This is a genomic window from Pseudomonas sp. PS01300 (assembly GCF_029960155.1).
GTDB classification, from domain to species: domain Bacteria; phylum Pseudomonadota; class Gammaproteobacteria; order Pseudomonadales; family Pseudomonadaceae; genus Aquipseudomonas; species Aquipseudomonas palmensis.
Genome location: NZ_JASCPN010000013.1, coordinates 57,124 through 97,980, shown reverse-complemented (window position 1 = coordinate 97,980; position 40,857 = coordinate 57,124). Strand labels below are relative to the sequence as shown.

The 40,857-nt window shown below is 64.9% G+C and carries 48 protein-coding genes (1 of these 48 only partly in view); 6 read left to right on the top strand and 42 right to left on the bottom strand.

Annotated elements, in window-relative coordinates:
• Positions 1-124 precede the first annotated feature (124 nt).
• Both QMX96_RS09915 and QMX96_RS09910 read right to left on the bottom strand, forming a co-directional pair.
• Positions 125-1,045, bottom strand: coding sequence for a class I SAM-dependent methyltransferase (locus QMX96_RS09915; RefSeq protein WP_282361684.1), 921 nt, complete (start codon positions 1,043-1,045; stop codon positions 125-127).
• A gap of 81 nt (positions 1,046-1,126) precedes the next feature.
• Entirely contained in the window at positions 1,127-2,032 is a 906-nt protein-coding gene (locus QMX96_RS09910) for a DMT family transporter (RefSeq protein ID WP_282361683.1), read from the bottom strand.
• 131 nt (positions 2,033-2,163) lie between these two features.
• Between QMX96_RS09910 and QMX96_RS09905 the strand changes: the two genes are divergently transcribed.
• From QMX96_RS09905 to QMX96_RS09895, 3 genes are all read left to right on the top strand, one after another.
• Positions 2,164-2,601 (top strand): Lrp/AsnC family transcriptional regulator, encoded by a 438-nt coding sequence (locus QMX96_RS09905; protein WP_043861856.1) that lies wholly within the window; start codon positions 2,164-2,166, stop codon positions 2,599-2,601.
• A 98-nt stretch (positions 2,602-2,699) separates the two neighbouring features.
• Positions 2,700-3,596, top strand: a complete 897-nt coding sequence (locus tag QMX96_RS09900; protein ID WP_143516676.1) for a hypothetical protein — start codon at positions 2,700-2,702, stop codon at positions 3,594-3,596.
• Positions 3,596-4,273 carry a hypothetical protein gene (locus QMX96_RS09895; RefSeq protein ID WP_043861855.1) on the top strand — a complete coding sequence of 226 codons (678 nt, stop codon included), beginning with the start codon at positions 3,596-3,598 and terminating at the stop codon, positions 4,271-4,273. Before QMX96_RS09900 ends, QMX96_RS09895 begins: the two co-directional genes overlap by 1 nt.
• 3 nt (positions 4,274-4,276) lie before the next feature.
• Here the strand turns inward: QMX96_RS09895 and QMX96_RS09890 are convergent, their stop codons facing one another.
• The 5 genes from QMX96_RS09890 to QMX96_RS09870 all read right to left on the bottom strand — a co-directional run bounded on the left by QMX96_RS09890 (position 4,277) and on the right by QMX96_RS09870 (position 7,800).
• Positions 4,277-4,939, bottom strand: a complete 663-nt coding sequence (locus tag QMX96_RS09890; RefSeq protein WP_058542044.1) for a hypothetical protein — start codon at positions 4,937-4,939, stop codon at positions 4,277-4,279.
• A 205-nt stretch (positions 4,940-5,144) separates the two neighbouring features.
• A complete protein-coding gene (locus QMX96_RS09885; protein ID WP_043861853.1) occupies positions 5,145-5,732 on the bottom strand; it encodes a hypothetical protein in 588 nt (195 codons plus the stop codon).
• A gap of 13 nt (positions 5,733-5,745) precedes the next feature.
• A complete protein-coding gene (locus QMX96_RS09880) occupies positions 5,746-6,354 on the bottom strand; it encodes a hypothetical protein (protein ID WP_078480293.1) in 609 nt (202 codons plus the stop codon).
• 83 nt (positions 6,355-6,437) lie between these two features.
• Positions 6,438-6,776, bottom strand: a complete 339-nt coding sequence (locus tag QMX96_RS09875) for an FKBP-type peptidyl-prolyl cis-trans isomerase (protein WP_043861851.1) — start codon at positions 6,774-6,776, stop codon at positions 6,438-6,440.
• A gap of 91 nt (positions 6,777-6,867) precedes the next feature.
• The gene (locus tag QMX96_RS09870) at positions 6,868-7,800 is read right to left on the bottom strand and encodes a DMT family transporter (RefSeq protein ID WP_043861850.1); all 933 of its coding nucleotides are present in this window, start codon (positions 7,798-7,800) and stop codon (positions 6,868-6,870) included.
• Between the two features lie 156 nt (positions 7,801-7,956).
• On the opposite strand from QMX96_RS09870, the gene QMX96_RS09865 reads away from it, so the two are divergent.
• Entirely contained in the window at positions 7,957-8,850 is an 894-nt protein-coding gene (locus tag QMX96_RS09865) for a LysR substrate-binding domain-containing protein (RefSeq protein ID WP_054915613.1), read from the top strand.
• On the opposite strand, the gene QMX96_RS09860 is transcribed toward QMX96_RS09865, so the two are convergent.
• From QMX96_RS09860 to ccmA, 12 genes are all read right to left on the bottom strand, one after another.
• The gene (locus QMX96_RS09860; RefSeq protein ID WP_282361681.1) at positions 8,843-9,256 is read right to left on the bottom strand and encodes a GFA family protein; all 414 of its coding nucleotides are present in this window, start codon (positions 9,254-9,256) and stop codon (positions 8,843-8,845) included. The genes QMX96_RS09865 and QMX96_RS09860 overlap by 8 nt on opposite strands.
• Before the next feature lie 91 nt (positions 9,257-9,347).
• Positions 9,348-10,286 (bottom strand): 2-hydroxyacid dehydrogenase, encoded by a 939-nt coding sequence (locus QMX96_RS09855; protein ID WP_282361680.1) that lies wholly within the window; start codon positions 10,284-10,286, stop codon positions 9,348-9,350.
• 49 nt (positions 10,287-10,335) lie between these two features.
• A complete protein-coding gene (locus QMX96_RS09850) occupies positions 10,336-10,746 on the bottom strand; it encodes a hypothetical protein (protein WP_043861846.1) in 411 nt (136 codons plus the stop codon).
• 10 nt (positions 10,747-10,756) lie between these two features.
• Complete coding sequence (ccmI, locus tag QMX96_RS09845; RefSeq protein ID WP_282361679.1) at positions 10,757-11,941, bottom strand: c-type cytochrome biogenesis protein CcmI; 1,185 nt, start codon at positions 11,939-11,941, stop codon at positions 10,757-10,759.
• Positions 11,934-12,410 carry a cytochrome c-type biogenesis protein gene (locus QMX96_RS09840; RefSeq protein ID WP_043861844.1) on the bottom strand — a complete coding sequence of 159 codons (477 nt, stop codon included), beginning with the start codon at positions 12,408-12,410 and terminating at the stop codon, positions 11,934-11,936. The genes ccmI and QMX96_RS09840 overlap by 8 nt, the downstream gene beginning before the upstream one ends.
• Entirely contained in the window at positions 12,407-12,943 is a 537-nt protein-coding gene (locus tag QMX96_RS09835; RefSeq protein ID WP_043861843.1) for a DsbE family thiol:disulfide interchange protein, read from the bottom strand. The genes QMX96_RS09840 and QMX96_RS09835 overlap by 4 nt, the downstream gene beginning before the upstream one ends.
• A complete protein-coding gene (locus QMX96_RS09830; protein ID WP_167400228.1) occupies positions 12,940-14,913 on the bottom strand; it encodes a heme lyase CcmF/NrfE family subunit in 1,974 nt (657 codons plus the stop codon). The genes QMX96_RS09835 and QMX96_RS09830 overlap by 4 nt, the downstream gene beginning before the upstream one ends.
• An 11-nt stretch (positions 14,914-14,924) precedes the next feature.
• Positions 14,925-15,380: a cytochrome c maturation protein CcmE gene (gene ccmE / locus QMX96_RS09825; protein ID WP_058542048.1), complete on the bottom strand. Its 456-nt coding sequence runs from the start codon at positions 15,378-15,380 to the stop codon at positions 14,925-14,927.
• Entirely contained in the window at positions 15,377-15,553 is a 177-nt protein-coding gene (gene ccmD / locus QMX96_RS09820) for a heme exporter protein CcmD (RefSeq protein ID WP_043861840.1), read from the bottom strand. Before ccmD ends, ccmE begins: the two co-directional genes overlap by 4 nt.
• Positions 15,550-16,326 carry a heme ABC transporter permease gene (locus tag QMX96_RS09815; RefSeq protein ID WP_043861839.1) on the bottom strand — a complete coding sequence of 259 codons (777 nt, stop codon included), beginning with the start codon at positions 16,324-16,326 and terminating at the stop codon, positions 15,550-15,552. The genes ccmD and QMX96_RS09815 overlap by 4 nt, the downstream gene beginning before the upstream one ends.
• A gap of 43 nt (positions 16,327-16,369) precedes the next feature.
• Positions 16,370-17,038, bottom strand: a complete 669-nt coding sequence (gene ccmB / locus QMX96_RS09810) for a heme exporter protein CcmB (protein ID WP_043861838.1) — start codon at positions 17,036-17,038, stop codon at positions 16,370-16,372.
• Positions 17,035-17,667, bottom strand: a complete 633-nt coding sequence (ccmA, locus tag QMX96_RS09805; RefSeq protein ID WP_043861837.1) for a cytochrome c biogenesis heme-transporting ATPase CcmA — start codon at positions 17,665-17,667, stop codon at positions 17,035-17,037. Before ccmA ends, ccmB begins: the two co-directional genes overlap by 4 nt.
• A 182-nt stretch (positions 17,668-17,849) precedes the next feature.
• On the opposite strand from ccmA, the gene QMX96_RS09800 reads away from it, so the two are divergent.
• Both QMX96_RS09800 and QMX96_RS09795 read left to right on the top strand, forming a co-directional pair.
• Positions 17,850-19,421 (top strand): flagellar hook-length control protein FliK, encoded by a 1,572-nt coding sequence (locus QMX96_RS09800; RefSeq protein ID WP_078480273.1) that lies wholly within the window; start codon positions 17,850-17,852, stop codon positions 19,419-19,421.
• Positions 19,418-19,753, top strand: coding sequence for an EscU/YscU/HrcU family type III secretion system export apparatus switch protein (locus QMX96_RS09795; protein WP_282361677.1), 336 nt, complete (start codon positions 19,418-19,420; stop codon positions 19,751-19,753). The genes QMX96_RS09800 and QMX96_RS09795 overlap by 4 nt, the downstream gene beginning before the upstream one ends.
• Before the next feature lie 25 nt (positions 19,754-19,778).
• Here the strand turns inward: QMX96_RS09795 and QMX96_RS09790 are convergent, their stop codons facing one another.
• The 23 genes from QMX96_RS09790 to QMX96_RS09680 form a co-directional block, all read right to left on the bottom strand.
• Positions 19,779-20,171: a DUF2802 domain-containing protein gene (locus QMX96_RS09790; RefSeq protein WP_043861834.1), complete on the bottom strand. Its 393-nt coding sequence runs from the start codon at positions 20,169-20,171 to the stop codon at positions 19,779-19,781.
• Position 20,172: 1 nt separating this feature from the next.
• On the bottom strand, positions 20,173-20,652 hold the full coding sequence (locus QMX96_RS09785) for a chemotaxis protein CheW (protein WP_043861833.1): 480 nt from the start codon (positions 20,650-20,652) through the stop codon (positions 20,173-20,175).
• Between the two features lie 64 nt (positions 20,653-20,716).
• Complete coding sequence (locus tag QMX96_RS09780) at positions 20,717-21,610, bottom strand: chemotaxis protein CheW (RefSeq protein WP_282361676.1); 894 nt, start codon at positions 21,608-21,610, stop codon at positions 20,717-20,719.
• Positions 21,610-22,398, bottom strand: a complete 789-nt coding sequence (locus QMX96_RS09775; protein WP_043861831.1) for a ParA family protein — start codon at positions 22,396-22,398, stop codon at positions 21,610-21,612. The genes QMX96_RS09780 and QMX96_RS09775 overlap by 1 nt, the downstream gene beginning before the upstream one ends.
• Positions 22,399-22,441: 43 nt before the next feature.
• A complete protein-coding gene (gene motD / locus QMX96_RS09770; protein ID WP_043861830.1) occupies positions 22,442-23,329 on the bottom strand; it encodes a flagellar motor protein MotD in 888 nt (295 codons plus the stop codon).
• 3 nt (positions 23,330-23,332) lie between these two features.
• The gene (locus QMX96_RS09765; protein ID WP_043861829.1) at positions 23,333-24,073 is read right to left on the bottom strand and encodes a flagellar motor protein; all 741 of its coding nucleotides are present in this window, start codon (positions 24,071-24,073) and stop codon (positions 23,333-23,335) included.
• Entirely contained in the window at positions 24,073-25,194 is a 1,122-nt protein-coding gene (locus QMX96_RS09760) for a chemotaxis response regulator protein-glutamate methylesterase (protein WP_282361675.1), read from the bottom strand. Before QMX96_RS09760 ends, QMX96_RS09765 begins: the two co-directional genes overlap by 1 nt.
• A gap of 45 nt (positions 25,195-25,239) precedes the next feature.
• On the bottom strand, positions 25,240-27,489 hold the full coding sequence (locus QMX96_RS09755; protein WP_282361674.1) for a chemotaxis protein CheA: 2,250 nt from the start codon (positions 27,487-27,489) through the stop codon (positions 25,240-25,242).
• 12 nt (positions 27,490-27,501) lie between these two features.
• Positions 27,502-28,290 (bottom strand): protein phosphatase CheZ, encoded by a 789-nt coding sequence (locus QMX96_RS09750; RefSeq protein ID WP_043861826.1) that lies wholly within the window; start codon positions 28,288-28,290, stop codon positions 27,502-27,504.
• A gap of 20 nt (positions 28,291-28,310) precedes the next feature.
• Positions 28,311-28,685, bottom strand: a complete 375-nt coding sequence (locus QMX96_RS09745; RefSeq protein ID WP_043861825.1) for a chemotaxis response regulator CheY — start codon at positions 28,683-28,685, stop codon at positions 28,311-28,313.
• Positions 28,686-28,789: 104 nt separating this feature from the next.
• Positions 28,790-29,530: an RNA polymerase sigma factor FliA gene (gene fliA / locus QMX96_RS09740; protein ID WP_043861824.1), complete on the bottom strand. Its 741-nt coding sequence runs from the start codon at positions 29,528-29,530 to the stop codon at positions 28,790-28,792.
• Positions 29,527-30,360, bottom strand: coding sequence for a flagellar synthesis regulator FleN (fleN, locus tag QMX96_RS09735; protein WP_054915624.1), 834 nt, complete (start codon positions 30,358-30,360; stop codon positions 29,527-29,529). Before fleN ends, fliA begins: the two co-directional genes overlap by 4 nt.
• 119 nt (positions 30,361-30,479) lie before the next feature.
• Positions 30,480-31,790 (bottom strand): flagellar biosynthesis protein FlhF, encoded by a 1,311-nt coding sequence (gene flhF, locus QMX96_RS09730; protein WP_043861822.1) that lies wholly within the window; start codon positions 31,788-31,790, stop codon positions 30,480-30,482.
• Positions 31,791-31,801: 11 nt separating this feature from the next.
• Complete coding sequence (gene flhA, locus QMX96_RS09725; protein ID WP_043861821.1) at positions 31,802-33,931, bottom strand: flagellar biosynthesis protein FlhA; 2,130 nt, start codon at positions 33,929-33,931, stop codon at positions 31,802-31,804.
• Between the two features lie 164 nt (positions 33,932-34,095).
• The gene (gene flhB, locus QMX96_RS09720; RefSeq protein ID WP_054915626.1) at positions 34,096-35,232 is read right to left on the bottom strand and encodes a flagellar biosynthesis protein FlhB; all 1,137 of its coding nucleotides are present in this window, start codon (positions 35,230-35,232) and stop codon (positions 34,096-34,098) included.
• 2 nt (positions 35,233-35,234) lie between these two features.
• Entirely contained in the window at positions 35,235-36,011 is a 777-nt protein-coding gene (fliR, locus tag QMX96_RS09715; protein ID WP_054915627.1) for a flagellar biosynthetic protein FliR, read from the bottom strand.
• A 7-nt stretch (positions 36,012-36,018) separates the two neighbouring features.
• A complete protein-coding gene (fliQ, locus tag QMX96_RS09710; RefSeq protein ID WP_043861818.1) occupies positions 36,019-36,288 on the bottom strand; it encodes a flagellar biosynthesis protein FliQ in 270 nt (89 codons plus the stop codon).
• Between the two features lie 18 nt (positions 36,289-36,306).
• Positions 36,307-37,059, bottom strand: coding sequence for a flagellar type III secretion system pore protein FliP (gene fliP / locus QMX96_RS09705; RefSeq protein ID WP_054915628.1), 753 nt, complete (start codon positions 37,057-37,059; stop codon positions 36,307-36,309).
• Positions 37,059-37,460, bottom strand: coding sequence for a flagellar biosynthetic protein FliO (gene fliO / locus QMX96_RS09700; RefSeq protein ID WP_229590456.1), 402 nt, complete (start codon positions 37,458-37,460; stop codon positions 37,059-37,061). The genes fliP and fliO overlap by 1 nt, the downstream gene beginning before the upstream one ends.
• 54 nt (positions 37,461-37,514) lie before the next feature.
• Entirely contained in the window at positions 37,515-37,985 is a 471-nt protein-coding gene (gene fliN / locus QMX96_RS09695) for a flagellar motor switch protein FliN (protein WP_043861815.1), read from the bottom strand.
• Positions 37,986-38,033: 48 nt separating this feature from the next.
• Positions 38,034-39,002, bottom strand: a complete 969-nt coding sequence (fliM, locus tag QMX96_RS09690; protein ID WP_043861814.1) for a flagellar motor switch protein FliM — start codon at positions 39,000-39,002, stop codon at positions 38,034-38,036.
• Positions 39,003-39,011: 9 nt separating this feature from the next.
• Complete coding sequence (gene fliL, locus QMX96_RS09685; RefSeq protein WP_054915630.1) at positions 39,012-39,509, bottom strand: flagellar basal body-associated protein FliL; 498 nt, start codon at positions 39,507-39,509, stop codon at positions 39,012-39,014.
• Positions 39,510-39,683: 174 nt separating this feature from the next.
• A protein-coding gene (locus tag QMX96_RS09680; RefSeq protein WP_282361673.1) for a flagellar hook-length control protein FliK crosses the window boundary here: on the bottom strand, positions 39,684-40,857 show its 3' portion. The gene runs 143 nt beyond the window's last position; only the last 1,174 of its 1,317 coding nucleotides appear in the window; its start codon lies off the right edge, out of view — the gene reads right to left on this strand; its stop codon occupies positions 39,684-39,686.

The following is a 40,857-nucleotide window of genomic DNA, read 5'->3' as shown; positions in this document are numbered from 1 at the left end:
GGGGCGGCGTTTACGGCGCTAGCCTTCGGATCGCATCGCGGGTCAAGCCCGCTCCCACAGGGTTAGCGCCAATCCTTGTGGGAGCGGGCTTGACCCGCGATAGGCCAGCACTGGCACAACAGATTCACCCCTGGCGAAACACCAGCGCCTTCAGCCCGCCCACCGGATCACTGTCCGCAAACTCCGGTGGGTTGGCCAGACGCTCCACGAACACCAGCCCCGGCGCCTCGGCTGCCATCCCCTCGATCAGAAAGTCAGGCCCGATGGCCGGGTCGTTCACGCACGCCAGCACCGTGCCGCCTTCATTCAACAGCTCCGGCAGGCGGCGCAAGATCTTGCTGTAGTCCTGGGTCAGCACAAAGCTGCCCTTCTGGAACGTCGGCGGGTCGATGATGATCAGGTCATACGGCCCGCTCTTGCGCACCTTGCCCCATGACTTGAACAGCTCATGCCCCAGAAACCCCACCCGCCCCAGGTCATGCCCGTTGAGCCGATGGTTGTCGCGCCCGCGGCTCAGGGCCGAGCGCGCCATATCGAGGTTGATCACCTGCTCGGCCCCCCCGGCAATCGCTGCCACCGAAAACCCGCAGGTGTAGGCGAACAGGTTGAGCACCCGCTTGCCCGCCGCCTGCTCGCGCACCCAGCGCCGGCCATAGCGCATGTCCAGGAACAGCCCGGTGTTCTGCTTCAGGCCCAGGTCCAGCTGATAGCGCAGGCCATCCTCGTCGATCACGCGGTGCTCGCTCGGCTCGCCCAGCAACCACTGGCCGGGGCTCTCGGGCAGGTAGCGGTGCTGAATCAGGATCGCCTGCCCGGGCCAGCCAGGGCTGGCGGCCAGGGTGCGCAGCATCTGCTCCAGCGTGGCCAGCTGCCCTTCGGGCGGTTCGCGAAACAGCGAGACCAGCAGCACGCCCTGCAGCCAGTCCACGGTGATCTGTTCGAGCCCCGGCCAGCAGCGCCCGCGCCCATGGAACAGGCGCCGGGTTTCGGCAGGCGCAGGGTTCAGGGCACCGAGCAGGTGGGCGTGAAGGGTGGCAATCGGCATGGCAGGATTCACTGGGACAAAAAGGGCTATTTTAGCGGCAAGCTTCACGCAGCAAGCGACAAGTTTGCGCCGGGCGCCTGTTTACTTGTCGCTTGTGGCGTGCAGCTTGCCGCTCGCCCTCCACCACCAGCCCTGCTGCATGCCGGCAGCCGCCAGCAGAATCGCTGCCACCCCCAGCCATTGCAGCGCGCTCAAGCGATGGCCAAAGGCGAACCAGTCGACGAAGATCGCCGCAATCGGGTAGATGAACGACAGCGCCCCGGTCAACGCGGTCGGCAATTTCTGGATGGCGCCATACAGCAGCACGTACATCAGGCCGGTGTGCACGATACCCAGCGTCACCAGGCTGGCCAGCGCCCCCGCAGTGCCCGGCAGGCCGCCGGTATTGGCAAAGGGCGCCAGCAGCAGGATACCGGTGCTCACCTGGATCAGCGCGATCAGGTGCGGCGGCGTGCCACTCAGGCGCTTGATGATCAGCGCGGCCACCGCGTACAGAAACGCCGCGCCCAGCGCCAGCGCGATGCCCAGCAGGTAATCCTCGCCACTGCCCTGCCCGCTGCCGTGGGCACTCACAATGGCCAGCATCCCGGCAAACGACACCCCCAGCCAGAACAGCTTGGGCACACTGAGCTTTTCACCCAGAAACACCGCCGCCAGCCCCACCAGCATGAACGGCTGCACGTTGTACACCGCCGTACCGATGGCAATCGAGGCCCGTGAATAGGAGCCGAACAGCAGCACCCAGTTGCCCACGATGGCCACCCCGCTGAGTACCGCCAGGACAAAGCTGGCACGTGTGAGGATGCCCGGCCGCAGAAAGCCCAGCACGGCGCACACCAGCAACAGCGTGCCGGCGCCGAACACGCAGCGCCAGAACACCACGTCCAGCACCGGTTGCCCCGACACCAGCACGAACCAGCCGATGGTGCCGGATATCAGCATCGCGGCGACCATTTCCAACGACCCACGGCGTATTGAATTGTCCATCTCTCACCTCCCAGACGATGGACAGATTATGCGAGCGAGAAGCCAGGGCACTCCATAGCAAAAACAAGGCTAGACTCAAGCCTTGCCTTTTTTATCAAGGCAATTTCATTGATCTGCCTGACGAGGATTGCATGACTGACGATATCGACCAGCTGTTGATCAAGGCGCTGATGGAAGACTCGCGGCGTTCGCTCAAGGCGCTGGCGCACCTGAGCGGGCTGTCGGCGCCCAGCGTCAGCGAGCGCCTGCGTCGCCTGGAAGAACGCGGCGTGCTCAAGGGCTACACGGTCGACATCGACCCGCGCAGCTTCGGGTACCAGTTGCAGGCCATCGTGCGCATTCGTCCGTTGCCGGGGCAGTTGCAGGAGGTGGAGCGCCAGATCATCGCCATCCCCGAGTTCACCGAGTGCGACAAGGTCACGGGTGACGACTGCTTCATCGCGCGCCTGCATGTACGCTCGATGGAGCAGCTCGACACCTTGCTCGACAAGCTCAACAGCCACGCCGAAACCAACACCGCCATCGTCAAGAAAAGCCCGGTGAAGCGACGGCTGCCGCCGATGGCATAAGCGCCATACTGGCGGGCGGCGCGGGATTCGCAGAGCAACGGCACGTTCCACACATATGCTAGCCTTGCGCCCCTCTCCCGCAAGGACGCACCGTCACCATGTTCGCTTTCCCAAGGCCCCTCTGCATGCTGGGCCTGGCGCTGGCCTTCACCAGCGCCCACGCCACCGACCCGATCAACCTGTACCAGGGCACCCTCGGCGAGCGCAAGGTCGAGGTCGCCCTGCAATACACCTCGCAGTACGAGTACGTGCAAGGCTACTTGCTGGACACCGAGCACCACACCAGCCAGCCACTGGAAGTGACGCCCTACAGCAAGGACGTGCCACTGCTGATCAACATCATGGACAACCCGCGCATGCCCGCCGCAGCACTGCGGGTGCGCCCCTTCGTGTTCACGCACGATCGCGACTTCAGTGGCGAATGGATCGACCTGCGCACCCGCGAACGCGTGCCCTTCAGCCTCACGCGCCAGACCCGCTTCAGCGACGAGCAGCGCTCCAGCTGGCAAGGCGAGCTGCTGCAACAGCCGCAGAACCGCGGCAAGAGCTTCTACGTGCACGCCAGCAAGGCCGAGGGCGAATACACCGGCAAGGTAGATCGCATCACCATCATCGACCTCGCCAGCGGCAGCACACTGCAGGTGCTGGACAACCTGGCGCTGGCGTTCAACGGCACCCGCACCCTGACCTTCGCCGACTACAACGGTGACGGCATCATCGACTTCAGGGCCTCGCCCATCGGCCAGCGCGCCACCGGCGGCGCCAACCAGGAGCCGGACCAGTTCTACCTGTACCAGCCCACCAGCAATACCTACCAACGCCACACCGAACTCGAAGCGCTGGGCGACAAGGGCGCGCTCAAGTTCCCCGCCCCCGGCTGGGTAGCCCAGCGCCAGGGAAGCAACTACGACACCGGGACCAGCGACTGGCAGTACTACCACTTCGTCGACCCCAAGCAACTGGTGTGGCAACGCCACAGCGTGGAGCCTTTCTGATGCCGTTTCGTACCCTGTTCGCCTGCCTGCTGCTGTGCCTGAGCGCCAATGCCCTGGCCTACCATTCCGTGTACCAGGGCAAACTCGGCGGGTTGCCGGTGACGCTGGTGATCGAGCGCACCAACGACTACGTGACCGGTATCTACTACTACGAGCGCTACCACACGCCGATCCGGCTCAAGCCCACGCGCAACACCGATACCTACAACTTCGCCATGGACGAACTGGACAGCGGCGGCCTGCCCACCGCGCGCCTGCATTTCCAGAAAGCCGATTTCAGCAGCCGTGCCCAGCCGCTGCAAGGCACCTGGACCGCCTACGCCAGCGGCAAGCAGCTGCCCTTCACGCTCAAGCTGGTGGCCGACATCGGCCTGCAGACACCCTCGCCGGGCGCGGTACTGCCCCAGGCCGCGTCCACCGAACGCTTCTACTTCCAGTTGCCGATGGACATGGACTATGCCGCCCTCGAAACCATCCAGGTAATGGACAAAGCCACCGGCAAGCTGCAGCAGACGCTGGAGGTGAAGGTGCCGGGCTGTCGCAGCAAGGGTATCGACACCGTCCAGGTACGCCTTCAGGGTGGCGCCACCCAGGTGCTCATCCCTTCCAGCCCGTATTGCCTGGGCAAGACGTTCGAGTGGCGCGAGGCCAGCGCACGCTTCGAGGTGGTGAACTAGCCCTCAGCTCGGGCAGGCGAGGTCGCCGTTGTCCAGCCCCTGCTTGTAGTTGCGGCTGAGCAGGCTGGCCTTGCCGTCGTGCCAGGTCAGGGTCAGCACATACAGCGAGTCGAAATCCTCGCCGTCCCAGTCGTCGGTGATGGTGCGTTTTTCGCCCAGCGCCTTGCCGGCCACGGTGTTGATCAGCTCGGGCAGGTAGCCGTGTGACCACGCGGTGTAGACCGTGGCGTTGCGGTACTTGTCCTGCAGCAGCTCGTCGGCCAGGTCGCCGGTGTCGTTGGCGCCGAAGTCGATGTTCACCGGCAGGCCGAGCTTGATCGCGCTCGGGCTGATGGTCATCAGCGGACGGATATAGCTGTAGGCATTGTCGTTGCTGCCCTCCTCCACTTCGCGGCTGGGGTTGGCGGCAAACACGTAGTCGGCGGGGCCGAATTTTTCCGGGAGCAGAGTGGCCAGGTCCAGGGCGCGGTTGAGGCCCTGGCAGTTCAGTTGCCCGAGGCCTTCGCCGGGCTTTTCTGCATGGCGCAGGAAGACCAGGGTCTGGGTGCCGTCCACCGGCTGGGCTCGGCTTTCGAGCGCTTCGAAGGTCAGCAGGGTGGCGCCGACGACCAGCGGAACGGAAAACAGCGCAGGGCGATAACGCCGAAAAAAGGAGGGCAACTTCATGGCACGGGCTCTTTGCGACAAATAGGGTTGAGGCTGACCCGCCTGTGCCACCCCGCAGCCGAGGCTGCGGGGTGATCCCTGTCTGTCGTTCCATCCGTGGAAACGGGCGTGCTTGAGAGTGTCGCAAACCCGTTTGGTTCATCCGTGCCGGCTCTGCCTTGAGCCAGCGCCAGTCTGGCGCAGGGATGTTTCGCGATGATGACGCTCAGATCAGCTTGCGCCGGATCGCTTCTTCAACCGAACTGCGGCTCAGGTGCTCGATGATGGCATCGCCCGAATCGTTGAACGGCACCGCGAAGATCAACAGCAATTGCATCCAGGTGGTGATGGTTTCGCTCTTGCTGACCTTGCCGATGAGTTTGCCTTCACGGTCCTTGTACAGCGTCTCCAGGGTCAGGGTGTTGTCGAAGGTGGACGGGATGATGAACAGCGTCGCACCGGTCAGCGTCGCCGCCAGCACGTTGCCTTGCTCGTTGTTCCTGAGCGTGACGTAGGCGTACACGTCGGAGTCGACCTTCTCGCTGGTCACCCGTGTGAAGCGCTCGCTCTGTTCATAGCTCTGCACCAGGGTCTTTTCGAAACGCATCAGGTTGGCGTTGCTGGCGCGCGGCTGGCCGTTGAACTCGTACAGTGTGTTGAAGCGCACATAGGCGGTCTTGTGCGCGGGCGCCGCATCGGCGGCAGGCAGCGGCGGCCAGGCTTCGACCACCGGCAACTGGTGCTGGGAGTAGCTGATGCAGCCGGTCAGGGCCGTGCTGAGGGCCAGCAACAGGGCCATTAGGCAATGACGCATGGTTGAATTCCTTTCAGTGAGTGGCCAATTGCGGGGCAGCCGTCGCGGTGTCGAGCAACCTGGTGATCAGCTGACGCAACTGCACGCCCCCCAGGCTGCCGTTGGCATAGTCGTTGTCGTACAGGCCGACATTGTTGTCGAGCTTGACCTGCTCGGTGACGCGGGTGAGGCGCTTGCCGTCGCGGTCTTCGATCACCAGCTCGCCGGCCAGGTCGTACTTGTCGACATAGATCGGGCCGTTGAACCAGATCCAGAACGTCAGCGTCACCAACGCGCCGGGAACGTAACCGGGGTGCGTGGTGCGCTTGCCCTTGAGCGAGGTGATGGTGAACTTGAGCACTACATCCTGCTCGCCCAGGGTGGCGGGAAATTCCACCAGTTTGGTGAAGTACTCGCCGCGGTCGACGTAGTGGCTGATCTGTGCGGTGAGCTGGCGGCTGATGTTCAGGCGCACGTCATCCTTGAGGTCGGGCGCGGTGATGGCCACGTCGGCGATCTGGGCGCCCCGCTGTGCAGTGTTGTCGGCCACGGTGACCGGTTCGCCGATCGGGCCCACCGGTGTGAAGGAGTAGCAACCGGTAAGGCCGAGGCAGGCCAGGAAAAGAAAACAGAAAGTACGCAGCACGCAAAATGTCCTTGCTTCGGGTGAGAGACAGGCTGTTATCGGCATCAGGGCCAAAGACTGTAATGAGAATTACTCAGCCCTCAATCGTCGCGGGTGAGGACCTCGAGCAACTCGATCTCGAAGGTGAGGGTCGAATTCGGCGGGATGCTGCCTACGCTGCGCGCGTCGTAACCCAGGTGCGCCGGCACGATCAGCTTGCGCTTGCCGCCCACCTGCATGCCCATCAGGCCCTGGTCCCAGCCCTTGATCACGCGGCCGGTGCCGATCACGCACTGGAACGGCTTGCCGCGTTGGTGGGAGGAATCGAATACGCTGCCATCGTCCAGCCAGCCGGTGTACTGGGTGGTGATCAGCGCCCCCTTGACGGCCGCCTTGCCGTCGCCCAACTGGAGGTCGATGATTTGAAGTTCGTTGCTCATGGGTGATCTCTGACGGCTATGGGACGTTTTCTGCCGATGCGTTTTCGCAGCAATGGCCGTGTTTTGCAAGGCTGTGGGGAGCGAACTCGGCTCATGAGGTGGCGCCGGCTGTCACCGGCTCGTGCTGGCGCATCGACCAGCACACCCCGCCCACCACCAGCACGATCGCCGCGCCCTCCAGCAGGTTCGGCCCGCTCTGGCGCCAGATGAACGCATACAGCAAGGCAAACAGGGTCTCGAACACGATCAACTGCCCGCTCAGGGTCAGCGGCATGCGCTTGGCTGCCGCATTCCACAACACCCCCGCCAGCCACGAGCCAAACAGCGCGCAACCCAGGCTGAACGCCCAGAACAGCTGCCAGCGCTCAGCAGTGGCCTGCACCTGCAACTGCTGCGGCTGCCACACCCACAGCAGCGCCACCAGCACCAGGCTGAACACGCCGGTCACCACCCCGGTGAGCACCGACCACTGATGGCTGTCCAGGTGCCGGCACTGCTTGAGATAGCGGCTGTTGTAGGTGGCGTACCAGGTCCAGCAGGCCAGCGCGGCCAGCGCATAGAGCAGCCCGGCGAGCTTGTCCTGCACCGCCCCCGGCTCCACCGCGAAGGTCTGCAGGTTGATGCACAGCATGCCCGCCAGGATCAGCGCCAACGGCCCGGCCAGGCGCGACAGGGCCACCGCGCCGCTGTCATTGCGCCCGTACAGGGTGATGGTCAGCGGCAGCACACCAACGATCAGCGATGCCGGCGCCACGCCCAGGCGCTGGATCGCCGCCACCAGGCACATGAAGTACAGCAGGTTGCCGATCAGCGCCAGGCGCGCCAGCATCCACACGTCTGCCCGTTCGAGCTGACGCAGCGCCTTGCGCATTGGCAGCAGCAGCGCGAGCGATACCGCCCCCAGCAGGACGAACCGCGCACAGGCCAGCAGCACCGGGCTGAACTCCGGCAGCAGTTGCGGCACCATCAGCACCATGCCCCACATCGCACCGGCCACGCCGGCATACGCCACACCCCGTTTCACTTGCCTGCTCCTCGTTTTTCAGAGCAGGCAGGCTAGCCAAATGCAGGCGTCCAGGCAAAAGATCATTCGGCATGCAGGCATTCCCATGGGGAATACCTTTAAAGCGCAAAGCACCGGGTTTACCATCCAGCCATTCCCTGAACCGAAGACACCGCAATGAGCCGCTTCAGCCGTCACCTGCCCCCGCTGGATACCCTGATCGCTTTCGAGGCGGTGGTACGCACCGGCAGCTTCACCCGCGCCGCCGCCGAGCTGTCGCTGACCCAGAGCGCGGTGAGCAAACAGATCAAGCTGCTTGAAGAACACCTGGGTGCGCCGCTGTTCGAACGCCGCGCCCGCGGCATCACCCTGACCGCCGCCGGCAGTGGCTTCAATGCCATCGTCGAGCCGATGCTCGACAGCCTGCTGGCCAACGTATTGCGCCTCAAGAGCGGGCACGGCAGCCGCAATGTCAGCGTGATCTGCACCCATGCGGTGGCACAGTACTGGTTGTTCCCGCGGCTGCTGCGCTTCAACGCACAGCACCCCGAACTGACAGTTAACATCCATGCCAGCAACGAGATGGATGAACGCGTGGTGGGCAACTATGACTTCGGCGTGCTGTACGGCCATGGCCGCTGGAGTTCACTGCAGGCCGACAAGCTGTTCGATGAATGCATCTACCCCATCGTCAGCACCCAGCGGGCCCTGCCGCCAGCCGATTCGCTGGCGGCGCTGCAGGCCCTGCCGCTGATCCAGCTGGATGCCTCGGCCTGGAACTGTCTGGATTGGCCCGACTGGTTCGCGCACCTGGGGGTGCGCTACAAGGCGCCGGCCGATGCGGTGACATTCAATCAGATCACCCTGGTGTTCGACGCGGTGATGCAGGGCATGGGGGTGGGGTTGGGCTGGGAGTTCATGGCCCGCGAGCGCATCGCCAGCGGGCAGGTGCGGCCGGTGTCGGAGTTCGTCGTGCACACCGGCCAGGCCGACTACCTGGTGCACGACAGGCAGCGTGTGTGCTCGCCGGCGGCCCAGGTGTTCAGGGACTGGTTGCTGGCGCTCAACTGAACTGCGCTTCCACCTCCGCGCCGGTGAGGGTCCGGGTCTGGTTGGCGAAGCAGTAGTAACCCGGCTTCTGATCGATGTAGATCTGCAGTTCCAGCGCCCAGTCACTCTCGCCATCGAGCACGCCCACCGGCACGGCGTCGAAGCCGCCGGCCTTGAGGCGATAGAACAGGTGGGTGCCGCAGGTGCCGCAGAAGCCGCGCTGGGCCCACTCGGAGGAATCGTAGATGCGCGGGGTGTCGCCGCTGAGCCTGAGGGTCTGGGTGCTGTGCACCACCATCAACGGGCCACCGGACCATTTGCGGCACATGCTGCAATGGCAGGCGCTGACACTGGCGTTGTCGAGGCTGACGCTGAGATGGATGGCGCCGCACAGGCAACTGCCGTGTTTTTCCTGGGGTTGGGACATGGTGCAGGGTCCTTGCGGTGAGCGGTAGGGCTGAAGTCTAGCAGCAGTCGGCCCCGGCCCTTTCGCCGGCAAGGCCGGCTCCTACAGCGGATTACGCCGTCACCGGGGTCAACACCGGTTCCCCGGCAAAGAACACCTGAAGGTTGCGCAGCACCAGCGCCACCGTATCGCGCGCCGCTTCCGGCGACTGTCCGGCCACATGCGGGGTCAGCACCACGTTGTCCAGCGCCTTGAGTGCCTGCGGCACTTCAGGCTCGGCATCGAACACATCCAGCCCGGCCCCGGCAATACGCCCTTCGCGCAACGCCGCCACCATCGCATCGGTGTCCACCACGCTGGCCCGCGCAATGTTCACCAGAAAACCCTGAGGCCCCAGTGCGTCCAGCACCGCCGCGTCGACCAAGTGGCGCGTACCGGCCCCGCCCGGGGTGGCAACGATCAGAAAGTCCACCTCACCCGCCAGCGCCAGCGGGCTTTCGCACCAGGTGTAGGGCACGTCGGTGCGTGGCCGGCGGTTGTGGTAGCTGACCTGCATGTCGAAGCCCAGCGCCGCACGCCGGGCAATCGCCAACCCCGTCGCGCCAAGGCCCAGTACCCCGAGGCGCTTGCCGCTCAGCGACGGGCTGATCACACGGTTCCACTGCCCCTGGCGGGTGGTGGCATCGGCACGGGGAATATCGCGCACGATGGCGAACAGCAGCGCCAGGGCATGGTCGGCCACCGCCGTGGCGTTGGCACCGGCGCCATTGGTCACGGTGATGCCACGCGCAGCAGCCGCTGCCAGGTCCACTTCCTCGTAGCCGGCGCCGATGACGCAGATGATTTTCAGATGGGGCAAGGCGGCGATTTCGTCGGCCCGCAAGCCCAGCGGCCCGCGGGTCAGTACCGCATCGATTGCGCCGCCGTGGCGGGCGATGGCCTCGGCACGCAGGGCCGGGGTCTGTGCACGAATCAGCTCGAAGCCGGCCTGTTCGAGCAAGGGCAGGTAGTCATCCACCGTTTCTACCAGCACCAGTACCTTGTGTGTCATGCCCTGCCCCCTGGCCATTCGCAAAAAGGGGCATTATGCCGGCTTGGGCTTACTGGGCGAAAGCCCGTCCCAGGCCGCCCGGCACGCCGCTGCTGTCGGTGTCCTGCCAGGGGCCGTCAGGGCTGGTGGCCCAGCTCCAGCCATTGCTGAAGCGGTAGTAGGTGCGTTGGCGGTAGAAGGTGTTGGTCTTGCCTTCGAGCACGTACACCCCGAGTTTAGGGTCCCAGTGGCTGGCGCCACCCGGCGGCGGCGCGAAGCTTGCCGAGGTGCGTGGCATCGGCTTGGGCGTCGGCAGCGTGGCCGGGGTACCTGGCTTGGGCCCCGGCACCGGTTTGATCACCGGCCCGGTCGGCGGCAGGGTTTCGATCGGCGGCACGGTGGGCTCGCTGGGCCGATGCACCGTACACGCACTCAAGCCCACGGCCAGGGCGATCAGGGTGAGGCGTGCGATGCTGTTCATAGTGAGCTCTCTACGGGTCCGGGCTGTCGATGGTCAGGTGCTGCGGCGCCTCGGTGCTGCTGGCCAGCGGGCTGCCACGGCCGATCCACTCACCCTTGGTCGGCTGGCCGGCACGGGAGACGCGCGCAACCAGTTGGACTTCGGGGAAGCTCGACAGTTTCATGTTCGGCATCATCGCATCGCTGTCGCTGAGCTGAACCTCGATCGGCAGGTCGGCCACGGTCACGCGCTTGGCCGCCAGCGGCATCGGCGGCCCGGAACTGGCGCGGGCAAAGATGAACACGCTGTCATCAGGACGCACCTTGTCCTTGAGCGCCGGCGCCAGCTCGACCCGCACCGTCAGGCGTGCGCTGGTGGCCGGCGCCTGGCCCGCGGCCTTGAGCCGTTCGCCAGCCCGCTCGATGCCGCCCTGCAGCGCGGCACGCGAGGCATCGCCCTCGGGCAGCTGGGCAATCAGACGGTTCCAGTAGTCGATGGCCTGCTGGTAGCGCCCGTCCTCGAACGCGGCGATACCCAGCAGCCCCAGGCTGGTGACTTCCGCCGGATCGGCCTTGAGCGCTTCGTCGGTCAACGCCTGCATCTGCGCTGTCCACTGCTTGCCGTTACCGAAGTACAGCGCCTGCGCCCATTGCCCAAGCAGCTCAGGCTGACGCCCGGCCAGGGCGGCAGCGCGTTCGAAGGCCTTGGCAGCATCGGTGGCGCGTTCCTGGGCCATGTAGGCACGGCCCAGCAGGTACAGGCCTTCGGCCGAGTCTGGCTGGGCCTGCACCGCACGTTCCAGGCGCGAAGTCATCTCCTGCACCGACTGCGGCGCCTGGGCGAACTCGCGGGTCAGCTCGACCTTGTCGCTGGCGCCAAAGTGCAGGTACAGCCCGAGGCCCATCACCGGCACCAGCACCGCGGCCAGCAGCGGCAAGGTCTTGCCCAGGCGCGCACTGCGGTCGGGTTCGGCGTTGTCTGTGTCGGCCAGCAATTCGCGGGCGGCCTCGTCGCGGCCACGGTCCAGTTGCTCGGCGGTGAGCACACCGGCCTCGCCCTGGGCCTGCAGTTCGGCCACGCGCTCCTGGTACAGGGCCACGTTCAACGCGGTACGGTCTTCTTCCTGTTGCGCACGACGCACGCGCAACACCGGGATCAGCAGAAAGCTCAGGGCTACCAGTAACAGCAGGCCTGCGGGAAGCCAGAATTCAGTCATGGGTGCGTTCTTTGTCCAGCAGTTTGGCGAGGCGCTCACGCTCCTCGGGGGAAAGGTCGACGGTGCCGCCCGCCGCCTGGGTACGGCGCTTGCGCACGATCAGCGCCAGCATGCCGAAGCCGCCCAGCAGCAGGATGCCCGGGCCGAACCACAGCAGCCAGGTACGCGCCGTCAGGGCCGGCTTGTAGCGCACGAAGTCGCCATAGCGGTCGACCATGAAGTCGATGATCTGCTGGTTGTCCTTGCCTTCGCCGAGCATGCGGAAGATCTCGCGGCGCAGGTCGGCGGCAATCGGTGCGTTGGAGTCGGCGATGTCCTGGTTCTGGCACTTGGGGCAGCGCAGTTCCTTGGTCAGCACGTGGTAACGCTCGCGCTCGGCGTCGTCGGCGAACTGATAGGTGTCGATGGCCGCGTGGGCCACGCCGGCGATGCTCAGGCCCAGCAGCGCGCCTGCCAGCCAGCGCCTCATTGGCCGGCCTCGTCGAGCAGGCCCTGGTATAGCGGCGCCAGTTGCTCGCGCCACACGGTCTGGTCGACCACGCCGACGAACTTGTGCCGGATGATGCCCTTGGCGTCGATGATGAAGGTCTCCGGCGCGCCGTACACACCCAGGTCCAGGCCGAGGGTGCCGTGCTCGTCACGGATGCCGATCTGGTAGGGGTTGTGGAACTCGGTCAGCCACTTGATCGCAGCCGCGTTCTCGTCCTTGTAGTTGACCCCGTAGATCACCACGCCCTGCTCGGCCAGCTTGTTCAGCACCGGGTGCTCGACCTTGCACGAAGGGCACCAGGTGGCCCACACGTTGACCAGCGCCGGCTTGCCCAGCAGGTCGTCGCGGGTCAGGGTCCGGTCGCCTTCCACGGTCGGCAGCGAGAACGCCGGGAAGGGTTTGCCGATCATCGCCGAGGGCAGCTCGGACGGGTCCAGGTACAGGCCCCGGTACAGAAACACCGCCACCAGCAGAAACACCGCCAGCGGCAGCACCATGATCCAACGCTTCATGCAGTTGCTCCCGACATGCCCAGTACTTCACGTACCCGGCTTTTCACCTTGACCCGATACCGCTTGTCCATCGCCGCCATCAGGCCGCCCAGGCCGGTCAGCAGGCCGCCCAGCCAGATCCAGCGCACGAACGGCTTGACGTGCACGCGCACGGCCCAGGCGCCGTTGTCCAGCGACTCGCCCAGCGCCACGTACAGGTCGCGGGTGAAACCGGCATCGATGCCGGCCTCGGTCATCACCGACTGCTGCACGGTGTACAGGCGTTTTTCCGGGTGCAGCACGCTGATTTCACGACCGTCCCGCAGCACGCGCACGGTGCCCTTGTCGGAGGTGAAGTTCGGCCCTTCGAAATGCTTGGCGCCTTCGAACACGAACTGGTAGCCGCCCAGTTCCATCGACTCGCCCGGCGCCAGGCGCAGGTCGCGCTCGGCGCTGTTGTTGCTCGACAGCACCACGCCCAGGGCGCATACCGCGATGCCCAGGTGTGCCACATGCATGCCCCAGTAACTGCGGCTCAGGCCGCGCATGCCCTTGAGCAGGCCCTTGTGACGGGTCTTGTCGAGCAGGTCGCGCACGCCGGCCAGCAGGATCCACGCCGCCAGGGCGAAGGTGGTCAGTACCTGCCAGTCGAAGTCGTCCACCAGCAGCCCGCCGATGGGTGCCAGCACCACGCTGCCGATCGCCACCGGGGTGAGCATGCTCACCAGCCATTTCGTCGGGGTGTCCTTCCAGCGCACGATCACGCCGACCGCCATCACCACCATCAGCAGGGCCATCAGCGGGATGAACAGCGCATCGAAGTAAGGCGGCCCCACCGACAGCTTGGCCCCGGTCAGTGCATCGAGCACCAGCGGGTACAGGGTGCCCAGCAGGATCATCGAGGCCGCCACCACCAGCACCAGGTTGTTGGCCAGCAGCAGGGTTTCCCGCGACCACAAGGCGAACCCGACCTGGCTCTTGACCACCGGGGCGCGCAAGGCGAACAGGGTCAGCGAACCGCCGACCACGAACAGCAGGAAGATCAGGATGAACACGCCGCGCTCAGGGTCGGCGGCAAAGGCGTGCACCGAGGTCAGCACGCCGGAACGCACCAGGAAGGTGCCCAGCAGGCTCAGCGAAAATGCAGCGATCGCCAGCAGCACGGTCCAGCTCTTGAACACGCCGCGCTTCTCGGTGACGGCCAGCGAGTGGATCAGTGCGGTGCCCACCAGCCACGGCATGAACGAGGCGTTTTCGACCGGGTCCCAGAACCACCAGCCACCCCAGCCGAGTTCGTAGTAGGCCCACCACGAGCCCAGGGTGATGCCGATGCCCAGGAACGCCCAGGCCACGATGGTCCAGGGCCGCGACCAGCGTGCCCAGGCCGCGTCCAGGCGCCCGCCGAGCAAGGCGGCGATGGCGAAGGCGAAGGCCACCGAGAAGCCCACGTAGCCCATGTAGAGCATCGGCGGGTGCACGATCAGGCCGATGTCCTGCAGCAGGGGGTTGAGGTCGCGACCATCGGCAGGCACCTGCGGCAGCAGGCGCTGGAACGGGTTGGAGGTAACAATCAGAAACGACAGGAAGCCCACGCTGATCATGCCCATCACCGCCAGCACCCGGGCCAGCATCACCTGCGGCAACTGGCGCGAGAAGATCGACACGGCGAAGGTCCAGCCGCCCAGGATCAGCGCCCACAGCAGCAGCGAGCCTTCGTGGGCGCCCCACACGGCGCTGAACTTGTAGTACCAGGGCAAGGCGCTGTTGGAGTTGCTGGCCACATACGCCACCGAGAAGTTGTCGGTCATGAAGGCATGAGTCAGGCAGGCGAAGGCAAACGCCAGGAAGGCGAACTGACCCCACGCCGCCGGGCGTGCCAGGCTCATCCACAGGCTGTCGCCCCGCCAGGCGCCGAGCAGCGGCACGCTGGCCTGAACGCCGGCAAAACAGATGGCCAGGATCATCGCCAACTGGCCCAGCTCGGGAATCATCAGTGCAGCATTCATGGCTTGGCTCCGCCGTCGGTGGACACCTGGCCGCTTTCCTTCAGGGCCTTGGTGACCTCGGGCGGCATGTATTTTTCGTCGTGCTTGGCCAGCACCTCGTCGGCCACCACCACGCCCTCGGCGTTGAGCTTGCCCAGGGCGACGATGCCCTGCCCTTCACGGAACAGGTCGGGCAGGATGCCGCGGTAGGTGATGGGCACCGACTTGTTGAAGTCGGTGACCACGAAACGTACGTCCAGCGAGTCGCCGGAGCGTTGCAGGGAACCGGCCTCGACCATGCCGCCAGCCCGGATGCGGGTATCGAGCGGGGCTTCGCCGTTGGCGATCTGGGTAGGGGTATAGAACAGGTTGATGTTCTGCTGCAGCGCGCTCAGGGCCAGGCCGACGGCGACGCCGACACCCACCAGCAGGCCGAGGATGATGAACAGACGCTTCTTGCGTTGCGGATTCACTTGGACTTCTCCCGGCGCAGGCGGCGCGCTTCTTCTTGCAGATACCGGCGCTTGCTCAGTACGGGCGCGGCAACATTGATGGCCAGCACCAGCAGGCAGATGCCATAGGCCGACCAGACATAGAGGCCGTGATGGCCCATGGCGAGGAAATCATTGAAGCTGGCAAAACTCATCGTGCGGTCTCCCGCCCCAGGTGGCCCAACACTTCATCCTTGACCCAACTGGCGCGTGCCTCGCGCCGCAGCACTTCAAGGCGCATGCGCAACAGCAGCACCGCCCCGAAGAAGCAATAGAACCCCAGCACGGTCAGCAGCAGCGGCAGCCACATCTCGGCAGGCATCGCCGGCTTTTCGGTGAGGGTGAAGGTGGCGCCCTGGTGCAGGGTGTTCCACCACTCCACCGAGTACTTGATGATCGGAATGTTGATCACGCCGACAATCGCCAGTACCGCGCAGGCCTTGGCCGCGCTCTCACGATTGCTGATCGCCTGGCCCAGGGCAATCAGACCGAAGTACAGAAACAGCAGGATCAGCATCGACGTTAGTCGTGCATCCCAAACCCACCAGCTGCCCCAGGTCGGCTTGCCCCAGATGGCACCGGTGCTCAGGGCCACCACGGTCATCCAGGCGCCGATGGGCGCGGCGCATTGCAGTGCCACGTCGGCGATCTTCATCTTCCAGACCAGGCCGACCACGCCGGCCACCGCCAGCATCACGTAGCACGACTGCGCCAGCATGGCCGCCGGCACGTGGATGTAGATGATTCGGAAACTGTTGCCCTGCTGGTAGTCCTGCGGGGCGAAGGCCAGGCCCCAGACCACGCCCACGGCGATCAGCAGGATGGCGGCGATGCTCAGCCACGGCAGCATGCGGCCGCTGATGGCATAGAACCATTTGGGTGAACCCAGCTTGTGAAACCACGTCCAGCTTATTGCGCTGCTTTTCATCACGGTACATCCAGGGTCTTTGCTGGGCGGGGCCCAGACCTCATTATTCGCCGACGCTGATCTTCAGGCCAGCCGCTATTGCAAAGGGTGCCAGGGTTACTGCAAGGGCGGTCAGGCTGCCAAGCCAGAGCAGGTAACCGGTCGCCGGCATAGCTTGCAGTGCCGCCTGCAAGGCGCCACTGCCCAGGATCAACACCGGGATATATAACGGCAAAATAAGCAGTGCCAGCAGCAGGCCACCGCGCTTCAAACCCACGGTCAAGGCTGCGCCCACTGCACCCAGCAGGCTCAGTACCGGGGTACCGAGCAGCAGCGAGGCCAGCAGTACCGGCAGGCATTGCACCGGCAAACCGAGCATCAGGGCCAGCAGCGGCGACAACAATACCAGTGCCAGGCCGGAAAAGGCCCAGTGTGCCAGCACCTTTGCCAATACCAGAAGCGCCAGGGGGTGCGGCGAAAGGACCCACTGCTCGAGGGATCCGTCCTCGAAATCACTGCGAAACAGCCCGTCCAGCGAGAGCAGAACGGATAAAAGGGCGGCCACCCAGACTAACCCAGGGGACAAGTTTTGCAACAATTGCGTCTCCGGCCCGACCGCCAACGGGAACAACGCGATCACGATCGCGAAGAACACCAATGGGTTGGCAAGCTCGGCCGGACGGCGGCACAGCACCTGCGCTTCTCGGCGCAGCAAATGAACGAACACACTCATGCCGCGTACTGCCCCAGGTTCAGTTCTCGGTAGCCGGACGGCGTCTGCGCCAGCGTGTGGTGGGTGGTCAGCACGACCATGCCGCCGCGCTCGCAATGCGCCGCCAGGTGCGCTTCGAGCTGGGCCACGCCCTGCTTGTCGAGGGCGGTGAAGGGTTCGTCGAGAATCCACAGCGGCGGGCTGTCCAGGTACAGCCGCGCCAGCGCCACGCGGCGCTGCTGGCCGGCCGACAGGGTATGGCAGGCAACATCTTCGAAGCCGCGCAGGCCCACGGCCGCCAGTGCCTGCCAGATCGCCTCGCGGCTGGCAGGCTGATGCAGGGCGCACAGCCAGGCCAGGTTTTCCTCGGCGGTGAGCAGGTCCTTGATGCCGGCCGCATGACCGATCCACAGCAGCATCCTGGCCAGTTCACTGCCCTGCTCGGCCAAGGGCTTGCCGTCCAGGCGGATTTCACCGCTGGTGGGCCGCATCAACCCGCTGAGCAGGCGCAGCAGGCTGGTCTTGCCGCTGCCATTGGGGCCGCTGATCTGCAGCATGTCACCGGCCGCCAGGTGCAGTTCGAGGTGTTCGAAAAGCATTCGCCAGTCGCGCTCGCAGGCCAGGCCCACAGCTTCGAGTCGAGGGGTCACAGGTTCGCCTTATGGTTCGGTCTCAAGTCGGTCCGGGCCTGGCCGTTATACTGAGCAACAGCTGTACGGCATGGCCGGTCGCATCGGGCACGCCACAGGACGTGCGCACCCGCCAGGAACGGGCGGCATTATACATGGCATGTCCTACTGCAAAGAGGGCTATTTCCACAGGTTGCAACGTGATGACAGGCGAAATCAACAGCCTTGGCCCGCAGGCCCTGGCCAACCCCCAGGCGCGCAGCGCGGCGATGACCGGCGAACTGCTCAAGCTGCTGCAACCCCAGCCTGCCCTGCTCGCCCCGGGCGAGACCGCGCAGGCGCAGGTACTGTCGTTGCGCCAGGTCGGTCAGGACTTCCAGCTGCTGCTGCAACTGACCCAGACCAACGGGCGCCAGACTACCGTGCAGACCAGCGCCAGCCAGCCCCTGCCCCAGGGCAGCGAGCTGACGGTCAGCCAGCCCAATGCCGGCAACCTGAGCATCACCGTGCAGCAGGCCATCGCGCGCAACGTGGCCACCCTCACCCAGCTCGACACCCGCCAGTTGCCGCCGGGCACCCTGCTGCAGGGCAAGGTGCTGACCACCCAGGCGCTGCCCCAGGCCGCCGGGCAGCCGGCCTTGTTCCGCTCGTTGGTGACCCTGCTCAACACCGCCCAGGCCGGCGCCACCCTGAACATCGACAGCCCTCGGCCACTGGCGCTGGGCAGCCTGCTCAGCGCACGGGTACAGGGTGAACAGTCGATCAGCTTCGTGCCCCTGAGCGGGCGCCAGGAACAACTGGCGATCACCCAGCACCTGAGCGCGCAGCTGAGCCGCCAGGCCTCGCTGCCGGGCCTGCTCGCCAGCCTGCAACAGATGAGCGCCGAGCAGCGCCTGCCGGCCGATGTGCGGGCCAGCGTGAGCACCCTGCTGGCCAGCCTGCCGGACATGGAACAGCTCGGCACGGCCAAGGGCCTGGCCCAGGCCCTGAACAACAGCGGCGCGTTTCTGGAAGCCAAACTGCTGGCTGGCGCCCCCGCCGCCCTCGCCCCCGACCTCAAGGCCCAGGTGATCCGGCTGGTGGCGCAGTTGCTGCCCGGCCTCCCCGGCAGCACCCAGTTCAACCCGGCCGTGGCCGCCAGCACCCTGGCCCAGGTGCTGCCGGGCATGGTGCGCAACGCCCTGGGCATGCTCGGCCAGGTAAGCCCGCGCCCGGCCCCGGGAAGCTTTCCGCTGCCCTCGCGGCTGCTGCAAAGTGGCGACGAAGAAGGCGACCTGGAACACCTGCTGCGCCTGGCAGCGGCAGCCATTTCACGCCTGCAGAGCCACCAGCTCGCTGGCCTGGAGCAAACCCGCACCACCGCCGACGGCAACCTGCAGACCACCTGGCAACTGGAGATACCGGTGCGCAATGGTCAGGAGTTCATGCCGCTGCAAGTGAAGCTGCAGCGCGAGGAAACCCCCGAGCAGCAGGCCGACCCGGAACGCGAACAGCGCGACCCGCTGGAGATGCTCTGGCGCGTGGAGCTGGCATTCGACCTCAGCCCGCTGGGGCCCTTGCAGGTGCAGGCGCAGATCAGCCAGGGCAACCTGTCCAGCCAGCTGTGGGCGGAGCTGCCGAGCACCGCGCAACTGATCGACAGCCAGCTCGGCAAGCTGCGCGCGCGGTTGGTGGAGCGCGGGCTCAACGTCGGTGAACTGCTGTGCCATCACGGTACGCCGCCACAGGGGCCGCGTACGCATCTGGAACAACGCTGGGTGGATGAAAACGCATGAACCAGACCCCGCCACGTCAGGCCATTGCCCTGACCTACGACGGCCAGCAGGCCCCGACCTTGAGCGCCAAGGGCGACGACGAGCTGGCCGAGGCGATCCTGGCCATTGCCCGCGAACACGAAGTGCCGATCTACGAAAATGCCGAGTTGGTACGCCTGCTGGCGCGCATGGAGCTGGGCGATCAGATCCCGGAGGCGCTGTACCTGACCATCGCCGAGATCATTGCCTTCGCCTGGCAGCTCAAGGGCCAGGTGCCGGAGGGGTTCGTGGACAACGCCCCGCAGGAGCGCGACATTACCCCGAACCTGTACAGCCTGCCTGCGCCGGACTGACGCCGCGCAGGCCGGGTGCCTTGCATCAGCTGCGGTGCAGCTTGCTCATCAGCTCGGCTTCGGCCTGGGTCAGGCCGCAGGACTGGGTCAGCTCGTCGACGCTGGCGCCCATGCCCACCAGCCGCGCCGCCTGGGCGAACGACAGGCTGTTGGGGTCGCGCTGCTCCAGTTGCATCAGCTTGTCCGGCAACGGCGCCACCACGGCGCGCAGCTCGTGCAACGCGTCGCCCATGCGCACCGTACCGTTCTGGTAATCGTCCACACGCTTGGCCAGGTCCTTGATGCGCTGGTCACGCAGCGCATCGCCCTGAGCCTGCTGCGAGGCCAGCTCGCGCTGGCGCTTGCTGTAGCCGTAGAACAGCCACAGGCTGAGGATCCAGACCAGCGCCAGAAATATGACAGCACCCTCGAGAATCAACTCAGATATTCTCCAGCTCGGACCACTCTTCCTCGGTCATCATCTTGTCCAGCTCGACCAGGATCAGCAGTTCGTTGTTCTTGTTGCACACGCCCTGGATGAACTTGGCCGATTCCTCGTTGCCGACATTCGGCGCGGTCTCGATCTCCGACTGACGCAGGTACACGACCTCGGCCACGCTATCGACCAGGATGCCGACCACCTGCTTGTCCGCCTCGATGATCACGATACGGCTGTTGTCGGAGATTTCGGCAGACATCAGGCCGAAGCGCTGGCGCGTGTCGATCACGGTCACCACATTGCCGCGCAGGTTGATGATGCCCAGCACATAGCTCGGCGCGCCCGGCACCGGAGCGATTTCGGTGTAGCGCAGCACTTCCTGGACCTGCATCACGTTGATGCCGTAGGACTCGTTGTCCAGCTTGAACGTTACCCACTGCAGAATCGGATCGTCGGAACCCTGCGCAGTCATGTTTTTCATTCCCCTAACCCTCAAAAGCCGTTCTCGGCGGTGTACTCAGTGCGGTCGCGGCAGTTGCGACCGATTATTTATGCGTACCGTGCATCTGCTTGACGGCGCCGCTGGCGATCAGCTCGGCCAGCTCGGCGACATCCAGCAGCGCGCACATGTGTTCGATGACCGTACCGGCAAGCCACGGGCGCTGCCCACGCTGGCTACGCCACTTGATCTCGCTCGGGTCCAGGCGCAGCGAGCGGCTGACCTGATGCACCGCCAGCCCCCACTCGTAGCCCTGTACCGAAATAACGTATTGCAGCCCCTGGCGGAAGTCGTCGCGGTAGCGGTCGGGCATGACCCAGCGCGCCGTGTCGAGCACCTTCAGGTTGCCCGCCTGGCTCGGCAGGATGCCCAGGAACCACTCGGGCTGGCCGAACAGCGGCGTGAGCTCCTGGCCGGCCAGCGAGTAGATCGAGCCCAGACACACCAGCGGCACCGCCAGGGTCAGCCCGGCAACGTCGAACAGCAGGCATTCGAACGGCTCGGCGGCCCAGGCCGGGCGACCGTCGTCCGTCAACGGCGGCACCGGCTGGTCCGGTGCTGCGGGCAGGTGCACCTGCACCAGCGGCTCGACCGGGGTTGGCACGTCGGCGATGACCGGGGCGACCACCGGGGCCGCCTCCACCACCTTGGCCACCACCGGTGGCGCCATCACCGGCATGACCAGCCGCGTCGGCTCGGCGAATGCCGGCGCTGCGGTCTTGAGCCGGGCGTCACGGGCCTGTTCTTCGAGCACTGCTGCCTGGAACTCGTCGATCGCTTCAGGCGCCGTGACGACCACCGGGGCCGGGGCCACTGCGACGCGTTCGGCCACCGCCAGGGGCAATGGCTGCAGCTCTTCGGTGGCCTCCTGCAACAGGCCGTCCAGGTACGACTGCAAGGCCAGTTGAGGCTTTATGGTGACCTGCTGCGGGCTGTTCATCAGGCCACCTGCGCAACGGCATTCTGCGCCAGCAGATGCTTGAGCAATGCCCGGTAGGCAATCACGCCACGGCTCCTGCCATCGAACTGCGACGGCGTGAGCCCGGCACGGCTGGCGTCGCGCAGGCGCGTATCGACCGGAATGTAGCCCTGCCAGATGGTCTCGGGATAAGCGTCGCGCAGCACCCGCAGGGTGCCCATCGAGGCCTGGGTGCGGCGGTCGAACAGGGTCGGCACGATGTGGTACGGCAAGGCCTGCTTGCGCGAGCGATTGACCATGCTCAGCGTGCTGACCATGCGCTCGAGGCCTTTCACCGCCAGGTATTCGGTCTGCACCGGGATCACCAGTTGCTGGCTGGCAGCCAGCGCATTGACCATCAGAACGCCCAGCAACGGCGGGCTGTCGATGATCGCGTAGTCGAAATCCTGCCACAGCTGCGCCAGACTCTTGGCGATCACCAGGCCCAGGCCACTCTGGCCCGGTGACTGACGCTCGAGCACCGCCAGGGCGGTGCTCGAAGGCAGCAGCGAGATGCGCTCGTCGCTGGTGGGCAGCAACAGCTGGCCCGGCAGCCCTTCGGGCACCGTGCCCTTGTGCAGGAACAGGTCGTAGCTGCTGTGCTCGAGGGTGTCCGGGTTGTGACCGAAGTAGCTGGTCATGGACCCGTGCGGGTCGAGGTCGACCACGACCACGCGCTTGCCCGCCTCGGCCAGCAGGCCGGCCAGGGCGATGGATGTGGTGGTCTTGCCGACACCACCTTTTTGATTGGCTACTGCCCAGACTCTCATTGCGCTGCTTCCTCCCGGTCGGGTCGGACCCTGCCGGGATCGATTAAAGGGTCGACGACGGGGAATTGACGGGATTGCGCCCGGCCGTCGGTGCTACGGCTGGCGGTGCAGTTTGTGTGCCAGCACGCTTGAGCGCCGCATCGGGTGTGGCATTGGCGCTGCCGGTACCGGTCAGGCTGCGGCGCACCTCCAGATTGCGCGAGATCACCAGCACCACCCTGCGGTTCTGCGCGCGCCCTTCAGGGCTGGCATTGCTGGCGATGGGCTGGAACTCGCCGTAGCCCACAGAAGCCATGCGTGCCGGGTTGACCCCTTCCATCGCCAGCAGGCGCACGATGCTCGCCGCCCGTGCCGACGACAGCTCCCAGTTGGTCGGGTACTGCGCCGTGCGGATCGGCTGGTCATCGGTGAAGCCTTCGACGTGCACCGGGTTGGCGAACGGCTTGATGATGTGCGCCACCTTGTCGATGATGTCGAACGCCTTGTCGCTGGGCATGGCATCGCCACTGCCGAACAACAGCGAGGAATTGAGCTCGATCTCGATCCACAGTTCGTTGCCACGCACGGTCATCTGGTCGGACTTGATCAGGTCGCCAAAGGCATCGCGCACATCGTCGGCGATGGTCTGCAGCGGGTCGCTGGAGCTTTGCCCCAGGCCCGCATCGACCTGCTCGCTGTCCTTGATCAGCGGTTCGGCCGGCTTGACGCTGAGGGGGCGCTCGTCGCCTATCGGAATCGGCTTCATGCTGCGCTCGGGATCGTTGAACACGCCGATCAGCGCCTGCGAGATGACCTTGTACTTGCCCTCGTTGATCGAGGAAATCGAATACATGACCACGAAGAAGGCGAACAGCAAGGTGATGAAGTCGGCATACGACACCAGCCAGCGTTCGTGGTTTTCATGTTCCTCGGGTTGACGACGACGGGCCATGGCTTACTCCATGAAGCCCTGAAGCTTCAGTTCGATTGAACGTGGGTTCTCGCCTTCGGCAATCGACAGCAAGCCTTCCAGGAGCATCTCGCGATAGCGCGACTGGCGCATGGCCAGGGCCTTGAGCTTGTTGGCGATCGGCAACAGGATCAGGTTGGCACTGGCCACGCCGTAGATGGTGGCCACGAACGCCACGGCGATACCGCTGCCCAGCTGGGTCGGGTCGGCCAGGTTGCCCATCACGTGGATCAGGCCCATCACCGCGCCGATGATGCCGATGGTCGGCGCATAGCCGCCCATGCTCTCGAACACCTTGGCGGCCTGGATGTCACGGCTTTCCTGGGTGTAGAAATCCACCTCGAGGATGCTGCGGATGGCTTCGGGCTCGGCGCCGTCGACCAGCAGCTGCAGGCCCTTGCGGGCATACGGGTCGGGCTCGGCATCGGCCACGCCCTCAAGGCCCAGCAGGCCTTCCTTGCGTGCGGTGAGGCTCCAGTTGACCACCCGGTCGATACCGCCGGCCAGGTCGACCCGCGGCGGGAAGAGGATCCAGCGCACGATCTGCAGGGCGCGCTTGAACGCGCTCATGGGGGCCTGCAGCAGCGAGGCCGCCAGCGTCCCGCCGATCACGATCAGCGCCGCCGGGCCATTGATCAGCGCCGACAGATGGCCGCCTTCGAGGTAGTTGCCGCCAACGATGGCGACGAACGCCAGGATGATCCCGATAAGGCTCAACACGTCCATCAGATGCACGCCTCTACCAGGTGCCGGCCGATCTCGTCCAGGCCGTACACCGCATCGGCCAGGTTGGCCTTGGCAATGGCCATGGGCATGCCATAGATCACGCAGCTGGCTTCGTCCTGGGCCCACACCTGGCTGCCGCCCTGCTTGAGCAGGCGCGCGCCTTCGCGGCCATCGGCGCCCATGCCGGTCAGCACCACGGCCAGCACCTTGTCGCCATACGACTTGGCCGCCGAACCGAAGGTGATGTCCACGCAGGGCTTGTAGTTGAGGCGTTCGTCACCTGGCAGGATCTTCACCGTGCCGCGCCCGTCGACCATCATCTGCTTGCCGCCCGGTGCCAGCAGGGCCAGGCCGGGGCGCAGCACGTCGCCGTCCTCGGCCTCCTTGACGCTGATGCGGCACAGCTTGTCCAGGCGCTCGGCGAAGGCCTTGGTGAAGGCCGCCGGCATGTGCTGGATCAGCACGATCGGCGCCGGGAAGTTGGCCGGCAGCTGGGTCAGCACGCGCTGCAGCGCCACCGGACCACCGGTGGAGGTACCGATGGCCAGCAGCTTGTAGGCCTTGCGCTTGGGCGCCGGCGAGCTGGGTGCAGCGGCCCGCGCAGGGGCTTGCGGGGCAACCGGGGCGGCGCGCATGGACGCTGCCGGGGCGCTGCTGCCGGCGCTGTGCGACGGTACAGGCGCTGCCGCCGGTGCCGGGCTGGCATAGCTGCTGAAACGGCGGTTGCTGCGCGAAATGGTATGCACCTTTTCGCACAGCATCTGCTTGACCTTCTCGGGGTTGCGCGAGATGTCCTCGAAGTTTTTCGGCAGGTAGTCCACCGCACCGGCGTCCAGTGCATCGAGGGTGACGCGGGCGCCTTCGTGGGTGAGCGAGGAGAACATCAGTACAGGCGTGGGGCAGCGCTGCATGATATGACGCACGGCGGTGATGCCATCCATCATGGGCATTTCATAGTCCATGGTGATGACGTCGGGCTTGAGCGACAGCGCCTGATCGATCGCTTCCTTGCCGTTGGTCGCGGTACCGACCACCTGGATAGTCGGGTCCGCTGAAAGAATTTCCGAGACACGGCGGCGGAAAAAACCGGAATCATCCACCACCAGGACCTTGACTACCATAAACACTCCATTACGGGGCGCGGCCACCTGGCCACGCCACCGGGATCAGATACGCCGAGCGGCGTAACGCTTGAGCATGCTCGGCACGTCGAGGATCAGCGCAATGCGCCCGTCACCGGTAATGGTGGCGCCCGACATGCCCGGGGTGCCCTGCAGCATCTTGCCCAACGGCTTGATGACCACCTCTTCCTGGCCCACCAGCTGGTCGACCACGAAGCCGATGCGCTGGGTACCCACCGACAGGATCACCACGTGGCCTTCACGCTGCTCCTCGTGGGCTGCCGAGCTGACCAGCCAGCGCTTGAGGTAGAACAGCGGCAAGGCCTTGTCACGCACGATCACCACTTCCTGGCCGTCGACCACGTTGGTGCGCGACAGGTCCAGGTGGAAAATCTCGTTGACGTTCACCAGCGGGAAGGCGAAGGCCTGGTTGCCGAGCATCACCATCAGGGTCGGCATGATCGCCAGGGTCAGCGGCACCTTGATGACGATCTTCGAGCCCTGGCCCTTGGTCGAGTAGATGTTGATCGAGCCGTTGAGCTGGGAAATCTTGGTCTTGACCACGTCCATGCCCACACCGCGACCGGACACGTCGGAGATCTCGGTCTTGGTCGAGAAGCCCGGGGCGAAGATCAGGTTGTAGCAGTCGCTTTCGCTGAGGCGATCGGCGGCGTCCTTGTCCATCACCCCGCGCTTGACCGCAATGGCGCGCAGGACATTGGCATCCATGCCCTTGCCGTCATCTGAGATCGACAGCAGGATGTGGTCGCCTTCCTGTTCGGCAGCGAGGATCACCTTGCCATTGCGCGACTTGCCGGCGGCTTCGCGCTCTTCCGGGGTTTCCACGCCATGGTCGACGGCGTTGCGCACCAAGTGCACCAGCGGGTCGGCCAGGGCCTCGACGAGGTTCTTGTCCAGGTCGGTCTCTTCGCCGACCAGCTCCAGGTTGATCTCTTTCTTGAGCTGGCGGGCCAGGTCGCGAACCAGACGCGGGAAGCGCCCGAAGACCTTCTTGATCGGCTGCATGCGGGTCTTCATCACCGCGGTCTGCAGGTCGGCGGTCACCACGTCCAGGTTCGAGACGGCCTTGGACATGGCTTCATCGCCGCTGTTCAGGCCCAGGCGCACCAGGCGGTTACGCACCAGCACCAGTTCGCCGACCATGTTCATGATCTCGTCCAGGCGCGCAGTGTCGACCCGCACGGTGGTCTCGGCCTCGCTGGCCGGATGCTTGTCGGCAGCGGGAGCCGCCTGACGGGCCGGCGCGGGGGCGGGGGCCTTGGCCGGTGCCGGTGCCGGTGCAGCGGCTGCCGCTGCGGGCTTGGCCGCCGGCTTGGCCGCAACCGTCGCCGCAGCAGCAGGCGCGCTGGCAGCGCCAGCGCCGCTGACGGCGTCGGGCGCGAACTTGCCCTTGCCGTGCAACTCGTCGAGCAGGGCCTCGAATTCGTGTTCGGAAATATGGTCACCCGCCGCTGCGGGTGCGGCAGCGGCCGGTGCGGCGGCCGCTACAGCGCCGGGCAGTGCATCGGCGGCAAAGGTGCCCTTGCCGTGCAACTGGTCCAGCAGTGCTTCGAATTCATCGTCGGTAATATCACCGCTGGGCGCCGCGTCCGCGCCAGGTGCAGCAGCAGATGCCGCCGCCACGCTGTCGGGGGCGAACTGGCCCTTGCCATGCAACTGGTCCAGCAACGACTCGAACTCGGCGTCGGTGATTTCATCGCTGGCAGCGTCCACGGCCACCGGCTCGGGCGCCTCGGCCTGGGCCTTGGCGGCATTGAGCGAGTCGAGCAACTGCTCGAACTCGCTGTCGGTGATATCACCCCCGCTCGCCTCGGCTTCAGGCTCCGGCTCGGCAACCGCCGCCGCCGCCACCGGCGCAGGCGCAGGCGCCGCCGCTTCGGCACCGGCAGGTTCGGCCAGGCGCGCCAGGGCGGCCAGCAGTTCCGGAGTGGCTGCGGTGATGTCGGTGCGCTCGCGCACCTGGCCGAACATGCTGTTGACGGTGTCCAGGGCTTCCAGGACCACGTCCATCAGTTCGGCGTCCACACGTCGTTCACCCTTGCGCAGGATGTCGAAGACGTTTTCGGCGATGTGGCAGCACTCCACCAGCTCATTGAGCTGGAGGAAGCCGGCGCCCCCTTTTACAGTGTGAAAACCGCGAAAAATTGCATTGAGCAGGTCGGCATCATCCGGGCGGCTTTCCAGCTCGACCAGTTGCTCGGACAGTTGCTCAAGAATTTCGCCGGCTTCTACCAGAAAATCCTGGAGGATTTCTTCATCGGCGCCGAAGCTCATTAAACGTGCTCCCTAAAAACCCAGGCTGGACAGCAGATCGTCGACATCGTCCTGACCGGACACAACGTCTTCACGTTTATCGGCATGAATCTGTGGTCCTTCACCCCGAGTCGGATGTTTTTCTTGATCTTTTTCGGCACGCAGCTGGTCGTGGTCATGCTCGATGCCGGCGAACCGGTCGACCTGACTCGCCATCAACACGAGCTTCAGAAGATTGCTTTCTACTTCGGTGACCAGTGCCGTGACGCGCTTGATCACCTGGCCGGTCAGGTCTTGGTAGTCCTGAGCCAGAAGAATGTCGTTGAGATGGCCGGCGACCTTGCGGTTGCCCTCGGCGCTGTGCGTCAGGAAACTGTCGACGCGCTTGACCAGCTCGCGAAACTCCGGAGCCTCGACTTCGCGGCGCATGAAGCGCTGCCAGTCGCCACTCAGGCTGGCCGCCTCGGCACTGAGGTCGTTGAGTACCGGCGTGCTTGCCTCCACCAGGTCCATGGTGCGGTTGGCAGCGCCCTCGGTCAGCTTGACCACGTACGACAGGCGTTCGGTGGCGTCGGTAATCTGCGAGACTTCCTCGGCCTGCGGCATGTGCGGATCGATCTGGAAACTGACGATCGCACTGTGCAGCTCGCGGGTAAGCTTGCCGACTTCCTGGTACAGGCCAAGGTCACGGGTCTGGTTCAGCTGATGGATCAGTTGCACCGCGTCGCCGAACCTGCCTTTTTCAAGGCTGCTGACCAGCTCCTGGGCATGTTTCTTCAGAGTCGACTCGAAGTCGTCCAAAGATGATCTTTTTTGCTCCATAAGCGCCCCCGTGGCGTACCTCAGCTATTGACGCGCTCGAAGATCTTTTCGATCTTTTCTTTCAGCACCTGGGCGGTGAACGGTTTGACCACATAGCCGTTGACGCCCGCCTGGGCGGCTTCGATGATCTGTTCGCGTTTGGCTTCGGCCGTCACCATCAGCACCGGCAGGTGCTTGAGGCGCTCATCCAGACGTACCTTGCGCAGCAGGTCGATACCGGACATGCCGGGCATGTTCCAGTCGGTCACCAGGAAATCGAAGTGACCGCTTTCGAGCATCGGCAACGCGGTGTTGCCGTCGTCGGCTTCCTGGGTATTGGTGAAGCCCAGGTCACGCAACAGGTTCTTGATGATCCGCCGCATCGTCGAAAAATCGTCGACGATGAGGATTTTCATGTCTTTGTTCAATTAGACCTCCAAGCAGTCTTTAACGCGCTCAGCGCTGAACGCGCATTCAATCAATTCGGGCACTACATTTCACGACTGTATGGAACGGCTGCTCAACGCGCCCGCCATTCCCCCAGGCGACCGCGCAAGCGTGCGGCGCACTGGCTGTGCAACTGGCTGACACGCGACTCGCTGACCCCCAGCACCTCGCCGATTTCCTTGAGGTTCAGCTCTTCGTCGTAGTACAGCGCCAGCACCAGGCGCTCGCGCTCGGGCAGGTTGGCGATTGCATCCGCCAGGGCTGCCTGAAAGCGCTCGTCTTCCAGATCGCGCGATGGCTCGAGCTGGGCACTGGCGCCGTCCTCGTGCAGGCCTTCATGTTCGCCGTCCTGCAACAGGTCGTCGAAACTGAACAGGCGACTGCCCAAGGTATCGTTCAAAATCCCGTAATAATCATCGAGACTCAATTGAAGTTCGGCAGCAACCTCGTGATCTTTAGCATCACGACCGGTTTTTGCTTCAATTGCACGAATCGCGTCACTCACCATGCGGGTATTGCGGTGTACCGAACGCGGCGCCCAATCCCCCTTGCGCACCTCGTCGAGCATGGCCCCACGGATGCGGATACCGGCATAGGTCTCGAAACTGGCACCCTTGCTGGAGTCGTACTTGTTGGAGACCTCGAGCAGGCCGATCATGCCGGCCTGGATCAGGTCTTCCACCTGCACACTGGCTGGCAGACGCGCCAGCAGGTGATAGGCAATGCGCTTGACCAAGGGTGCGTACCGCTCGATCAGCTCGTACTGGGCATCACGCGAAGCCTTGCTGTACATCCGATAGCCGCTTGCACTCATAGCACTGGTCCCGCACTGGTCGGTTGCACCAGCCGTTCGACGAAGAACTCCAGATGACCACGCGGGTTGGCAGGCAACGGCCAGCTATCGACCTTCTGAGCAATGGCCTTGAAGGCCAGCGCGCACTTGGAACGCGGAAAGGCTTCGTAGACTGCTCGCTGCTTCTGCACTGCCTTGCGGACACATTCGTCGTAGGGCACAGCACCGACGTATTGTAAGGCGACATCCAGGAAGCGATCCGTGACCTTGGTCAATTTGGCGAACAGATTGCGACCTTCCTGAGGGCTTTGTGCCATGTTGGCCAGCACCCGGAAACGGTTCATGCCGTAATCGCGGTTCAGCAGCTTGATCAGAGCATAGGCGTCAGTGATGGACGTGGGCTCGTCGCACACCACCAGCAGCACTTCCTGGGCCGCGCGCACGAAGCTGACGACCGAATCGCCGATGCCGGCCGCGGTGTCGATGACCAGCACGTCGAGGTTGTCGCCGATCTCGCTGAACGCCTGGATCAGCCCGGCATGCTGGGCCGGCGCCAGGTGCACCATGCTCTGGGTGCCGGAGGCCGCAGGCACGATGCGTACCCCGCCAGGCCCCGGCAGCAGCACGTCGCGCAGCTCGCAGCGGCCCTCGATGACATCGGCCAGTGTGCGTTTGGGGGTCAGGCCGAGCAAGACGTCGACGTTGGCCAGGCCCAGGTCGGCGTCCAGCAGCATGACCCGACGGCCAAGCTCAGCCAGCGCCAATGACAAGTTCACTGACACGTTGGTCTTGCCGACGCCACCTTTGCCGCCTGTCACGGCGATCACCTGTACGGGATGCATGCTGCCCATGTTTGTTCTTTACCTTGTCTTACTTAGACCGAGGCCACATGACTGGCTGCGCTTTCAACACCTGAAAAATGCCTGGCAGACCATTGATGTAGGTACTTTGCAACGTATACACATTTACCTCAGCCGACACGCTTGCCGTCGCTGTGGTACAGATCGGCGAACATGTCGGCCATGGCCTCTTCGCTGGGATCGTCCTGCATTTGTACACTGACCGCGCGACTGACCAGATGGTGCCGGCGCGGCAAGTGCAGATCGTCCGGAATGCGCGGCCCATCGGTCAGATAGGCCACCGGCAACTCATGCGTGATGGCCAGGCTCAGCACCTCGCCCAGGCACGCCGTTTCGTCGAGCTTGGTCAGGATGCAACCGGCCAGCCCGCAGCGCTTGTAGCTGTGGTAGGCAGCGGTCAGCACCTGCTTCTGGCTGGTGGTGGCCAGCACCAGGTAATTCTTGGCCTGGATGCCGCGCCCGGCCAGGGTTTCGAGCTGCATGCGCAGTGCCGGGTCGCTGGCCTGCAGGCCGGCGGTATCGATCAGCACCACGCGCTTGCGCAGCAGAGGGTCCAGGGCCTGGGCCAGCGACTGGCCGGGGTCGACGTGGGTCACCGACACATTCAGGATGCGCCCCAGGGTCTTGAGTTGTTCCTGGGCGCCGATGCGAAAGCTGTCCATGCTCACCAGCGCGATGTTCTGCGCGCCGTACTTGAGCACATAGCGCGCCGCCAGCTTGGCCAGGGTGGTGGTCTTGCCCATGCCGGCCGGGCCGACCATGGCGATCACACCGCCCTCTTCGATCGGCTCGATTTCCGGCACCTGGATCATGCGGGCCAGGTGCGCCAGCAGCATGCGCCAGGCCTGGCGGGGCTCTTCGATGTCGGCAGTGATGTCCAGCACCTCGCGGGCCAGCGGCCCGGCGATGCCGATACGCTGCAGACGGCGCCAGAGGTTGGCCTGGTGCGGCTTGCTGCCCTGCAGCTGGGTCCAGGCCAGCGAGCCGAGCTGCACTTCGAGCAGCTCGCGCAGGCCCGAGAGCTCCGAGCGCATGGAGTCGAACAGACGCTGATCGACCGGCGCCGGGGCCGCTGCCTGAGGCCGCACGGGGGCCTCGACCTGCGGCTCTACCAGCGGCTCGGAGGCGGTCAGCGGCAGGCCGGCGAACAACTGGCGGTTGCCCTCCTCGCCTTCGACCCGGCTGCTGAGCTCGGCCTGCGCGGTGACGATGCGCGACTGGGTCTTGCGCAGTTCGTCCTCGAGCTCGACGTTCGGCACCCGCGGCGCAAGCGCGGACAGCTTGTAGTCCAGCGCCGCCGTCAGCTCGACACCGCCAGCAATCCGTCGGTTGCCGATGATGGCGGCCTCTGCCCCCAGCTCATCACGAACCAGCTTCATGGCCTGACGCATATCAGCGGCGAAAAAACGCTTAACTTGCATATCCCACTACCTCAGCCGTTGGGGCCTACTGTGGCAACGATGGTAACTTGCTTGTTGTCAGGTATTTCCTGATACGCCAAAACATGCAAATTCGGTACAGCCAGGCGGCCAAAACGCGACAGCATCTGTCGAACGGGTCCTGCGACCAGCAGGATTGCAGGTTGCCCTTGCATCTCCTGACGCTGGGCGGCCTCGATCAACGAACGCTGAAGCTTTTCGGCCATGCTCGGCTCAAGAAGAACACCATCTTCCTGACCCTGCCCGGCCCTTTGCAAACTATTGAGCAAAATCTGTTCCAACCTTGGCTCAAGCGTGATCACAGGCAGCTCGGACTCAGTTCCTACAATGCTTTGCACGATTGCGCGGCTCAATCCTACGCGCACCGAAGCCACCAGCGCGGCGGTATCTTGACTCTTGGCGGCATTGTTGGCGATGGCTTCGGCAATGGTGCGGATGTCGCGCACCGGCACCTGCTCGGCCAGCAACGCCTGCAGCACCTTGAGCAGACCGGACAGCGGCAGCACCCCCGGTACCAGTTCCTCGGCCAGCTTGGGCGAGCCCTTGGCCAGGACCTGCAGCAGTTGCTGTACCTCTTCGTGACCGATCAGCTCGTGGCAATGCTTGTAGAGGATCTGGTTGAGGTGGGTGGCGACCACGGTGCTCGCGTCCACCACGGTGTAGCCCAGCGATTGCGCCTGGCTGCGCTGGGCCACATCGATCCACACTGCCTCCAGGCCGAAGGCCGGGTCCCTGGCGGCGATGCCGTTGAGGTTGCCGAACACCTGCCCCGGGTTGATCGCCAGTTCGCGGTCGGGGTAGATCTCGGCCTCGGCCAGGATCACCCCCATCAGCGTCAGGCGGTAGGCGCTGGGGGCCAGGTCGAGGTTGTCGCGGATGTGCACGGTGGGCATCAGGAAGCCCAGGTCCTGGGACAGCTTCTTGCGTACCCCCTTGATCCGCGCCAGCAACTGCCCACCCTGGTTGCGGTCCACCAGCGGGATCAGCCGGTAGCCGACTTCCAGGCCGATCATGTCGATCGGGGTAACGTCGTCCCAGCCCAGCTCCTTGGTTTCCTGAGCACGCTGCGGCGACGGCAGCAGGTCCTGCTGGCGCTGCACTTCCTGCTGTGCCTTGACCTTGGCCTGGTTCTGCTTGCGCCACACCAGGTAGGCGCCGCCCGCGGCCATCAGGCCGAGGCTGAGGAATGCCACGTGCGGCATGCCCGGCACCAGCCCCATGACGATCATCAGGCCGCCGGACACGGCCAGCGCCTTGGGCGAATCGAACATCTGCCGGTTGATCTGCTTGCCCATTTCCTCGGAGCCCGAGGCACGGGTAACCATGATCGCGGCGGCGGTGGACAGCAGCAGCGAAGGCAACTGCGCCACCAAACCGTCACCGATGGTGAGCAGCGCATACACGCGACCGGCGTCGCCGAAGGTCATGCCGTGCTGGAAGATACCCACGGCCATGCCGCCGATCAGGTTGATGAACAGGATCAGCAGGCCGGCGATGGCGTCACCGCGCACGAACTTGCTGGCACCGTCCATCGAACCGTAGAACTCGGCCTCCTGGGCCACTTCGGTACGCCGTGCCTTGGCCTGGGCCTGGTCGATCAGGCCGGCGTTGAGGTCGGCGTCGATGGCCATCTGCTTGCCGGGCATGGCGTCGAGGGTGAAGCGCGCGCTCACCTCGGAAATGCGCCCCGCACCCTTGGTCACCACTACGAAGTTGATGATCATGAGGATCGCGAACACCACGATACCGACCACGTAGTTGCCGCCGATCACCACCTCGCCGAAGGCCTGGATCACCTTGCCCGCGGCTTCGTGGCCGTCGTGGCCGTGGAGCATCACCACCCGCGTGGACGCCACGTTCAGCGCCAGGCGCAGCAGCGTGGCCACCAACAGGATGGTCGGAAACACGGCGAAATCCAGCGGGCGCAAGGCGTACACGCACACCAGCAGCACGACGATGGACAGGGCGATGTTGAAGGTGAAGAACACGTCGAGCAGGAACGGCGGGATCGGCAACATCATCATTGCCAACATCACCAGCAGCAACAGCGGCACCCCCAGGTTGCCCCGGCCGAGCCCGGACAGGTTGCTACGGGCGCTGTTGATTAACTGAGAGCGATCCACCGATATTCCTCTTCAAGCAAACTTTTGACGCCATGCGGGCGCTTGGCGCTGCTATTGCAAGAAGCTTTCCAACTTTGGATCAGTGACGCGACCTTCGCCGACACTGCCGGCTCCTGCAGCGAAGGGGCCGGCACCTCGGCGCCGACGGGAAGAGCTCAAACGGTTCAGGAATCGCGGCGCAGGTCCGGCGGAATCGGCAGATCCTTGAGCGGCTCCGGCGCCTTGCCCTTGCCCGCCCGGTGCTGGCGAATCTGATACACGTAGGCCAGCACCTGGGCCACGGCCAGGTAGAGGCCGGCCGGGATCTCTTCCTCGAGCTCGGTGGAGTAGAAGATCGAACGCGCCAGCTCAGGCGATTCCAGCACCTGGATGTTGTGGGCATTGGCGATTTCGCGAATCTTCAGCGCCAGGAAATCGGTGCCCTTGGCCAGCAGCGTCGGCGCATTGCCCTTCTCGGGGTCGTACTTGAGCGCCACCGCATAGTGGGTCGGGTTGGTGATGATCACGTCGGCATCGGGGATCGCCGCCATCATGCGCCGCTGCGACATCTCGCGCTGCAACTGGCGAATACGCTGCTTGACCTCCGGCTTGCCCTCGCTGTTCTTGTACTCGTCGCGCACCTCCTGTTTGGTCATCAGCAGCTTCTTGTGCGACTGGTACAGCTGCAACGGCACGTCCACCAGGGCAATCAGCAACAGGCCGGCGGCCATCCACAGGGCACTCCAGCCCACCACCTGCACGCTGTGGATGATCGCCTGCTCCAGCGGCTCGTTGGCAATGGCCAGCAGGTCGTCACGGTCCGACGACAACACCACCAGCGCCACGATCAGGATCACGAAGAACTTCGCCAGGGCCTTGAGCAGCTCGGTCAGTGCGTTCAGGGAAAACATGCGCTTGATCCCCGACAGCGGGTTCATGCGGCTGAACTTGGGCGCCAGGGTGCCGCCGGCAAACAGCCAGCCACCCAGCGAGATCGGCCCGATGAAAGCCACGATCAGCGCCACCAGCAATACCGGCTGCAACGCCATCAGGGCCATCTTGCCCGAGGCCAGCAAGAAGGTGCCCATCGAGCGCTCGTCGATCAGCGTGTCGCGCGACAGGGTGAAGTTGATGCGCATGATGTCCATCAGCACTTCGGCCAGGCCACCACCGAACACCAGCAGGCCACCGGCCCCGGCCAGGGTCACCACCACCGTGTTGAGCTCCTTGGAACGGGCGATCTCGCCCTTCTCGCGGGCGTCCTTCTTCTTTTTCTCCGTGGGGTCTTCTGTCTTGTCCTGACCGCTTTCGCTCTCTGCCATGCTCAGCTCGCCCTCGCCAGCTCACGCAGCCACTGCAGGGCCTCGGAGGCCAGCGCCTGGTAATGGGAAAGGATGTCGGCCAGGACAACCCAGAAAATCCCGAGCCCCAGCACCAGGGTCAACGGGAAACCGATGGAGAAGATGTTCAGCTGCGGCGCTGCACGGGTCATCACGCCGAAGGCGATGTTCACCACTAGCAGCGCGGTGATCGCCGGCAGCACCAGCAGCAGCGCCGCTCCCAGCACCCAGCTCAGCCGCCCGACCAGGTCCCAGTAGTGGTTGACCATCAGGCCGGTGCCCACCGGCAAGGTGGTGAAGCTCTCGGTGATCACCTCGAACACCACCAGGTGCCCGTTCATCGACAGGAACAGCAGCGTCACCAGCATGCTCAGGAACTGGCTGACCACCGCCACGTTGACGCCGTTGACCGGGTCGACCATGGAGGCGAAGGCCATGCCCATCTGGATGGCCACCACCTGCCCGGCCACCACGAATATCTGGAAGAACAGCTGCAGCGACAGGCCGAATACCGCACCGATGAGGATCTGCTCGGCAATCAGCAGCAGCCCGCTGAGCGACAGCGGATTGACTTCGGGCATCGGCGGCAGGCCCGGCACCACCACCACGGTGATCGCCAGGGCCAGGTACAGGCGGATGCGCCCCGGCACCATCTTGGTCCCGATGATGGGCATGGTCATCAGCACGGCGGCAATGCGAAATAGCGGCAGGATGAAGCTCGCCACCCAGGTGGCGATCTGCGCATCGGTCAACTGGAGCATCGCGCGCTCAGCCGATCAACTGGGGAATGCTGCCGTACAACGACAGGATGTATTCCATGAACTTCTGCACCAGCCAGGGCCCGGCCACGATCAGCGTGATCAGCATCACCAGCAGGCGCGGCAGGAAGCTCAGGGTCTGTTCGTTGATCTGGGTGGCGGCCTGGAACATGGCCACCATCAGGCCCACCAGCAGGCTCGGCACCACCAGCACAGCCACGATCATGGTGGTCAGCCACAGCGCATCGCGGAACAGGTCGACAGCAACTTCTGGGGTCATGTTGTTCTCCTCGGCGCGCTAGACGCCACCGAAACTGCCGGCCAGGGTGCCCATGATCAACGCCCAGCCATCCACCAGCACGAACAGCATGATCTTGAACGGCAGGGAGATGATCAGCGGCGACAGCATCATCATACCCATGGCCATCAGCACACTGGCCACCACCAGGTCGATGATCAGGAACGGGATGAAGATCATGAAGCCGATCTGGAACGCGGTCTTGAGTTCGGAGGTGACGAAGGCCGGTACCAGAATGGTCAACGGCGCCTCGTCCGGCGTGGCGATATCGGTACGCTTGGACAGGCGCATGAACAGGTCGAGATCGCTCTCGCGGGTCTGCGCCAGCATGAAGTCCTTGAGGGGCACCTGGGCCTTGGCCACCGCGTCCTGGGCCGACAGGGTCTCGGCCAGGTACGGCTGCAGGGCATCCTTGTTCACCCGGTCGAATACCGGCGCCATGATGAACAGGGTCAGGAACAGCGCCATGCCGGTGAGGATCTGGTTCGACGGCGTCTGCTGCAGGCCCAGGGCCTGGCGCAGGATCGAGAACACGATGATGATCCGGGTGAAGCTGGTCATCAGGATCACGAACGCCGGAATGAAGCTCAGCGCCGTCATGATCAGCAGGATCTGCAGGCTGACCGAGTACTCCTGCTGCCCATCCGCCCCGTTGGACAGGGTGATCGCCGGAATCGACAGCGGGTCGGCGGCCAGGGCCAGCGGCGCTGCGAACATCAGCAGCAGGGTCAACAGCATGCGCAATGCGCCCATCACGACTTGTCCTTTTGATCCTTGCCCAGCAGCTCCATCAGGCGCTGGGCGAATTCGGGCGTAGCCTGGCGGGCGCTGGCCGGTACCTGCACCGGCTCGGCCAGCACATGCAATGCGGTAAGGCTGCCCGGCGTATGACCGATCAGTATCTGTTCGTTGCCCACCTGCACCAGCAGCAGCCGATCACGCGGGCCGACCACGCGCGTGCCGACGATCTCGATGACCTGCTGGCCACGCGGCGTCACGTTCTGCACCCGGCGCAGCAGCCAGGCGAGAAAGAAGATCAGGCCCAGCACCAGCAGCAGCCCCAGCACCAGACGGCCCAACTGCCCGCTGGCACTGCCGGCTGCTGCCGTGGTCGCCGCGGCTGTCGTGGCCGCGGGCTGTGCCGCCAGTGCCAGGTCGAGCCAGAGCAGGCCGACCCCGGTCAGCCCCGCTTGCAGAAGACGCTTCACTCAGCGCAGCTTCTTGATGCGTTCGCTCGGGCTGATCACGTCGGTCAGGCGGATGCCGAACTTCTCGTTCACCACCACCACTTCGCCGTGCGCGATCAGGGTGCCGTTGACCAGCACGTCCAGCGGCTCGCCGGCCAGGCGGTCCAGCTCGATCACCGAACCCTGGTTCAGTTGCAGCAGGTTGCGGATGTTGATTTCGGTGCTGCCCACTTCCATCGAGATGCTCACCGGAATATCCAGGATCACGTCCAGGTTCGGGCCGTCCAGGGTCACTGCATCGTTGCCCTTGGGCGAGCTGCCGAATTCTTCCATCGGCAGGCGGTTGGGCGAGCCGGCACTGCTGCCGCCGTCAGCCGCCAACAGCGCGTCGATGTCGGACTGGCCGGCGTCGCCGGTCTCGCTCAGGGCTGCTGCCCACTCATCGGCCAGGGCCTGGTCTTCCATGGAGGTGATATCGTTTTCGTCAGCCATCTTGTCCTCGACGGGGCAATCAATTCGGAGTTAAAGCCAGGGTACCGATCAGCGGCGCTCGATCGGCTCGGTTACTTGCAATGCCAGCGTGCCCTTGTGCGAGCCCAACTTGGCCTTGAACGACGGTACGCCATTGGCGCGCAGTACCAGCTCGTCCGGCAGTTCGACCGGGATCACATCACCCGGCTGCATGTGCAGGATGTCGCGCAGGCGCAGCTCGCGGCGTGCCACGGTGGCGCTGATCGGCACGCTGACGTCCAGCACGTCTTCGCGCAGGGCCTTGATCCAGCGTTCGTCCTGGTCGTCCAGGTCGGACTGGAAGCCCGCGTCGAGCATTTCGCGCACCGGCTCGATCATCGAGTAGGGCATGGTCACGTGCAGGTCGCCGCCACCGCCATCGAGTTCGATGTGGAAGGTGGACACCACCACCGCCTCGCTCGGGCCGACGATGTTGGCCATGGCCGGGTTGACCTCCGAGTTGATGTACTCGAAGTTGACCGGCATGATCGCCTGCCAGGCTTCCTTGAGGTCGACGAAGCACTGGTCCAGCACCATGCGCACCACGCGCAATTCGGTGGGCGTGAACTCGCGACCCTCGATCTTGGCGTGACGACCGTCACCGCCGAAGAAATTGTCCACCAGCTTGAACACCAGCTTGGCATCGAGGATGAACAGCGAGGTGCCGCGCAACGGCTTGATCTTCACCAGGTTGAGGCTGGTGGGCACGTACAGCGAGTGCACGTACTCACCGAACTTCATCACCTGCACGCCCCCCACTGCCACATCCGCCGAGCGGCGCAGCAGGTTGAACATGCTCACGCGGGTATAGCGGGCGAAACGTTCGTTGATCATTTCCAGGGTCGGCATGCGCCCGCGCACGATCCGGTCCTGGCTGGTCAGGTCGTAGCTCTTGATGCTGCCGGGGTCGGCGCCGCTATCGGTTTGCACCAGCCCGTCGTCGACGCCGTGCAGCAGGGCATCGATCTCATCCTGGGACAGCAGGTCCTGCATGGCCATCTTGGGCTCCTACTGCAATACGAAATTGGTGAACAGCAACTGGTCGATCACCAGCTTGCCGACTTCTTTCTGGGCCACTTCCTGCACGCTGGCGGTGGCCTTCTGGCGCAGCATCTCCTGGCCGACCGGGGTCGCCAGGGAGTCGAACGGCTGGCCGGAGAAGAGCATCACCAGGTTGTTGCGGATCACCGGCATGTGCACTTTCAGCGCATCCAGCGCAGCCTGGTCGCGCCCCTGCATGGTGATGCTCACCTGCATGTAGCGCTGACGACCGTTCTGGTTGAAGTTGACGACGAAGGCTGGCGCCAGCGGCTCGTAGATGGCCGCAGGCCTGACGTTGCTGACGGTTGCCGGGTCGACCTGAGGTTTGCTGTCGCCCCTTTGCAGGAAGAACCAGGTGGCGCCCACCGACAAGCCGATGGCCAGCAGCAATGCCAGCACCAGCAGCAGGATCAGCTTGAGTTTGCCTTTTACGGCGGGGTCTTTCACTGCTTCGCTCTTCGCCATGCCAATAATCCGTCACTCACAAGAGGTTTGTCCCACATGGCGAGGGTTGAGCAAGTGTTATGCCAGATTTGCGGGCCACACCGGCCCGATTGAGGAAGGCGACGAACGCAGGGGCAGATTCATCCGTGAAGGGCTGGGCAGCCGCCCCGCAACCGCCCAGCCCTACCCGTGCAATCAGGCGTAGAAATCGACCGCGCTGGACCCCAGCACCACCGGTCGCTCCACCGGCTGGGCCGCCGCGTCGGCGTCGGCCTCTTCGCCGCCCGCGCCTTCATTGCGACGCGCGGCCACGCCGCTGAGCTTCGAGGTGCCGTCCTGCGAGCCCTGCTGCTGCTCGCGGGACTGGTCGGCCACGTTCACGTCAGGTTGCGCCAGGCCCTGTTCGGCGAACATTTCCTTGAGCCGGCTGGCCTGGTTTTCCAGCGCTTCGCGCACCACCACGTTGCCACTGGTGAAGGTGATCTGCGCCTGCTGCTCGGGTGTCATGTGCACGCGAATGTCCAAGCGCCCCAGTTCGGCTGGCTCCAGCTTGATTTCAGCCGACTTCAGGTTCTGGCTGGACAGGTACATCACGCGATTGACCAGGCCCTCGGTCCAGCCACCCTGGTGCATCGCCAGCGGCTGGTTCAGCGGCATCGCCACCGGCACCGCATTGGCGGTCTTGGGCGTCGCAGCCTGGGTCAGCGCGCTGAGGCGCTCGGCAAAGTCATCGACACGGGTATCGCTGGAGGCGCCCTTGAGGTCCTTAAGGCCGTCATCGAGCAGATTGCTGAAGCCCTTCTCGCCCGGCTCGCTGTCGCCCGGATCGGCCTGACGCGGGTCGAGCATGGCCGCCAGGGTATTGACGGCAGGCTGGCCCTGGGTGGCTTCGGGTTGCGCCGTGGTCGGCTTGCTGGCATGGGCAGAGGTGGTGCCCTGGGCCTGGGCGTTCTGCTCCAGGGCCAGGCGCAATGCCGGCAGGTCCTCGAGCACGTCGCCGGCCGGGTCGAAAGCGGGTTCTTCCGGGGCCGGTGGCTGCGGCGCGACGGCCGGGGCCTGCACCTGGGCCTGCAACTGTGCGGCAGCCGCCTGCACCACTGGGGCCACCGCTTCGGCCTGAGCCTGGATCAGCTGTGCACCGGCCTGGGCGTCAGTAACCTGACCCGCCACCAGGCTCGAATCGAGCAGTTGAAGGTCATCGGCAACTGGCGTCGACTCGTCCGATGCCGGCTTCTGTTCAGGCAATGAATTGCCGCTGTCGGCAACAGTGCGCTCCTGATCGGTCGCCGTCTTGCCGGCATTTGCCGCCCCGGCTGCAAAGCCCGCCTTGTCGGCATTGGGCACATCCGCCTTGGCCGGCAGCTTGTCG

What these genes read in the sequence shown, in the direction of transcription:
- QMX96_RS09915 (WP_282361684.1), bottom strand. Translation starts at nt 1,045, where the DNA reads ATGCCGATTGCCACCCTTCACGCCCACCTGCTCGGTGCCCTGAACCCT.
- QMX96_RS09910 (WP_282361683.1), bottom strand. Translation starts at nt 2,032, where the DNA reads ATGGACAATTCAATACGCCGTGGGTCGTTGGAAATGGTCGCCGCGATG.
- QMX96_RS09905 (WP_043861856.1), top strand. Translation starts at nt 2,164, where the DNA reads ATGACTGACGATATCGACCAGCTGTTGATCAAGGCGCTGATGGAAGAC.
- QMX96_RS09900 (WP_143516676.1), top strand. Translation starts at nt 2,700, where the DNA reads ATGTTCGCTTTCCCAAGGCCCCTCTGCATGCTGGGCCTGGCGCTGGCC.
- QMX96_RS09895 (WP_043861855.1), top strand. Translation starts at nt 3,596, where the DNA reads ATGCCGTTTCGTACCCTGTTCGCCTGCCTGCTGCTGTGCCTGAGCGCC.
- QMX96_RS09890 (WP_058542044.1), bottom strand. Translation starts at nt 4,939, where the DNA reads ATGAAGTTGCCCTCCTTTTTTCGGCGTTATCGCCCTGCGCTGTTTTCC.
- QMX96_RS09885 (WP_043861853.1), bottom strand. Translation starts at nt 5,732, where the DNA reads ATGCGTCATTGCCTAATGGCCCTGTTGCTGGCCCTCAGCACGGCCCTG.
- QMX96_RS09875 (WP_043861851.1), bottom strand. Translation starts at nt 6,776, where the DNA reads ATGAGCAACGAACTTCAAATCATCGACCTCCAGTTGGGCGACGGCAAG.
- QMX96_RS09865 (WP_054915613.1), top strand. Translation starts at nt 7,957, where the DNA reads ATGAGCCGCTTCAGCCGTCACCTGCCCCCGCTGGATACCCTGATCGCT.
- QMX96_RS09860 (WP_282361681.1), bottom strand. Translation starts at nt 9,256, where the DNA reads ATGTCCCAACCCCAGGAAAAACACGGCAGTTGCCTGTGCGGCGCCATC.
- QMX96_RS09855 (WP_282361680.1), bottom strand. Translation starts at nt 10,286, where the DNA reads ATGACACACAAGGTACTGGTGCTGGTAGAAACGGTGGATGACTACCTG.
- QMX96_RS09850 (WP_043861846.1), bottom strand. Translation starts at nt 10,746, where the DNA reads ATGAACAGCATCGCACGCCTCACCCTGATCGCCCTGGCCGTGGGCTTG.
- ccmI (WP_282361679.1), bottom strand. Translation starts at nt 11,941, where the DNA reads ATGACTGAATTCTGGCTTCCCGCAGGCCTGCTGTTACTGGTAGCCCTG.
- QMX96_RS09840 (WP_043861844.1), bottom strand. Translation starts at nt 12,410, where the DNA reads ATGAGGCGCTGGCTGGCAGGCGCGCTGCTGGGCCTGAGCATCGCCGGC.
- QMX96_RS09835 (WP_043861843.1), bottom strand. Translation starts at nt 12,943, where the DNA reads ATGAAGCGTTGGATCATGGTGCTGCCGCTGGCGGTGTTTCTGCTGGTG.
- QMX96_RS09830 (WP_167400228.1), bottom strand. Translation starts at nt 14,913, where the DNA reads ATGATTCCCGAGCTGGGCCAGTTGGCGATGATCCTGGCCATCTGTTTT.
- ccmD (WP_043861840.1), bottom strand. Translation starts at nt 15,553, where the DNA reads ATGAGTTTTGCCAGCTTCAATGATTTCCTCGCCATGGGCCATCACGGC.
- QMX96_RS09815 (WP_043861839.1), bottom strand. Translation starts at nt 16,326, where the DNA reads ATGAAAAGCAGCGCAATAAGCTGGACGTGGTTTCACAAGCTGGGTTCA.
- ccmB (WP_043861838.1), bottom strand. Translation starts at nt 17,038, where the DNA reads ATGAGTGTGTTCGTTCATTTGCTGCGCCGAGAAGCGCAGGTGCTGTGC.
- QMX96_RS09800 (WP_078480273.1), top strand. Translation starts at nt 17,850, where the DNA reads ATGACAGGCGAAATCAACAGCCTTGGCCCGCAGGCCCTGGCCAACCCC.
- QMX96_RS09795 (WP_282361677.1), top strand. Translation starts at nt 19,418, where the DNA reads ATGAACCAGACCCCGCCACGTCAGGCCATTGCCCTGACCTACGACGGC.
- QMX96_RS09785 (WP_043861833.1), bottom strand. Translation starts at nt 20,652, where the DNA reads ATGAAAAACATGACTGCGCAGGGTTCCGACGATCCGATTCTGCAGTGG.
- QMX96_RS09780 (WP_282361676.1), bottom strand. Translation starts at nt 21,610, where the DNA reads ATGAACAGCCCGCAGCAGGTCACCATAAAGCCTCAACTGGCCTTGCAG.
- QMX96_RS09775 (WP_043861831.1), bottom strand. Translation starts at nt 22,398, where the DNA reads ATGAGAGTCTGGGCAGTAGCCAATCAAAAAGGTGGTGTCGGCAAGACC.
- motD (WP_043861830.1), bottom strand. Translation starts at nt 23,329, where the DNA reads ATGGCCCGTCGTCGTCAACCCGAGGAACATGAAAACCACGAACGCTGG.
- QMX96_RS09765 (WP_043861829.1), bottom strand. Translation starts at nt 24,073, where the DNA reads ATGGACGTGTTGAGCCTTATCGGGATCATCCTGGCGTTCGTCGCCATC.
- QMX96_RS09760 (WP_282361675.1), bottom strand. Translation starts at nt 25,194, where the DNA reads ATGGTAGTCAAGGTCCTGGTGGTGGATGATTCCGGTTTTTTCCGCCGC.
- QMX96_RS09755 (WP_282361674.1), bottom strand. Translation starts at nt 27,489, where the DNA reads ATGAGCTTCGGCGCCGATGAAGAAATCCTCCAGGATTTTCTGGTAGAA.
- QMX96_RS09750 (WP_043861826.1), bottom strand. Translation starts at nt 28,290, where the DNA reads ATGGAGCAAAAAAGATCATCTTTGGACGACTTCGAGTCGACTCTGAAG.
- QMX96_RS09745 (WP_043861825.1), bottom strand. Translation starts at nt 28,685, where the DNA reads ATGAAAATCCTCATCGTCGACGATTTTTCGACGATGCGGCGGATCATC.
- fliA (WP_043861824.1), bottom strand. Translation starts at nt 29,530, where the DNA reads ATGAGTGCAAGCGGCTATCGGATGTACAGCAAGGCTTCGCGTGATGCC.
- fleN (WP_054915624.1), bottom strand. Translation starts at nt 30,360, where the DNA reads ATGGGCAGCATGCATCCCGTACAGGTGATCGCCGTGACAGGCGGCAAA.
- flhF (WP_043861822.1), bottom strand. Translation starts at nt 31,790, where the DNA reads ATGCAAGTTAAGCGTTTTTTCGCCGCTGATATGCGTCAGGCCATGAAG.
- flhB (WP_054915626.1), bottom strand. Translation starts at nt 35,232, where the DNA reads ATGGCAGAGAGCGAAAGCGGTCAGGACAAGACAGAAGACCCCACGGAG.
- fliR (WP_054915627.1), bottom strand. Translation starts at nt 36,011, where the DNA reads ATGCTCCAGTTGACCGATGCGCAGATCGCCACCTGGGTGGCGAGCTTC.
- fliQ (WP_043861818.1), bottom strand. Translation starts at nt 36,288, where the DNA reads ATGACCCCAGAAGTTGCTGTCGACCTGTTCCGCGATGCGCTGTGGCTG.
- fliP (WP_054915628.1), bottom strand. Translation starts at nt 37,059, where the DNA reads ATGGGCGCATTGCGCATGCTGTTGACCCTGCTGCTGATGTTCGCAGCG.
- fliN (WP_043861815.1), bottom strand. Translation starts at nt 37,985, where the DNA reads ATGGCTGACGAAAACGATATCACCTCCATGGAAGACCAGGCCCTGGCC.
- fliM (WP_043861814.1), bottom strand. Translation starts at nt 39,002, where the DNA reads ATGGCCATGCAGGACCTGCTGTCCCAGGATGAGATCGATGCCCTGCTG.
- fliL (WP_054915630.1), bottom strand. Translation starts at nt 39,509, where the DNA reads ATGGCGAAGAGCGAAGCAGTGAAAGACCCCGCCGTAAAAGGCAAACTC.